The sequence below is a fragment of the Listeria grandensis genome, assembly GCF_014322885.1.
Taxonomy (GTDB): Bacteria; Bacillota; Bacilli; order Lactobacillales; family Listeriaceae; genus Listeria_A; species Listeria_A grandensis.
On sequence record NZ_JAASUG010000003.1, the window covers coordinates 288,357 to 333,055 of the forward strand.

41 protein-coding genes are annotated in these 44,699 nt (G+C 42.7%); 12 read left to right on the forward strand and 29 right to left on the reverse strand.

Annotated features, from left to right (window positions below):
• Positions 1–275: 275 nt before the first annotated feature.
• A complete protein-coding gene (locus HCJ54_RS06345) occupies positions 276–926 on the reverse strand; it encodes a GntR family transcriptional regulator (protein WP_185525936.1) in 651 nt (216 codons plus the stop codon).
• 144 nt (positions 927–1,070) lie between these two features.
• Between HCJ54_RS06345 and HCJ54_RS06350 the strand changes: the two genes are divergently transcribed.
• The 5 genes from HCJ54_RS06350 (at position 1,071) to HCJ54_RS15570 (ending at position 5,442) form a co-directional block, all read left to right on the forward strand.
• Positions 1,071–2,522, forward strand: a complete 1,452-nt coding sequence (locus HCJ54_RS06350; protein ID WP_187137029.1) for an AcpB/EbpR/MafR family transcriptional regulator — start codon at positions 1,071–1,073, stop codon at positions 2,520–2,522.
• A 25-nt stretch (positions 2,523–2,547) separates the two neighbouring features.
• On the forward strand, positions 2,548–3,444 hold the full coding sequence (locus HCJ54_RS06355) for an ABC transporter ATP-binding protein (RefSeq protein WP_185411462.1): 897 nt from the start codon (positions 2,548–2,550) through the stop codon (positions 3,442–3,444).
• Positions 3,437–4,672: an ABC transporter permease gene (locus tag HCJ54_RS06360; protein ID WP_187137030.1), complete on the forward strand. Its 1,236-nt coding sequence runs from the start codon at positions 3,437–3,439 to the stop codon at positions 4,670–4,672. The genes HCJ54_RS06355 and HCJ54_RS06360 overlap by 8 nt, the downstream gene beginning before the upstream one ends.
• Before the next feature lie 16 nt (positions 4,673–4,688).
• Positions 4,689–5,162 (forward strand): GNAT family N-acetyltransferase, encoded by a 474-nt coding sequence (locus HCJ54_RS06365; RefSeq protein WP_185525932.1) that lies wholly within the window; start codon positions 4,689–4,691, stop codon positions 5,160–5,162.
• Positions 5,163–5,310: 148 nt separating this feature from the next.
• Positions 5,311–5,442, forward strand: coding sequence for a hypothetical protein (locus tag HCJ54_RS15570; protein WP_280527059.1), 132 nt, complete (start codon positions 5,311–5,313; stop codon positions 5,440–5,442).
• A 607-nt stretch (positions 5,443–6,049) separates the two neighbouring features.
• Here HCJ54_RS15570 and HCJ54_RS06370 read toward each other — a convergent pair.
• Positions 6,050–7,066, reverse strand: coding sequence for a PTS sugar transporter subunit IIC (locus HCJ54_RS06370; protein ID WP_185411459.1), 1,017 nt, complete (start codon positions 7,064–7,066; stop codon positions 6,050–6,052).
• Between the two features lie 252 nt (positions 7,067–7,318).
• Here HCJ54_RS06370 and HCJ54_RS06375 point away from each other — a divergent pair, with 252 nt between their 5' ends.
• The gene (locus HCJ54_RS06375; RefSeq protein ID WP_185411458.1) at positions 7,319–7,498 is read left to right on the forward strand and encodes a hypothetical protein; all 180 of its coding nucleotides are present in this window, start codon (positions 7,319–7,321) and stop codon (positions 7,496–7,498) included.
• A gap of 51 nt (positions 7,499–7,549) precedes the next feature.
• Here HCJ54_RS06375 and ppsA read toward each other — a convergent pair whose 3' ends face one another.
• From ppsA to HCJ54_RS06440, 13 genes are all read right to left on the reverse strand, one after another.
• On the reverse strand, positions 7,550–10,156 hold the full coding sequence (ppsA, locus tag HCJ54_RS06380) for a phosphoenolpyruvate synthase (RefSeq protein ID WP_187137031.1): 2,607 nt from the start codon (positions 10,154–10,156) through the stop codon (positions 7,550–7,552).
• Positions 10,157–10,301: 145 nt separating this feature from the next.
• Complete coding sequence (mreB, locus tag HCJ54_RS06385) at positions 10,302–11,315, reverse strand: rod shape-determining protein MreB (RefSeq protein WP_187137032.1); 1,014 nt, start codon at positions 11,313–11,315, stop codon at positions 10,302–10,304.
• Positions 11,316–11,476: 161 nt separating this feature from the next.
• Positions 11,477–11,779, reverse strand: a complete 303-nt coding sequence (locus HCJ54_RS06390; RefSeq protein WP_187137033.1) for a nucleotide pyrophosphohydrolase — start codon at positions 11,777–11,779, stop codon at positions 11,477–11,479.
• Positions 11,780–11,828: 49 nt separating this feature from the next.
• On the reverse strand, positions 11,829–12,974 hold the full coding sequence (locus tag HCJ54_RS06395) for a mannitol-1-phosphate 5-dehydrogenase (protein WP_187137034.1): 1,146 nt from the start codon (positions 12,972–12,974) through the stop codon (positions 11,829–11,831).
• The gene (locus HCJ54_RS06400; protein ID WP_185411453.1) at positions 12,971–13,405 is read right to left on the reverse strand and encodes a PTS mannitol transporter subunit IIA; all 435 of its coding nucleotides are present in this window, start codon (positions 13,403–13,405) and stop codon (positions 12,971–12,973) included. Before HCJ54_RS06400 ends, HCJ54_RS06395 begins: the two co-directional genes overlap by 4 nt.
• 2 nt (positions 13,406–13,407) lie before the next feature.
• The gene (locus HCJ54_RS06405) at positions 13,408–15,492 is read right to left on the reverse strand and encodes a BglG family transcription antiterminator (protein ID WP_187137035.1); all 2,085 of its coding nucleotides are present in this window, start codon (positions 15,490–15,492) and stop codon (positions 13,408–13,410) included.
• A 15-nt stretch (positions 15,493–15,507) separates the two neighbouring features.
• Positions 15,508–16,947 (reverse strand): PTS mannitol transporter subunit IIBC, encoded by a 1,440-nt coding sequence (locus HCJ54_RS06410; protein WP_185411451.1) that lies wholly within the window; start codon positions 16,945–16,947, stop codon positions 15,508–15,510.
• A gap of 345 nt (positions 16,948–17,292) precedes the next feature.
• The gene (locus HCJ54_RS06415; RefSeq protein ID WP_187137036.1) at positions 17,293–18,321 is read right to left on the reverse strand and encodes an AbiH family protein; all 1,029 of its coding nucleotides are present in this window, start codon (positions 18,319–18,321) and stop codon (positions 17,293–17,295) included.
• 226 nt (positions 18,322–18,547) lie between these two features.
• Positions 18,548–18,877 (reverse strand): thioredoxin family protein, encoded by a 330-nt coding sequence (locus HCJ54_RS06420; RefSeq protein ID WP_036065394.1) that lies wholly within the window; start codon positions 18,875–18,877, stop codon positions 18,548–18,550.
• On the reverse strand, positions 18,874–19,314 hold the full coding sequence (locus tag HCJ54_RS06425; RefSeq protein ID WP_036065395.1) for a flavodoxin: 441 nt from the start codon (positions 19,312–19,314) through the stop codon (positions 18,874–18,876). Before HCJ54_RS06425 ends, HCJ54_RS06420 begins: the two co-directional genes overlap by 4 nt.
• Complete coding sequence (locus tag HCJ54_RS06430) at positions 19,311–20,360, reverse strand: ribonucleotide-diphosphate reductase subunit beta (protein WP_036065397.1); 1,050 nt, start codon at positions 20,358–20,360, stop codon at positions 19,311–19,313. Before HCJ54_RS06430 ends, HCJ54_RS06425 begins: the two co-directional genes overlap by 4 nt.
• A 72-nt stretch (positions 20,361–20,432) precedes the next feature.
• On the reverse strand, positions 20,433–22,709 hold the full coding sequence (locus tag HCJ54_RS06435) for a ribonucleoside-diphosphate reductase subunit alpha (protein WP_187137037.1): 2,277 nt from the start codon (positions 22,707–22,709) through the stop codon (positions 20,433–20,435).
• 436 nt (positions 22,710–23,145) lie between these two features.
• Positions 23,146–24,480, reverse strand: a complete 1,335-nt coding sequence (locus HCJ54_RS06440; RefSeq protein ID WP_187137038.1) for an MATE family efflux transporter — start codon at positions 24,478–24,480, stop codon at positions 23,146–23,148.
• A 190-nt stretch (positions 24,481–24,670) separates the two neighbouring features.
• Here HCJ54_RS06440 and HCJ54_RS06445 point away from each other — a divergent pair, with 190 nt between their 5' ends.
• Positions 24,671–25,030: a YxeA family protein gene (locus tag HCJ54_RS06445; RefSeq protein WP_036065401.1), complete on the forward strand. Its 360-nt coding sequence runs from the start codon at positions 24,671–24,673 to the stop codon at positions 25,028–25,030.
• A gap of 24 nt (positions 25,031–25,054) precedes the next feature.
• Positions 25,055–25,396: a YxeA family protein gene (locus HCJ54_RS06450; RefSeq protein WP_185411447.1), complete on the forward strand. Its 342-nt coding sequence runs from the start codon at positions 25,055–25,057 to the stop codon at positions 25,394–25,396.
• Between the two features lie 101 nt (positions 25,397–25,497).
• On the opposite strand, the gene HCJ54_RS06455 is transcribed toward HCJ54_RS06450, so the two are convergent.
• Positions 25,498–26,916, reverse strand: a complete 1,419-nt coding sequence (locus tag HCJ54_RS06455) for an aminotransferase-like domain-containing protein (protein ID WP_187137039.1) — start codon at positions 26,914–26,916, stop codon at positions 25,498–25,500.
• A 784-nt stretch (positions 26,917–27,700) separates the two neighbouring features.
• On the opposite strand from HCJ54_RS06455, the gene pdxS reads away from it, so the two are divergent.
• Positions 27,701–28,588 carry a pyridoxal 5'-phosphate synthase lyase subunit PdxS gene (gene pdxS, locus HCJ54_RS06460; RefSeq protein WP_185411443.1) on the forward strand — a complete coding sequence of 296 codons (888 nt, stop codon included), beginning with the start codon at positions 27,701–27,703 and terminating at the stop codon, positions 28,586–28,588.
• Positions 28,589–28,590: 2 nt separating this feature from the next.
• On the forward strand, positions 28,591–29,157 hold the full coding sequence (gene pdxT, locus HCJ54_RS06465) for a pyridoxal 5'-phosphate synthase glutaminase subunit PdxT (protein WP_036065407.1): 567 nt from the start codon (positions 28,591–28,593) through the stop codon (positions 29,155–29,157).
• A 51-nt stretch (positions 29,158–29,208) separates the two neighbouring features.
• Here pdxT and pta read toward each other — a convergent pair whose 3' ends face one another.
• The 3 genes from pta to HCJ54_RS06485 all read right to left on the reverse strand — a co-directional run bounded on the left by pta (position 29,209) and on the right by HCJ54_RS06485 (position 32,645).
• The gene (pta, locus tag HCJ54_RS06470) at positions 29,209–30,186 is read right to left on the reverse strand and encodes a phosphate acetyltransferase (protein ID WP_187137040.1); all 978 of its coding nucleotides are present in this window, start codon (positions 30,184–30,186) and stop codon (positions 29,209–29,211) included.
• A gap of 191 nt (positions 30,187–30,377) precedes the next feature.
• On the reverse strand, positions 30,378–31,097 hold the full coding sequence (locus HCJ54_RS06475; RefSeq protein ID WP_187137041.1) for a pseudouridine synthase: 720 nt from the start codon (positions 31,095–31,097) through the stop codon (positions 30,378–30,380).
• 621 nt (positions 31,098–31,718) lie between these two features.
• Positions 31,719–32,645 (reverse strand): Abi family protein, encoded by a 927-nt coding sequence (locus HCJ54_RS06485; RefSeq protein ID WP_187137043.1) that lies wholly within the window; start codon positions 32,643–32,645, stop codon positions 31,719–31,721.
• Positions 32,646–32,819: 174 nt separating this feature from the next.
• Here HCJ54_RS06485 and HCJ54_RS06490 point away from each other — a divergent pair, with 174 nt between their 5' ends.
• Positions 32,820–33,857 (forward strand): helix-turn-helix domain-containing protein, encoded by a 1,038-nt coding sequence (locus tag HCJ54_RS06490; protein ID WP_187137044.1) that lies wholly within the window; start codon positions 32,820–32,822, stop codon positions 33,855–33,857.
• A gap of 46 nt (positions 33,858–33,903) precedes the next feature.
• Here HCJ54_RS06490 and HCJ54_RS06495 read toward each other — a convergent pair whose 3' ends face one another.
• The 9 genes from HCJ54_RS06495 to HCJ54_RS06535 all read right to left on the reverse strand — a co-directional run bounded on the left by HCJ54_RS06495 (position 33,904) and on the right by HCJ54_RS06535 (position 42,880).
• Entirely contained in the window at positions 33,904–34,953 is a 1,050-nt protein-coding gene (locus tag HCJ54_RS06495) for a Gfo/Idh/MocA family protein (RefSeq protein WP_222712971.1), read from the reverse strand.
• Between the two features lie 18 nt (positions 34,954–34,971).
• Positions 34,972–35,940 (reverse strand): sugar phosphate isomerase/epimerase family protein, encoded by a 969-nt coding sequence (locus HCJ54_RS06500; RefSeq protein WP_187137045.1) that lies wholly within the window; start codon positions 35,938–35,940, stop codon positions 34,972–34,974.
• A 1-nt stretch (position 35,941) separates the two neighbouring features.
• Positions 35,942–36,664, reverse strand: coding sequence for a ThuA domain-containing protein (locus HCJ54_RS06505; protein WP_187137046.1), 723 nt, complete (start codon positions 36,662–36,664; stop codon positions 35,942–35,944).
• Positions 36,664–37,401 carry a sugar phosphate isomerase/epimerase family protein gene (locus tag HCJ54_RS06510; protein ID WP_187137047.1) on the reverse strand — a complete coding sequence of 246 codons (738 nt, stop codon included), beginning with the start codon at positions 37,399–37,401 and terminating at the stop codon, positions 36,664–36,666. Before HCJ54_RS06510 ends, HCJ54_RS06505 begins: the two co-directional genes overlap by 1 nt.
• Positions 37,398–38,474, reverse strand: a complete 1,077-nt coding sequence (locus HCJ54_RS06515; RefSeq protein WP_187137048.1) for a Gfo/Idh/MocA family protein — start codon at positions 38,472–38,474, stop codon at positions 37,398–37,400. Before HCJ54_RS06515 ends, HCJ54_RS06510 begins: the two co-directional genes overlap by 4 nt.
• Positions 38,475–38,546: 72 nt before the next feature.
• Positions 38,547–39,413, reverse strand: coding sequence for an AraC family transcriptional regulator (locus tag HCJ54_RS06520; RefSeq protein ID WP_187137049.1), 867 nt, complete (start codon positions 39,411–39,413; stop codon positions 38,547–38,549).
• Between the two features lie 4 nt (positions 39,414–39,417).
• A complete protein-coding gene (locus HCJ54_RS06525) occupies positions 39,418–39,816 on the reverse strand; it encodes a VOC family protein (protein WP_187137050.1) in 399 nt (132 codons plus the stop codon).
• A 14-nt stretch (positions 39,817–39,830) separates the two neighbouring features.
• Positions 39,831–40,457, reverse strand: coding sequence for an MBL fold metallo-hydrolase (locus HCJ54_RS06530; RefSeq protein WP_187137051.1), 627 nt, complete (start codon positions 40,455–40,457; stop codon positions 39,831–39,833).
• Between the two features lie 137 nt (positions 40,458–40,594).
• Positions 40,595–42,880 (reverse strand): SpaA isopeptide-forming pilin-related protein, encoded by a 2,286-nt coding sequence (locus tag HCJ54_RS06535; RefSeq protein ID WP_187137052.1) that lies wholly within the window; start codon positions 42,878–42,880, stop codon positions 40,595–40,597.
• 274 nt (positions 42,881–43,154) lie between these two features.
• Here HCJ54_RS06535 and HCJ54_RS06540 point away from each other — a divergent pair, with 274 nt between their 5' ends.
• Entirely contained in the window at positions 43,155–44,285 is a 1,131-nt protein-coding gene (locus HCJ54_RS06540) for an LCP family protein (RefSeq protein WP_187137053.1), read from the forward strand.
• Between the two features lie 87 nt (positions 44,286–44,372).
• On the opposite strand, the gene HCJ54_RS06545 is transcribed toward HCJ54_RS06540, so the two are convergent.
• On the reverse strand, positions 44,373–44,699 hold a 327-nt coding region (locus HCJ54_RS06545; RefSeq protein ID WP_187137054.1), incomplete at its 5' end, for an LPXTG cell wall anchor domain-containing protein.

Consider the following 44,699-nt stretch of genomic DNA (forward strand, 5'->3'; position numbering starts at 1 on the left):
TGGTAAATCAAGCTTTATCCAACAAAACCAAAACAAATGGCGTTCCAAAGCTAATTGGGAACATGTTGTTTGTTAATCCAAAAACCACTTTATATCGAGGTTTTAAGTGGTTTTAAAACAAAAAACAACTTTCTATCGCAACAAATTCGCCACGCTAGAAAGCTGTTTTCACCTAAAAATACACTATTCCGTTTATACATAAAAAATTTCCTGCAAATCGCGATTTTTTAATAGCATTATCCCGCAGAAAGCGCTACTATAAAGAGAAGCACGAGCTAATCCGTTAATAATGAGATATAATATTTATACAGTTGTTGCACAACTTCCGTCGCACGATCATACTCTCGCTTTTCCAATGCATCCAGTAGCAGTCCCATCGCCTCCACTGTGCACATCGCCGAAGTAAGTATAAACTGCCTACCAAAGATATCATCAAACTCTGTCAATTGCATATTAATCTTCCGAAGACTACTGCCTAAACTCATCATATTCGCCTGTTGACAAAGCTTTAGGTAAAACCGTTCGCACGCATCTATATAATTTGTATAGCTAGCATTCTCAAGACTTACTCTCATCTCTTCCAGATGTGTATAAAGCGGCTGTTTCACAATCGGCACATTCATCTCTTTTATGCGCTGGATAATGTATTCCATATTCAAAAACATGATTTGGAAGCGACCTGAATAAAAAAATTCTTGACTATGCGTTTCTTTTACACAATACATATCATCAGGCAATTGCGTTAACAAACCTCTTTGGCTCAACAACCGCAATGCTTGTTCTGCAATATTACTCGACACGCCAAACAGAGCCGCAAGATGTTGCACCTCAATCGTGTCACCAATTTTGTATTTTTTGCAAAGAATGTCCTTTTTTATAGACGCATAGATTTCATCTGCTACTCGTTCATTGTTTAGTATCATCATCAATTACCCGCTTCTTCACTTTATTATGATCCCTCCTCATTGTAAACGATAAAGCGAAACTAAAAAAGAGCAAGATACCTCAAAGTTGACTTTCAGCAGCGGAAAAAATAAGAAGTTTCATCAATCAAGAAAGGATGATTCGCCATGAATGGGATTCTAGAAAAAGATAAAGAACGGCAATTGCTGGTCATAAAACTCCTCCTATCCGATCATAAAATTTGGGATCGCCAAGAAATCTGCAAACTTGTCAACTGTTCGAAAAAAACATTGGCTCGCGATCTAAAAAATCTGGAGCATTCGCTACCACCCAACTGGTCTCTCATCAATACGATCGAAGGAATTAGTCTTGAGAAACCATTCGATGAAAACTTCATTCACCTATTTTCGGCCTTCTTTTCGGAAACGTATTTGTTCCGACTTTGTTATGATATCTACGATGAAAAGAAACTTTCTCTTGCCGCGTGGTGCCAGGAGAACTTCGTCAGTCAAGCGACCATTTATCGTAAGCTCACACCCGTTCATCGCTACTTAAAATCGATTCACCTACAACTAGAAAATAAACCACTTGATTTGATTGGTAAAGAATCACAAATTCGCTTCCTCTTCTACGATCTATTTTTCAATGCCTATCCGGCACACGATATTTTCTTTATCGACATCACGTGGGAAATTATCGATCGCTTTATTGAGAATATTATGCGAAAATTAGACATATACTTTTCACCTGCAGCAAAAATTCAATACGCGGCTTGGATTGGGCTTTCTCTAACGCGCATCAAACGCGGCTATCCTATCGATATTCGCGACACTCGCACGACAAAAACATGGCGTATCTTCAATGAAAATAATGATTTAGCTACCTGTTTCCAAGACCTTGGCGATGAGTTACAAATCGATATTTCCGAAGCAGAATCTGTTTTCATGCTGTCCTGCATGTTCTTTTGTTCCAAGTCCTATACTTCAGAAACATCCAAACAAAAACGAATTGAAATCTGTCAAAAAGCAACCCCTGTCACGTTCCGACTCGTCGACACTATTTTCCATGCCCTACCAAAAGAAGTCGGTTGGGATGAAACCGATTTACTTGTCAGTTTAATCGACACGTTTTCGGTATTTCACGCGGTAGAAAGTCCATTGTTTTTAGCGCAAGAACGATTTTTAATCAAGGAGGAGCACGTTTTATCCCCTGATTTAGAACGAGAAATTGATAGGATATTTCAAATGTTTTCCGAAGAACCCATGTATGCTTACTTACGCGAAAATCACGATGTTTTAATGTATCGGATCGGCATCAGCATCCAAACAGCGATCGAACGCTCTGCACGCCCCGACATTTTAACCGCAAAAATCTTCTCACAAAACGGTTTTCTCTGGGAAGATCTCGTGAAAAAAACAATTCGTTCTCGATACTCGGCGCAACAACTCATCATCGTAAAAAGTGGTCACCCACAAGCCGATTTTATTATTACCGACTTACCATTACCACATAGCGATATCCCGCAAATCGTCTGGAATACTAATCCAACATTGCGCGATTGGCAAATGCTTGACGCTTATATCGAATCACGCACACATCAAGAAGAAGAATTACTTTAAAATTTAAAAAGGAGATGATACACACATGCTACAAGTCAATAACGTATCCAAACAATTCGGCGACAAAATAGCCGTCGATGATCTACATTTCCAAATTAATGAAGGGGAAATTCTCGGCTTAATCGGCCAAAATGGTGCAGGTAAAACGACGACATTCCGCCTTATTCTCAATTTCCTGCGTCCCAATAGCGGGGAAATTCTGTGGGACAACCAAACGATCACAAAAATCAATACCGATATCATCGGCTACTTGCCAGAAGAACGCGGTCTCTATCCAAATGTCACGATTGAAGACCAAATTCTCTTTTTTGCTGAGCTAAAAGGTTGTTCTCGAGCTAAAATAAAGCCAGAAATCGATCTTTGGATGGATCGCGCTGAAATCGTCGGTAAGAAAACAGATCTTGTGAAAACCTTATCCAAAGGGAACCAACAAAAAATTCAACTGATTAGCACGATTATTCACCAACCCAAATTAGTCATTCTAGACGAACCATTCAGTGGCCTTGATCCCGTCAATGCCGAAATTCTGAAAAAATTCGTTTTTGATCTCAAAGCAGACGGCGCAACCATTATTTTCTCCAGTCATCGGATGGAAAATGTCGATGAGCTCTGCGATTCCCTCGTGATGCTAAAACGCGGAAAAACAGTACTTCGTGGCAAATCTGAGGATGTCAAAAACAGCTTTGGCCGCAAACGAATCATGCTGGATGCACCACACCCAAGTGAAGCACTCGCCGCTCTACCTGGTGTTATCCAAATCGAAAACCACAAAGGTATCCGCATCGTGCATCTCGCCGAAGAATCCGATGCCAACAGCGTATTTGATTTTGTCACAAAAGACGGCTTTATACCGATGTTTAGCTTAGAACCACCAACCCTCGAAGAAATTTTCAAATGGAAAGCAGGTGAGACGAATGAGTAAATTCTGGGTCATTACGTCACAAGTCTACAAACGCCGCGTCAAAACGAAATCATTTCTAGTATCTCTTTTACTCCCGTTAATTATTGGCGCACTCATCTTCGCCTTACCTAAAATCATTGACTACTTCGGAGGTGGCGACGATCCAACAAAAATTGCGGTTATCGCTGAAAACCCTGCATTCTCTAAAGTCATCGCCGCCGACAAGGCCAATTTTAAAGTAGACAAGAAAATCGAAACCGAAAAACAGGCAAAAAACGCGCTCAAAGATGGTGATATCGAAGGTTTCGTAACGATCACACCTCTTGGAAAAGAAGTCAACGCTGTCTACACATCACAAGAGACCGCCGGAAACGCCTTAATGACAGCACTTCAAAATGACATCACAACTGTAACCTTGCAACAAAAAATAAAAGAATACAACATCACAGAAAAACAACTCGCGAGCCTGACCACTCCCGTTCCAGTTAAAAACGAGCTTCTATCCAACGACCAACTCACCAACAGTCAAAAAGAAGCCATGAGTGCCGCTATTCTCATGCTGACACTCGTTATTTTCATCTTCGTGATGAGCTATGCTAGCATTGTAGCTGCCGAAATTGCCAACGAAAAAGGCACACGAATCATGGAAATTATTTTATCTAGCGTCTCCTCAACGACACATTTAATGGCAAAACTAACCGCCATTTTGCTGATGCTACTGACTCAAATCGCTTTTTACGGGCTCTGTATTGCTGTCGTCATGATCGGTGGCAAAAATACGGAGGTCATCCAAAGTGTACTTGATCAGTTAGCCCAGTTCCCGACATATTACTTGATTTTAAATATCTTGTTCGTCGTACTTGGCTTGCTTCTCTACATTCTGCTATCCGCGATAATTGGCTCGATGGCACCTAATGTCGAGACCGTTTCTCAGTTTATGTATCCGATGACGATGCTTGCAATTATTGGGTATTGGGGCTCGATTGCCGCTGCCAACGCGCCTAGTAATATGCTCGTCATTATTGGTTCTTATATTCCGACTTTCTCGCCAATGATGATGCTTGCCCGAATGGACCTGCTCGCCGTGGACGCGACTGGTATTTTCATCTCACTCGGTATTCTAGTTCTGACAAACGCTCTAGCCTTTTGGTTAGCGATTCGACTATACCGTGGCAATGTACTCCTTTACACAAATGACGGCTTGTTCAAAACATGGAAAACATCCTTAAAATATGCTAAACGTGACTAGAAAAGAGGTTTTACGAATGATAATCAGAAAATCAACGCAACAAGACGCTACGGATATGATGGAGTTAGAACATCTCGTCTGGACTTCCGGAACCACCCCCGGCGAGATCCATTTTGCAAATGAAGCGGAATATCTGCTAAAAAATCCGGCCGGCTCGAAAGTAGTTGCTGAAATCGACGGAAAAATTGCTGGTATTTTAGGCTACCATTCGCCGATTCCGCTCAAAACAAACCAACATGTCTTAGATCTCGACATCGCTGTACATCCCGATTTCCAAAAACACGGCGTCGGTTCCACATTGATGGAAGAATTATTCCGAATCGCCAAAGCCGAGAACAAGGAAAAGATATCGCTACGTGTCCTCTCGACAAACGAAAAAGCAATCCAATTTTATACGAAACATGGTTTTAAAAAAGAAGGCCAACTACACAATGAATTTATTATTAATGGCGAGTATGTAGATGACATTTTTATGGCGATTTTCCTCTAAAAAGACTACTTTCGATACTATTAATTGCATTAAAATTCCATGCACCCTTATTTTGGCACATCACCAATGTATCATTTTTCACTTTTTATGTTTTAACTTTGCCAAAAGCGGCTAATGTATAGTATCAAAGCGATAAGAGGGTGATTGGGTGGCAGAATTGCAAAGACTGAAGAACAAGCTTACCGGTGAAAAAGACGAATTAGCCAAGGAAGCCAAAGATCAGTTTGTTAAGTTAACCAATGTCGCGTCGGAGCCGTCAGTATTTAGGGAATGTTTTTAAAGTAGTAATACGATTATACCGAATCTAGTTTGCACAAGTTATTTGTATCTCGACTCCCAATTCTCGTTAACGAAAGCGATATTTTTTAAATATCGTGCGAGTAATCTATATGTTTTGTCTCACTGAGTACGCGTATAGGTGTATGGATGAGATACATTAACTTTGCTATAGTCGGATATCGTCTGGTGAAGGAAAGTTCAGTAGCTGGTCAGTCTTGCGAGAGCTTGAGGAAGACCACGGTAAATGTAAAGGTCGCGTCAAGAGGATTACCCACTCGTATGGCAAGGAATATGGAATCTCGTTACGTCGCTCCAACTATATCAATATTTGTTTTACCTCACTTTTGATATAGCTCGCGAAAAAGTTTCGTATTCAAAGGAAGGGTTTTAAAAATATATTCTTGGTAGTGATATTTATTAGTCCAAAGTTGTCTAGTAGATGTCGGGTTTTACCCGTCTTTGACCTACCTATTATTTTTAAATATCCGATCATATTTCGATTTTTGTTTAACCAGTTACTCAGACAAATTCCGACACATCTCGAGGAAAGAGGATGAGTAGAAATGGATACGTTCTTGTACCCATTCCTACTTCATCCTCTTTTTTTGTTATTCTAATTCTACTCGTAAATCTCCAGCTCGCAACCATGATGAACGCAATAAAAATGGTCTGGCAATGAGCGCTATCACCGCTGGAATCACGACCGCTACAATTAAGAAGGCCCCAAATGACAACCACCCATAATTCGCAATCAAAAATAATGGAGCAACAAAGGCGCATAATCCAAGCCCCGCTACCTCGGCCGACGCTTGTAAATGAAAAACAAGAACACCAATCGGGCTTGCTATCACTGCCGAAATAAGCGGAACGATCATCACCGCTGGCCGTTTAATAATGTTCGGCGTTTGCAGTTTTGGCGTACAAATCAGTTGCGCAAAAAATGCTCCCCAATTGTTATCACGGAATCCTAGCACCGCAAATGAAACAAACTGCACCGAACATCCAATCAACGCAGCCGCACTCGCCGTCGGATCTAGTTGCAAAGCAATCGCCAGCGCCGCCGATGATGCTGGACTCAAAATCAAAATTGCAAACACGAGCGCTATCACCATCGAAGAAAATAGCGGTGATCCAGCCACCAGTGATGTAATTCCACCACTCACCGAGGTCAAAACAGGCGCCATAATTTTTGAAAAAAGAAGTCCGCTAATTCCCCCCGAAAGTAACGCCGCGGCCGGAATCAAAATCATGTCGAAATTCGTTTTGCCAGTAACGCGTTTGCCAACCCATACTGCAACAATCACCGCTAAAATTGCCCCAATCGGCTCTCCACCGATAATCGAAAATCCGCCATTTTCAAGTGCTAATATGGCACCGCCACCAATGACCGAAGCAGCCGCGGCACTAATGACGACAAGTGTATTCGCACCTAGACAGATTGCAATCCCGACACCAAGTCCCGGAATAAGTAATAATTTCCCGACCGCACCGATTTCAGTTAACCACGCGAATCCTATCATCTGCCCAATCGTTTGTAATAACAACCCCATACCAAGTGTTACGAGTACCGCATTTGCAATCCCCATCGACGCTTTATAAGAGCGGTCCACAATATAATCCTTCATGCCTTATCCCCTTTTCTCGTTTAATCTTCTTCATTCTAGCGAGGATAAGCATGAAAGGCAAATGATGTTTTACTTACTAAACAATATAACTAATAATCATTCAAAAACCCTATTATCGCGCAAAATAACAGCTACATGTTTAATATCTTGTTTAGTCGATTAAATCTTTTATTTCACTACAAAAGTCACTTAATTTTTTCTGCCTAGTTCTGTATAATAGAGATGTATCCAAAAATAGAAAGGAGTTTTTTAATGAAATTTGCTGGTTTGATTTTACTTATCTTAGGCATCATTGGTGTTGGCGTATCGTTTAGCATTGTTGGGATTATAGGTTTTATCGTCTGTTTAGTCTCTATTGTCCTATTTATCCTTGGTATCTTATTCATGCTTCGTTCTAAAAGAAAACGTAGTCGTCCCTATTCATATAGATAAAACGAAACCCAGCGATCTGACAATTGCAGAAGATCGCTGGGTTTCTTTATGCTATAAAATTTCTACATATCCATCCGTGCCATTTATACGGATTTGTTGTCCATCTTGTATGCGTGTCGTAGCGCCCCCCACTCCAACGACTGCCGGCAAACCATATTCGCGAGCAATCACTGCGCCGTGCGTCATCAATCCGCCGACCTCGGTAACTAAGCCTTTGATCGAAACAAACAACGGCGTCCAGCTAGGATCTGTAAAAGCGGTGATCAATATATCGCCTGCCTCAAGATCCGCCTCTTCCATGTTTAAAATGACGCGTGCTCGCCCTTCAACCACACCCGAGGAAACAGGCAAGCCGATAATCGCTTCTGTTGGAAGGTCTTCACGTTTGTACGCCCCATTCATGATTTCTCCGTCTGATGTAATCACACGTGGCGGTGTTAATTTTTCATATACTTTATACGCTTCTCGTCGTTCGTCCGTGATTGTCAGATCTAATGCTTGCGTGCGCACCACTTCGCGAAGCTCTTCAAACGAGAGGTAATACATATCCTCTTTTTCATGCATAATCCCTGCTTGTACCAGCTTCTCTGCTTCTTTCAGCAACGCCTGTTTATAGATAAAATAACGATAAATCATACCATATTTCGGATATTCTCGGTAGCCAATAAAATTCCGGATGAGGCTGATTACTTCTCTCGTTGCTTTTGCCTTCGCTTCGCCATCTGGTAAGGCCTCTAAACGTGCCATTAACGCTTGCTCTTTTGCCACAGCTGTTTGTAGCCCTTGCTCAAATTTCTGCTTGCTCGCATTCGGTTCGAAATTTTTAATGTTGCTAAGGACCATCGGAATCAACGTCGTGGGCTTTTCCATCCAGCGTGTTCGCGTTATATCGATTTCTCCGGCACAGCGCATGCCGTATTTTTGAAGATAATCCTGTATCGCATCCAATGCCTCCGGTCCACCAACAAGTGTAGGCAAGTCCTCTAAAAAATGCTCCGCTTGGGCTTGTTGCAAATAATCGATCACTTCGGGGTACGGACGAATCACATCGGCAACGTCCATGAGGGCAAGCCCCATTTCAGACGTATTATTGTTTGGCGCCGACTGGGAGATAGCATCGGCAACATTTTTCTCACCTAGCCACGCGTTCATTGTTTCATTAAGCCATAAAGTAGCATCCATAGCTGTATGAATCGCCGCAGAGCTTTGCGGGTCAAATAAAATCCGCTTTAATTCCTGCATATCTTCCACAATAAAATCCAATAATTCAAGCCCCGATTTGTCCGAAATATTCTGCTTTAAAACTTCTATCGACGCTTGGCTACGCTGCATCAAATCCGCAACAATCGTCGGATCATTTTCAATTTTTGCTTCAAAATGGGTAGTCGTCACACTCGCCTCACTCGTTATTGGCACATCGCCAGGGAGTAAAGTTATAACGTCCCCGCGCTCGATTACCGTCGTAAGCGCATCTTTTATAAGCGGCTCAGCATCACCTATCATTTTCAAGAAACCTGCTCGACTAGCTGGTGCCGCAAGTATCGGTGTCACATCTACAAACAATCGACCACCCGCTTTGCGCATAGGGGCGGGCGTCGTCATTAAATAAAACGATAAGCCCAGCGGTTTAATCGGATCCGTCATCATTTGTTGGTGTCCCATCGATATATACACGCGATTTTCTCCATCATCGGCTTCTTCTGGGATCGGATAAAGCGTCGTAATCGGTCGGCTTTGCACAATATAAAAGGCCCCATCTGCAATGGCCCACTCGATATCTTGTGGACAGCCAAAATAAGCTTCAATCTGCCTTCCCATGCGTGCTAATTCTAATACTTGAGCTTCTGTCAGTGTTTCAGTATTTTGCTTATCAGACGCGATCTGCTCCGTTTTTGTTCCACCTTCTTTTCGACCGTAAATAGCTAGTTTCTTGGTGGCGATTCTTTTATCAACGATTGTATTTCCCTGTACTTTATAGCAATCGGCCGATACAATCCCAGAAACAAGTGCCTCTCCCAAGCCAAAACTTGCGTCAATGGATAGTATTTTACGATTAGCGGTCATCGGATCTGCCGTAAATAAAATGCCGGATGCTTGCGGAAAAATCATTTGCTGAATCACGACAGATAATTGGACTTGGCTATGATCGAACTTGTTTTGGATGCGATAAATTACGGCGCGATCAGTGAATAATGATGCCCAACATTTGCGAATATGTGCGAAAATGGCATCACTACCTCTAATGTTCAAATAAGTGTCATGCTGTCCCGCAAACGAGGCCAAAGGAAGATCTTCTGCGGTAGCGCTGGAACGAATCGCATAGGCAAGTTCAGGGCTCGAGTTAAGGAGGTGTCGCTTGATCTCTGCCGCAATATCCGCCTTAATAGGAGCAGCTTCAATTACTTCACGAATCTGCTTACTAAGCGCATTAATTTTTTCTTTATCTCCTGCTTTTTGATGGTTTAGTTGGTCCACCAGTCGATGGAATGCTTCGTTTTCACCAATAACATGTTGGTAGGCTTCCGTCGTCACGCAGAAGCCTGCCGGTACCCGTATGCCTTCTATTCGTGAGCATTCTCCTAAGTTCATCCCTTTGCCGCCGACCAGCTCTTGTTTCGTCGTATCAATCTCTGAAAACGCTAGTACATATGGTTTCATCGCTTTCCCTCCTATTTATCGCTCCACACTAAGACAATAAATCTACCACAATTCCGCTCTTTTATCAATGGATTTACGCCGATTACGTGCACAACGCAAAAACGAGCCCAGACCACTCATCCAAGACTCGTTTATCTTCTATTTCTTATCGCGCGACTACTTTATCGATATTAATTAGCCGATCCATGTGTTCCATCGCCATGCTTGTTCCGAGCGCAACAGATTCAAACGGAGCTGGCGCTAGATGGATTGGCACTGCAATTTTGCTGTGGAGCCATTCGGATAAGCCGCCTAGTAAAGAACCGCCTCCTGTTAGCATTAAACCACTGGCCCGAATATTACCGCTTAGTTCTGGCGGACTATTCTCAAGCGTCGTCTGTACAACACCCAGAATCCGATTTAAAAATTCATTGATCTCGTTTTGAAACTCGGTGGACTCTACCTCGATCGTAATCGGGAAACCTGTAACTAGATCGCGCCCCTCAATCTCAATCGTATGGTTCACCTGTGACATATCACAATGTAGTTGCCACTTCACCTGCTCTGCTGTCTCCAAACCAATCAATACATTATATTTGCTGCGAACAAGTTGCGCAATTTCACGATCCAGCTCGTTGCCAGATTTACGAATCGTTGCACTCGTTACGATACCTCCGTATGAAACAAGTGATGTTGTGATTTTACCTGCACCGATATCAACAATGACATTAGCAATCGGCTTTTCAAATGGCAGACCTGCACCCATCGTTGCCGCAAGTGATCCCTCGATAAAGTAAAGCGACTTCACACCTAGCGAAAATAAGATGTCACCGATCGCTTGACGCTCAATATTCGTCGCACCTGGCAAGAGTGACACAATCAAATCCATTTGCTTAAAACGCTTCCCAGTCACTGCGCTCACACGGCTTTCTACTTTTTTCATTAATCGCAATGTCATATCGAAATCAACAATGATTCCGCCTTGAAGCGGACTGATCACGACAATCGAGCCCGGCGTCTTCTCCGCTAACTCTTTCGCTTCATGCCCTATTTCTAAAACCTTATTTTTCTTCGTATCATATGCTAAAACTGTAGGCTCATGAAAAATCATTTTCTCCATGTCTGAGTAGATACTAATATTAGCCGTTCCAATATCAATACCAATTGTCACTTTCCCCATATTCCTTTTCCCACTTTCCTAAAAGTTGATTATCAGATTCGCCCATCGTTTATAGCTATCCTCTTCCAGTATATCAGGTCTAAAAAATATAATCCATGACAAAACCATGAACTTTTACAAAATAATGTATACTAGGACAACAAAAAGGCCCTAGACGCGCATTAGGTACCTTTTGTTGGGTATTTTATCACATTTTTAGCTAGCTTAGCTTCCACGATAGAATTTACATTCGCATCCATCGCCTCTGCCATTTGAAGGGCATAAATAAAGACGTCTGCTAACTCTTCTAATATAGCTTCTCGATTTTCATGAATCGCTTCTTCCGTCGTCCTCCACTGGAAGCATTCTAATAACTCACTGGCCTCTAACGTGAGAGATAGCGCCAAATCTTTTTGCATGTTATATTGATTTTCCCAGCCGCGATCCAGAAGAAATTGATGCACGGTTTGTTTTAATTGCTCCATCACTGCGCCCCATCTCTTTTTACAATGAGTGTAGCACAAGATACTCGCGTTATGCTAATTTTAAGTAAGATTCCTTCACTTTTTCGAAAAGCTTGGAATAACTTTCAATTCCAGTGACGTCCGCGATCGCTTTTTCTAGCCCCACCGCAGCGACAAGAGCTTGCAGTTCCACCGCTTCTGCATCATCTGGATCATTGAAACGTAAAGCCGCTGCAATCGCGTCTGCTAATGCTTTTGGTGTTTCATTGAAAGCTTCTACAAATTGACGTGCCGGCTGTACAAAACGATCATTTGGTCCTAGTTTACGCATCGGTGAACGCCCAACTCGAGACACATAATCAGAGATGTGCGGATTTTTGAATCTTTCGATAATTTTATCAATGTAAGCTTGATGTTCTGTATGTCCAAAATCAAATTTTTTCTCCAGTAAAGCTCCTGTTTCCTCTAAAGCACTGCGCACTGCGAATAAAACTTTATCATTATGAATCGCCGCTTCGATCGAATCGATATTTTTCATATGGCCAATGTAGGCTGTGACCGCGTGTCCCGTGTTAACTGTGAACAACTTGCGCTCGATATACGGCGTCAAATCTGCGACATACGTGATACCAGGAATAGCTGGTGCCGCGCCTTTAATCGCGCTTTCTTCCACTACCCACTCAAAAAATGGCTCCACAAGGACACTCAGCGGGTCATCCTGTGTTTGATTCGGAACAATCCTGTCCACAGCCGCATTCGGAAACGATACGAACGCATCCGCATACTGCTTTTCTGTCTCGGAAAGCTCCGCGTAAACACTCGCTTGAAGCGATGCCGATGCGCCAATCATATTTTCACACGCCATGACGATTAGCGGTTTTTGAATAGCGATTCGCGCTTTAATACCAGCCACCAAAGTTTTCGCAATAAATGGTAAAATCGTTGGTCCAACTGCCGTAGTCACCAATTCTGTGTCCAAAATAGCCGCGATCACCTGCTCCGGATTTTCTTGACTGTTAATCGCGCTCACATCCGTAATCAAGTCCACGTGCTGCGAATCATCCGCCAAAATCACTTGGTATTGTTTTTTCTCGTTCAGCGCATCCACGACAGTCTTATTTACATCTACAAACGTGACATGATACTTCGCTTCGTGAAGCAACTGCCCGATAAACCCCCGCCCAATATTACCAGCACCAAAATGTACAGCCATCATGCGCTTTCGCTCCCCTCAAAGAAGTCGATGATCTCTTGTTTGGATTCTGCCGCAACGATTTTACTCACATTCTCTTCCTCAGAACAAACGATCGCAATACTGCTCAGTAAATCCATATGTTCCCCATCCGCGCCCGCAATCCCAATAAGTACTTTCACTTCATTACCATCAAACGATACGCCCTGCGGCACTTGCAAAATCACAATGCCCGAGTTTTTAATCATATCTCGCGAATCATCCGTGCCATGCGGAATCGCAACCATATTTCCAATAAATGTTGACGTTAATGCGTCACGCTCCTTCATCTTCTCAATATAAGGCGCATCCACATATCCTTGTTCCACGAGCAATTGCCCTGCCGCCGTAATCGCTTCCTCCTTCGTACTAAACGCCTGTTTCAAAGCAATATCTTGACTATTAAGTGCTACCATTCCTATTTCCTCCTCGTATCATATAAAAATTGATTCAATTTGCTGATCACAAAAGCCGTGATCTCTTTCCCATTTCCCGATTCTAGTAACTGCGTCGTTTCCTCATTTTCAATCGCCATCGCACTAATAAAACTCATCACTTCGAGTCCTTGCGATGCCAATTTTTCCGGTGCTAGCAAAACAAGTAGTGTGGTCGCCGCTACATTTCCGCCTCCCATTGCCGGTACTTCCACCGCATCCTGCAAAGAGAAAATCTGAAAAACGGGCTGGTGCACAAACTCATTTCGGACATGAAACAACGCAAGCCTCGTCTCAGGAATGCCAAAACCGCTCCATTTTTCCCGTTCCAACAACGACCGGAGCAGTATCTCCACCTGAATATCCCGTTCCTGCTCAAACATCGCCATACAAACCGCACGTAACGTGTCTTCCAGATCATGTTGCGTCTCATCCATTGGCACGACCTGAAATCCCTTCAAAATCGCAAGTACTGTATTCGCATACTCCTGCTGCCCCTCCAAACGATGCACCGCCTCGAGCAACGTCATCTGTTCTTCCTGTTCCGCGGGCGCCTTTTGTGGCACAAACATTTCCTTCTGCTTCAAAAAAACCTCAATTTGCGAAATCTCCCGATCCGTGAGCATCGGACTCACAAGAAAATACTCAAAATCCACTTTTCCTAAATCAATCGTCGACACAATCACATCAAAATACCGCGTATTGCGATGATTCAAAACCTCAAATAACGACACATTATGCAAGTCCTTCAATTGCGGTAACGCTTGTTTCAACCTTGTCGCCAACATTTTGGACGTCCCAATTCCACTCGAACAAACGACCAACCCTGAAAACACACGACGCTCATTTTTCTGCAACAAGGCCGCTCCGAAATGCAACACCAAATAACCAATTTCCTCATCCGGCACATCCGTTTGCTGGTAAATTTCCCGAAATGCCACCCGCACAATTTGGAAAAGTGACGGATAATCCTGTTTAATCGTCTTAATCAATGGGTTGTGAATCCGCATATTCTGATCTAGACGTCGCAAAGCCGGTCGCAAATGCGCTGTCAAACCATTGAGCAAAGACGCCTCCTGAAAAGAACTGCCAAGCTCTGCCTCCACTTTTGAAATCAAGCGTTTGGCCATCGTCACTGCCTGCACATTTTCATTCCCCGAAAAAATCCCCGTCTCATCCTGTGCCTTCGCCCCACGAATATGCATCGTTACATACAACGCTTCCCCATCCGGCACCACAAATGGTTCCATCTCCAAACAAGCCGCTAGCAATTCTTTCGCCACTGTAAATTCTGGAAAATTCCGAAAATATTCTTGTTCCGGTTTCATCTCCTGCAAATAATTCCCGCTAATCATTCGTTCTACCGAAATCGAAATATGCACGACAAGCGTCAAATAGGCCTCATCTGTAATTTCATATGCCAAATCCTTGCGCCAAGATCGCGCATTCGCTTCGACTTTTTGAATGAGCACATTATCAATTACGTGAAGCAAGCGTTCGTCCGCCAACATCTCCATCTCGTCTTGCTTTTGCTGCTGAAACAATTGAAATAGCGAATTTTTCGAGCCAGTCTTAGAAATTAAATCACTTAGAAGCGCTCGCTTTGTCACTTCTTCTGCCATTAACTTCACACCATATCCACGTTTTCGCTCAATTTCCGCGCGCCCAAGCAACTCATCTTCAAGTTTCGTCAAATCACTGCTAACCGTTGATATTGTCACATTCAAGTCATTCGCCAATGCGATTAGTTTGACCGGTTCATTTTCCTTTAACAAGGTTTTTAAAATAAATTGTTGCCGCTCCATCGGTGTGAACTCATTGTAAGAAAGATCGAGCAATTGCCATTTGAAAGCTTGGCGACTAGCGTCCGATCCAAACACAGAAAGCTTGGCATCCTTGCGTTCTAGCGCCAATTGATACGATCCAAGAACCGCTTCGACCTCCTTCAAATCACGCCGAATAGTTCGCTCACTCACATCCATATATTCCGCCAAATCCGCTGTTGCTACAGGTTCATGGCTCATTAAAAGCTGCTCCAAAATAAGTCTCGTCCTTGCCGAAATATACATCTTTTATTCCCCCAGTTATTTCTGGTCAGCCAAATTCTGCACTAGCTCATCGTATTTATGGCTATTCAAGAAATTTTCGACCGAAATATGATAGGCCTTTGGTAGTTTTTCTGTCGCACGAGCCGTCAAATCTTGATGTGTCACGACAATATCCGCATCCGCTGGCAACTGCGAAATCGCGAAATTCACAACCTCAATATCCAGCCCTGCTTTCTTCACCTTGTTACGCAATACCGAGGCGCCCATCGCACTCGATCCCATTCCCGCATCACACGCAAAAATAATTTTTCGCGTCGCAGTTGGGATGCCTTCCGCCGCAAGTTCTGCCTCACTTGTTCCAACGACCGCGCTTGCTACCATGGCCTTCTTACCTTTCATTGTAGCCATTTTTTGCTCCGCTGTCGCGAGTTCTGCATCATCCGTCGCTTTAGAAGTTTTCAGCACCACCGCCGATACGGCAAACGAAACGATTGTCGCGAATAGAATCCCAGCGATAATACCCATATAATCTCCTTGAGGCGTCAATGCAAGTATCGCAAAAATACTTCCTGGAGAAGCGGTTGCAACCAAACCAACATCAAACAAGTTAAACGTAATAATCCCTGTCATCCCACCAGCAATTGCACCTAATAGTAATGCTGGTTTCATTAAAACATAAGGGAAGTAAATCTCATGAATACCACCTAAAAACTGAATGATAATCGCACCAGGAGCTGTTTGTCTGGCTGTTCCTTTACCGAATACCGTATAGGCAAGCAAAATCCCTAACCCTGGTCCTGGGTTTGTCTCAATCAAGAATAATATCGATTTCCCCGTGCTCACAGCCTGATCAATACCTAGTGGTGATAATACACCTTGATTAATCGCATTATTTAAGAATAGTACCTTAGCTGGCTCTACAAAAATACTGACAAGTGGCAAAAGATGATTATCAATTAAGAACTGAACACCTGATGCCATCGCCTGATTCACCGTTTGCAGTGCAGGCCCAATCGTTTTTAAAGATATAATAGCCAACGTACCTGCTAAAATACCTGCCGAGAAATTATTGACTAACATTTCAAATCCAGCTTTTATTTTTCCTTCAATTAATTTATCGAAACGCTTAATCAACCAAGCCGAGAATGGCCCTAAAATCATCGCGCCAAGTAACATTGGCATTGATGTACCTACGATAGCCCCCATTGTCACAGCTGCACCAACGACACCACCACGCGTTTCATATACCAATTTCCCCCCAGTATAAGCAATCAAAAGTGGCAATAAGTATTTAATCATTGGATCTACAAGTTTAGCGAACTCCGCATTTGGAATTCGACCAGTTGGAATAAATAACGCCGTAATAAGTCCCCATGCAATAAACGCCCCAATATTGGGCATAATCATACCACTTAAAAAACTACCAAAATGCTGAACCTTCACACGGAAGCCAGACTTTTCTTGTTGTTGCTCCATTTTTATGTCCTCCTTCATTCTCTCCAAACTCGAAAAGAATGCCCTTTTGTCAATTGTATTTCTGTTACTTCGAAGTAAACGCTATTGCCAGATCCACTAATGAAATTGCGCAATTCCACACCTTAGCTTCACTTGTTGGCCTAGCTCTTATTTATATTGTATGACAGCGGTACCAAGTTAGCAATACAATCAAAATTGGAATTTGTCCTTTAGGCACGGACAATATTGGAACAGATAAAAATAATGGCATAATAAAACTTAAAAACCATTCCAGCAAGTAAAGCTCAGCTGAAATGGCTTGTATGCAATCTAAGACACCCTTTAATATGGACTATCTCAAATGATTTATTTACTATTTGTAAACAAAATCTTGCTATTCACGATAGGAGAGAATTTCCTTCTATTTTCTTTGCTAATATCACTTTTATGACAAAGTAATTCATCCTGCACCACTCGTTTATTTTGAAGGTACCTATTATGGTTTCCTCTATTTAATTCAAATTTACCTTCTGCATCATAGTAATGCAATATTACATGTGTTGTTGTCTCTTCTGCTTTTCTAATAATGCTTTCCCACCACTTCTTATCAGTAGCTCCAAAAGACATTCCAAACACAATAATTATAGAGCTATCCATAATTATTTTTTCAATTTCAGCAATTCGTTCATCGTCGTATTCTTCTATGCTCCTAGGCTTTATCAAAATATCTAATTGTACTTCATTAAACTTTGTTTCATCTAATTGACTCACATCATTAACTCCCAGAAACATCCCCCCAGCAAGCGTCTCATGTATGTGAATATGCTTTCCCATCTCAGCATTGATCTTAATTCCTTGATTCCCTGTGACGGCATTGGATATATCTTTCCCCACGCAACCCCAATCAATTTTCTCTAGACTTTTTGCTAATGTATCCGTATAGTTAAAGTTTATAAAATTATAAGTAATTGGCGTCGTAGCAATCTTACCCCCACCTTGTCCCATACTATAGCCTTTTGGTTGCAAGATTTGCTTTATTTTATTTTGTGCCTTTTCATCTAGCTCAGAATGAAAATCACTAAGTGTTCTTTCAATTGAAGGAATTTCGAATTTACCGATTTCTTTTTCTATGTATCCCTTAAAATCTCCACTAAATTCTTCTAGACATAATAAAAATTCTTCACTGGTTAGCGACCCCTCTACTATTTCATACGTTGCTTGTCCCATCTGAAGTTCGAAATCGGACCATTTCTCCGTATCCTTTTTTATTTGGTCGTATAAAAAATTGCTTTTGCCAAGTCCACTATTATCTATCCAACTATAAAATTGAGAATATGATGTATTTAAACCATGCATTTTATCAAATCCGTTACCTACTAAAAACGTTATTTTCATTCTCTAATCCCCTTGTATAGTTTTGCAACACCACAATACAATATACTTTTTTTTGAGTAAGATGTAAAATCCTGCTTCACACAAATTGAGCGAAAGCGTTTGTATTCAGCGCATTTGGTAGAAGCCGGAAGCGGAGCATACTTGTGTATGTGAGAACCGGAAGTCTGCCAAATGCGCTGAATGCAAGCGCTTGTCGCCAATTTACTTGAAATATACATCTATCCCATTAAGCTTCTTGCGCCACTACCGCTTCCTCAATATGCTCCGGCGGAATAAAACCATTCAAACGTGAAACCTCTTCGCCGCCTTTATACAACACCAACGTCGGTGTTTGGCGGACATTGCGATCGAAAAAGAAATTTTCGCCTACTTCTTCTAATTTTACTTTCAACACTTTCACTTTATCTGCCATCGATGAGTTTTTGAACTCTTGGAATGAGAGATCTAGCATTTTGCAGTTTGGGCAGTTGTCTTTCCAATAATCCACGTATACTAATTCCCCTGCTGCGATATGTTGTTCGAATTCTTCCATTGATTTAATTTCGATACTTGTCATTTTACTACCCCTTCTCTCATGGACAATACTTCCGCAACCCACTTCTTAATAGCTGCGTGGTCCCGTTCATTATTCGGCATTTGCTCAATTTTCAACTTCGGATAATCCGATGCAAAATAGGTGGCCATCCGATCGACCGCTCCGCAAAAGTATGCCATACTCCATTGTGTTTCGCCTGTCCCAAAAATCGCGACGTGTGGCGGTTTCCTTCCCAATTCTGCGATAAAATCCTTCATATCTGGCGGTGTCCTACCTAAATCAGCTGTCCATGCCCCTAACATGAACAAATCGTAGTCCGTCTCAAGCGGATACTGGGCGTCAGGATGCACGCGGAAACTTGTCACATCATGCTTTGCTTGAACAAGTTCCGCCTCCACTTCCTCTGCCACCATCTTCGTATTTCCACTCAAAGAATCATACGCCAAGAGGATTTTCATAGATCGTCAAAACCGTTGTCGACATTTGTTTTTTTGTAACTACTATTGCGCATTTCGAAAAAGTCCGTTTTCGTTTCGGTAAAGTTATCTGCATACGCCTTAATCCATGACATCTTATTCTCGCTGTGACCTGGATAAAGTTCAGGAATTCCAAGCATTCCAAGCATCTTATTGGCGCGATATTTCACGTAATCGACCATTTCCGATACATCGATGCCTTCAATCCCATCCAATACTTCCTCTGACCAAATCGTCTCAAGTTCCACGGCATGGCGGAAAGCTTCATGTGTATATTCCACAAGTTCATCTGTTTGCAATTCCGGATTTTCACCAAGAATAGCGCGAATAACTTCTGAGATAAACTTCGAGTGTGCCAATTCATCACGATTAATAAAACTAATAATTTTCCCGGTTCCCGTCATTTTATTTTGACGAACCAAGTTATAAAAATAAGCAAAACCACTATAAAAATTGATACCTTCCAAAATAGAAGATTGAATCAACGCCTTGACCAGGTTTTCACCTGTTTTGTTATTCATGAAGTTATCATACGATTCCATAATTGGCTCATTACGCTTCACAATCGTTGGATGCGTTCGCGCCAATTCAAAAATACGTTTCTGCTCCTGCAAGTTCGTAATCGAAGCAAGCACATAAGAATAACTCTCATTATGAATTACTTCTTGTTGCCCGATAATCGCGGTATTTGCATGCACTGCGGGGTCTGTAATATATTCGGCGACATTATAAATAAACCGGGTTTGCGGAGAATCAAGCGTCGCAAGCAAACCAATAATCGCATCAAAAGCATACTTCTCTTCTTCTGAAAGTAGCGGATATTGTTTCGCGTCACTCTTCATGTCGACCTCATCAGGAATCCAATAGTTCGTCGATAATTCTTTATACGCGCGGTAAAACGATGGATACGGAATATCATTCCAATTCAAAATCCCGCTCGTGTCACCATTTATAATTGCAGTTGAGCGATTCGGGCTCAACGGTTCCAAAATTTTAATACGGTGCAATTCTTCTTTTTGATCCGTCATATCATAACCTCCTTCAAGATATGTAAAACACGAGCAAAGACGTTCGCTTTGCTCGTTTCGCTATTCAATTTATCAGCTTGAACACCATTCGCACTCTTCTACGTCAATATCATTCGAACGGACATAATACGTTGTTTTCAAGCCTTCGCTCCATGCCAACATATGAAGTTCTAGCAATTTACTTGCCTTGATTCCACTTGGCACATAGAAATTGAAGCTTTGTGATTGATCGACATGGCGTTGACGGCGACCATTTTGGCGGACACTTGCAAATTGGTCCACTTGGTACGCGCCTTTGCCATAGTACGGATATGTTTTAAGGGAAAGATCTGGCGCAATCACGGGACGACGATAGTCTTTCTTCTCTTCATAATAAAACGGACTGAAAATAGGATCGATAGAAGCCGTTGATCCTGCGATTTGCGCTGTACTCATGTTCGGTGCCACAGCTAGCAAGTACGCATTACGAATACCATTTTGGGCCACATCTGTCGCGAGTTCTTTCCACGCATCCGTTTCGTAACCGCGACGCTCGAAGTATTCACCCGTATTCCAATCACTACCTTTAAAGACAGAGTACGCGCCTTTTTCTTTTGCCAAGGCAGCACTTGCTTTGATCGTTAGGAAATTGATTTCTTCGTATAGCTCATCCGCAAAGGTCTCTGCTTCTGCGCTATCCCACGCAATATTTTTCAGGGCTAGCAGATGATGCCATCCAAAAGTGCCAAGACCGATCGAACGGTATTTCTTATTTGTAATCGTTGCTTGCGGTACTGGGAGTTCGTTCAAATCGATCACGTTATCCAGCATCCGAACCTCAATCGCAATCAAGCGTTCCAATGTTTCTGGATCTTCCGCTGTCACAGCACGACCAAGATTGACAGAGGACAAGTTACAAACGACGAAATCGCCTGCTTGCTTCGTAATCACGATTTGGTCACCGCTAATGATTTCTTGAATCATCCGCGTCGGGCTCATATTTTGCATAATTTCGGTACATAGATTACTAGAGTAAACCATTCCCGCATGTTTATTCGGATTCATCCGGTTCACTTCATCGCGGTAGAACATGAATGGGTTCCCTGTTTCTAGTTGACTCACCATGATGCGTTTCATGATATCGATGGCCTTCACGATTTTTCTGCTCACTGTTTCATCCATCACTAACTCTTCATACTTCTCACGGAAAGAACCGTCACCTTTTTGCTCATCGTAGAAATCTTGTAGGTACCAACCCTTCTTCTCTTTAACTTCGTGTGGATCAAATAGGTACCAGTCCCCACGACGCTCGACAGCTTCCATGAATAAGTCTGGCATACAAACAGCCGTGAATACATCATGTGCCCGTAAACGCTGGTCTCCGTTGTTTAAACGAAGGTCTAGGAAAGCTTCGATATCTTTATGGAAAACGTCCAAGTAAACGGCAATCGCGCCTTTACGCTGACCTAATTGATCCACACTAACCGCCGTATTGTTCAGTTGCTTAATCCACGGAACAACGCCACCACTTGCACCGCGTACCCCACGGATAGCCGAACCCGACGAGCGAACATAACCAAGATACGCCCCAACGCCGCCGCCATGCTTACTTACACGCGCCACATCGGTATTACTATCGTAAATGCCTTGCAAACTATCATCCACGGTATCAATGAAACAACTCGACAATTGACCGCCGACTTTACCAGCATTGGCAAGCGTTGGTGTTGCTACTGTCATGTATAAATTGCTTAACGCCCAATAAGATTCCCGAACTAAGTCCATCCGTTTCGCTTTTGGCTCATCCTGCATTAAATAAAGCGCGATGGTTAACCAACGTTCTTGTGGCAACTCATATACATTACGCGCTTGATCTGTTGCCAAGTAACGCGTGGCCAATAAATACAAACCATTATATGTGAAAAGTTTATCCTTCTCTGGGTCAATCATTTCGCCAGCTTGGATTAACTCATCTTTCGAATAATTTTTTAAAATGCTACCAGAATAAATGCCACGTTCGCCAAGGCTTTCTTGCAAGCCAACGTATGAACCATATTTATCATCGTCATTATAAAAGCGGTTTTTACTAGCTTTCTTGTATAGCTTATTCAGATAAAGTCTGGCTGCAAAAAGTTCCCAAGCTGGGAGGTGGATATCCGTGCGCGCTTCTGCTTCACGAATCAAGTAATCCACAAGCTCATCCGCCGCATAATCCTCTTTCTTCTCAATAAATGTAAAAACTTTACGCTTGTAATCTTCCATCTCAAGCGCTGGAAATTCTGCATGAATCGTGTCCAAATATCTGTTTAGTCGTTCCTTATCGAAAGGTAGTTTGCGATTCCCTCCGTCTTTCACTATGTAAGTCGTCATTTGTAGTCCCCATTTCTTCCCAATATTTCAAGTTAAACCTGGTCTCATTCATCCATCGATACTAGCCTCATCCGAACAAAAAAATTAACTTTCGCAAAAGTCAGATCCTTTGTAAAAGTTAAAATAGCATTTCATGTTTTAACGGCTTTCGATACTATATATAGTACCTCGTTTAGAATGTGAATGCAAGATATTGTGTCTGACCTTTTTCTTGATAATCGATACGAAGCGTTTCACTTCAAAGGTTTTCGGATTTTAAATTTATTTTTCATCGAAATTCTTTGTGAAGCAGACCACAAAAAACATAGTTGTCAACCACTACAAGTTGTGATTAAAGCACCTTATCATACCACATTTAGTAGCAGGATTTTTATGGTTTTTTTATTTCACAAACATTAGAAAATCCGTGTTGATAGCAGCACGGATTTTCTAGTTATTACACTTTACGGAAAATGTGCTTTCTTCTCGCATATATAACGATTGAGAAGGCAACAACGGCTTCAGAAAGTGGGATCGAGGCCCAAACACCTTCTGCTCCGAAAAATGGTGGCAACATGATCAGGAACGCGACCATGAATAGCATTTCGCGCGCGACTGTGATCCAAATCGCCATACCAACCCGGCCTGTCGTCTGGAAATACGTCATCATGACGAAGTTGAAGCCCATAAATAGATAACCGGCAAAGAAAATCCGGACGGCCATTGTTGCTAATCCCACAATCTCTGGGCTGAATGTGCCAAACATCGCTACGATATGGCTGGCTCCGAAAAATCCACCAACAAAGAACACGATACCAGTTCCAATTGCTGTAATGATGGCCAGTCGAATCGTTGCCTGCTCTCGGTCTTGTAATTTTGCGCCACGATAGTAGCTGATCAGTGGCTGAATCGCTGAACTCATTCCTAAGAACAGCATTAAAATCACGCTGTGTGTGTAGTTTAATACGGAAAATGCTGCTACACCAGCTGTCCCCGCAACTGCCGCAATCGCGATATTATAGCCCATTGTAAAAACAGACAACCCAAGTTCTGACAAAAAACTCGGCATCCCAATCGAGAATGTTTTCGTAAACGATTTTTTCGTAAAGCGGAACCCGACAAATTTTAGCCGGCATGTTTTTTTGAAGAAGTGTAGCGATAAAACGCCAATTCCCACGACGACAGCAATAATTGTCGCACCCGCAGAACCAGCCACGCCCCAGTTTAAAATAAACAGGAAGCAGTAATTCAAAATCACGTTCACAACTGCCGTCACGATCAACGCGACCATCGCAAGGTTCGGATCGCCGTCATTCCGTACAAAAATACTCAAAATATTTTCAATCGTAAACGCAAATCCGAACATTAGTAAAATCGTCATGTAATCCATTACGTAAGGCAACGTCTCCGGATTCGCCCCGAGCATATTCGCCAGTGGCACCCGAAATACGAACGCAATCGCCGCAAGCGTAATCGTAATTAAAAACACCATTATAATAGAACGAGTAAAGATGCGCTGCGCCTCTGGGATGTTCTTCTCCCCTAGCGCAAAGGAGTACTGTGTAGCCCCACCAATCCCTATCCAAAGCGAAATCGCCGTAAAAATCGAGAATACTGGAACTGCAATATTAATCCCCGCAAGCGCCACCCCGCCAAGTCTATGTCCTACAAAAATCCCGTCCATCACAATGTTCACCGACATCAGCAACATCCCAACTAGGGACGGAATTAAATATCGTAAAAACACCTTTAAAACGGAATCTGTCTCCATTCTAGTATCCATTTCTTTCATGTTTCTCACTTCCTAACCTAACGTTAATTAGTCGACTATACCATTTAATCACATTTAGTAAAAAAAAGCAACCTGACAGGCAACATTGCAAAATTGTAAGATTGGGTACTCTTTTTGTTAGTTAATACGAGGGAATCAAATCCCAATACACGGTATACTGAGTTTATCAAATCAAAGGAGTTACCGACTTATGAAAAAATTACTTATTGCACTTATCGTTCTTATTATCATCATCGGTGGCGGATTGCTCGCCTTGCGTTTTATAAATTTCAATCAAATAGGTGCTGATACCTATTATGTAAAAATTACAACAGACGGAAAAACAACAAGTGGTCGTGCAAGCAATGGTCAAGCCTACACAGATTATAATTACAATCTCCCAGGCTACGATGAAAACGGGAAAGAAAAAGAGATGGCATTTATCGCTCAGAAAAATTTACGCAAAGACGCTTACCTTGAAGTATTCTGGAAAGAAGATAAAGGCGTGACATCCTATAAAGAAGTAAAGCAGACGGATCTTCCTAAAAAAGCTGCGGACAAATTAAAATAGCAATAATGAGAGAGGTTGAGAAAAATGAAAAACAAAAAAGGTTTATTATTAATATTAGCGGGGTTACTCGTAGCGTTATGTGTCGTATTTGAATATGGAATGCCCTCAGATGCTACTGCAAAAGCCTATTTTGTAGATGTGAATCAAAACGGGGAACAAGTGAAGAAAAACCAATTTTCTGGCTATAAATATACATTAAAAGGCTATAAAAAAGATGGTAGTTCCGAAAACATCACATTTTACTCACCTGATAAGTTAGAGAAAAATAAGAAGTTCAAGATTCACGTGTCTAATAATCAATTGGTGGCAAATTATAAACAAGTCAAAAACTTACCCTCTACTATCCAGTATTACGCAGAGCAGTAATCTATAAAATCCGGCTATAAGAACTTTCCCGCCGCCCATAACTATACATAGACTTGCAATGAAAGAGATATCTAATTCTCTAGGGCATTGCAAGTCTATTTTCATTCGTCTTCTAATATACCGCGCAGTCGCTCTCCAACTACCGGCGCATCTGCTTCATCTAATTTCGCAAAAGTCAGGCGAATCGCATTTTCTTGTATGCCAAATAAAAAGGCGGGCATCACGAGTAATTGTTGCTCAAGAAAAATATCAAAATCACGTGTTTTCCAGTCTTTTTGTGGTAGCCTACACCAAAGATGGAACCCCCCTTGCGGCACATCGTACTGTAAGCTTTCTGGTAAATGTTTTATCAGAGCATCGCGCCGTTGCTGCAGTTTCTTTCGCAGCCATCCAATATGCGTTCCAAACGCTGCATCGCTCAGAACATGGTTCGCTAGTACTTGCGGAAAAATACTGAGCCCAAAGTCCATCTCCTGCCTTGCTTCAGCGAGTCTTGTGACAACCGCTGCTGGTCCTATGAGCCAACCAATCCGAGTCGTTGATCCCATCAGTTTTGACAGCGATCCGATATAGAGGACGTTATCTGGATCTAATTTTTTCAGTAATTCCGGTGGCTTTGATTCATCAAAAGTGAGTAAGCTGTAAGGATCATCCTCCACGATGGGGACTTGTATTTTAGAACATAGTGCGACAAATTCCTGCCTACGTTTGGCGCTCATCGTCAAGCTTGTTGGATTTTGAAAAGTTGGATTGACAAACACCATTTTGATGCGATGTTTGCGATATAGTTGCTCTAATTCCGCCAACTTCACGCCTTCATGATCCATTGGAAGTGCATAGATTCGTAAGCCCGCTGACTGGAATAAGGATAAGGCGTAAAAATAAGACGGGGCTTCCATCGCAATGGCATCTCCACTTGTCAAAAGGCATTGCGTGATTAGAAATAAGGCCTGTTGCGCCCCTGACGTGATAAAAATTTGATCTAGATTGGTCGTTATATGATAGTTTTGCGCGACCATTTCTTGTATCGTTGCTCGTAACGGTTTGTAACCTGCGATGTCTTCCGAGCTTTCCTCCGATAAAAAAGTTTGCCAAGACAAGGCTGGCGTCGTGATTTCAGGGAGAAGATCCACTGGGAGTTCTCCAGATGCGACGTCGATAACTGCATCTGGGGCTTTGCTTCGTAATAATTTCATTTTATCGAGATATGGCGTTGCTTGTAAAAATGCGCCTTGTGACACGTAATGGCGCCAGTTTGTTTTGCGTCCGGTGAATACACCCCACTTATCTTCACTGATTCGCGTACCGCTTCCTTGTTTTCTTGTGATAATACCGCGAGTACTCAATTCATCGAGTGCATGGACTAGCGTCGAGCGGTTGACACCAAGAAGTGCTGCGAGATCGCGTTCGGGTGGTAGCTTGTCGCCAGGAAGCAAGTGACCGTCTTGGATGTGTGTTTCTATGAGGGCGATGATTTGTTGGTAGATTGGGTATTCAGTGGTTTTTGGGATTTTCCACATGGGTTGGTGCCTCCTTTTGTTGGGATTTAGAGCCTCAATATGTAATCTACCAGTGGCTCTTAGATGGCAAAACGCGGACTCAGCTCAAAGTAAGTAACAAGTCCCCTTCTTGATAAGTTCATATTCTACACGTTCTCTTCGCTAATTACCTGTTTCGCTGAGCCTTGTTGTCGCGATTTGTGCTTATCCGTCGTTTTTAGGAGTGGTTTGGTGACTCGTTCTTAGGTTCTGTGGTTATTCGTGTGTGGCAATCTTGCTTGTGGGAATGCTTTGGTTGGTTACGTCTCCTAGTTTCGCGATCCAGCTTCACGGGCTAACTCCTCGAAAATTTCGGGCCCTCCATAAAAACCAAGTCCGGGTTTTTACTGCGACCCCTAACAATTTTTTTCGGAGTTAAACGAGCCCGTTCTGCTTTTCACTCGATCCAGCTTCACGGGCTAACTCCTCGAAAATTTCGGGCCCTCCATAAAAATCAAGTCCGGGTTTTTACTGCGGCTCCTAACAATTTTTTTCGGAGTTAAACGAGCCCGTTCTGCTTTTCACTCGATCCAGCTTCAACAGCCAGATCCTCGAAAACTTCATGCCCTCCATAAAAATCAAGAGAGGATTTTTACTGCGGCCCTTCCAGTTTTTTTCGGATCTAACGGGCTGTTTCAGCTTTTCAGTATTGGACCACCTATTACTCCTCCAATTGGCTGTTTCGGAAAATTTGGTTTTAGCTTACCATAGAATGGAACAGGATGCCAAGACACAAGTTTTACATATTAAAGGAGGAATCGTTTAAATGGAAAAGAAAACTGGTAGTGAGTTGGTAAAAAGAGGTATGGCGCAAATGCAAAAAGGTGGCGTCATCATGGATGTTGTCAATGCAGAACAAGCAAAAATCGCGGAGGCCGCGGGTGCGGTCGCGGTTATGGCTTTGGAACGCGTGCCGTCTGATATTCGTGCGGCTGGTGGTGTCGCTCGTATGGCCGATCCACGCATTATCGAGGAAGTCATGAACGCAGTCTCTATCCCCGTTATGGCGAAAGCTCGTATTGGTCACATTTCGGAGGCTCGTGTGCTCGAAGCGATGGGCGTCGATTATATCGATGAAAGTGAAGTTTTAACCCCTGCAGATGATGAATATCACCTTCTAAAAAGCGATTTTACCGTACCATTTGTATGTGGTTGTCGTGATCTTGGTGAGGCGCTCCGTCGTATTGGTGAAGGGGCTTCGATGCTTCGTACGAAAGGTGAGCCAGGAACGGGAAATATCGTGGAAGCGGTTCGTCATATGCGCAAAGTCAACAGCCAGATTCGCAAGGTGAGCGTGATGAGCGATGATGAACTGATGACCGAAGCCAAAATATTAGGCGCTCCTTATGAACTTTTAAAAGAAATTAAAACGCTTGGAAAACTCCCTGTTGTCAATTTTGCGGCTGGTGGGGTGGCGACGCCTGCGGATGCGGCTTTGATGATGGAGCTTGGCGCGGACGGCGTGTTCGTCGGTTCTGGTATTTTCAAATCGGATAATCCTGCCAAATTTGCGAATGCGATCGTGCAAGCAACGACGTACTACACGGATTATGAACTCATTGGCAAACTTTCAAAAGAACTCGGTGCGCCAATGAAGGGAATCGAAATTTCCCATATAAATCCGGAAGATCGCATGCAAGACCGAGGTTGGTAATCATGAAAAAGATTGGTGTTTTAGCCTTACAAGGTGCCGTGTCAGAGCACCTAGATGCCATCGAAAAAGCCGGTGCCATCGGTGTTGCTGTGAAACATCCGGATCAACTGGCGGAACTGGACGGGCTCATCTTGCCTGGTGGAGAGAGCACCACGATGCGCCGTTTAATGAAGAAGTATGATTTATTTGAAACCATCCAAGCTTTCGCCAAATCTGGAAAAGGTGTTTTTGGAACATGTGCGGGTTTGGTTTTGACAGCGCGTGACATCGATGGTAGTGATGACGAAACGCTTGGGTTGATTGATACGGTTGTGATGCGCAATGGTTTCGGCAGACAGAAGGACAGTTTTGAAGCTCCGATTGCGATTCAAGGTTTGGAGGGTGATGCCTTTCCAGCGGTATTTATTCGCGCGCCCTACATCGCGTCTGTCGGTGAGCAAGCCGAATCGCTCGCAAGCATAGACGGTAAATGTGTCGCTGCAAGCCAAGGCAAAATTCTCGTCACGGCGTTCCATCCTGAATTAACGGGTGATACTCGCCTACTGGAACTTTTTATCGCTAAACTATAAGCTTAAAAAACCCCGACTGCGGACAAAAGCAATCGGGGGGTTTTTGTGTGCTTATTCTGCTACAGCTTGTGCCGCAGTAATTAACGTCAAATTGTAAACATCTTTCGTGTTACAACCGCGCGATAAATCATTCACCGGTGCATTCAAACCTTGTAAAATCGGACCAACCGCTTCGAAATTACCAAGGCGTTGTGCAATTTTGTAACCGATGTTTCCTGCTTCTAGACTTGGGAAGATAAACACGTTCGCATCGCCTTTTAAAACGGAACCTGGTGCTTTGCTCGCTGCTACGGAAGGAACAAACGCTGCATCAAATTGGAACTCGCCATCCAACACTAATTCAGGTGCTTTTTCTTTCGCGATAGCCGTTGCTTCTGCTACTTTTTCCGTTTCTTCGGATTTCGCAGACCCTTTTGTGGAGAAACTTAACATCGCAACGCGCGGATCGATGCCGAATACGGATGCTGTTTCTGCGCTCACAATCGCATTTTCCGCTAAGTCTTGTGCAACTGGTGCAATATTAATCGCAACATCGCTGAATACGTATTTCTCATCGCCACGAACCATAATCATCGCACCCGCTACTTTGGAAATGCCTGGTTTGGTTTTAATAATTTGCAACGCCGGGCGAACCGTGTCCGCTGTAGAATGTGCCGCGCCGCTTACAAGCCCGTCCGCTTTACCTGTGTATACTAGCATCGTGCCAAAATAGTTCGGGTCAACAAGAATTTTACGCGCATCTTCTTCCGTCGCTTTTCCTTTACGGCGTTCCACAAATGCCGCTACCAACTCATCAAAAAGTGGATCTGTTGCTGGTTCATGAATCGCAATACCGTCTAAGGAAACCTGCAATTCCTTCGCCGTTTCTTCAATCGCTGTTTTATCCCCTAATAAAATCGGCTGTACAATACCATCTTTCAAAAGTTCTACTGCCGCACCGACAATACGTGCATCTTCGCCTTCAGGTAATACGATTCGTAAATCTTTCCCTGTTACTTGCGCTTTTAACGTTGTAAATAAATCACTCATAGTTTCCTTTTCCTCCAATAAATAATAATATGATACCTCTATTCTACTATTAAAAAACGGATTTTGATAGTATTTCAAACCCGGTATAACAGTTTCAGAAACAAGGTATTTGTATCAATACAGGGTGAACAAGATTTAGATAGTACTTTATTAAACTGTAATGCTAAATTATATCATTTGACTAGTACAGTTTATTTTCCAACTGCCATTAAAGTTTGCAACTCCGCCTCTGTCAGCATCCGATATTCACCAAGTGCTAACGCGGGATCTAATTTCAAAGGCCCCATTTGCAAGCGTTTTAAGTACGTTACTTGTTTATCGACTGCTTCAAACATCCGCTTTACTTGGTGAAATTTACCTTCTTGAATTGTAATCTGCACTTCCGATGTGCCGTCTTCCGCCTGAATCACTTCAAGCACCGCTGCCTTGCACGTATAATTATCGGAAATCGTGACACCCTCTTTAAAAATCGCGATATCATCCTCTGTTACCACCCCATCTACCTTTGCAACATAGATTTTATCCACATGTTTTTTCGGAGATAGTAAGTTATGGGCTAACACACCGTCATTCGAAATCAAGAGCAAGCCTTCTGTATCTTTATCCAACCGCCCGACTGGAAACGGTTTCTTCGCCCGATCACGCGCATCTAATAAATCAATCACCGTCTCATCCCAATTGTCTTCTGTCGCACTGACAACGCCTGGTGGTTTATTCATCATCAAGTATGTAAATTCAGCATATTGTACTGTTTCGCCGTTCACTTCCACACGATCGCTTTCTTCCTTGACTTGATATTTCGCCTCTTTCACGCGCACATCGTTCACCATTACAGCACCAGTTTTTAACAATTGTTTGACTTCTGTCCGGCTGCCAAAACCGCTATTGGCTAGCAATTTATCTAATCTCATCGCTTCATTCGCCCTCCTATATCTTCTCTTTCCCATTCTACCCCTTATTCGTTCTTCTGACAATTTGCTTTTTTAGTTTTTGCCTTCTTGTTAAAATTTGATATACTAAATCGGAAGCTTCATCCGGAGAAACAGTTGAATCCCGCGATCAACGGAAAAACAGTCGATTTGCCAAGGATTTACGATCTGAGTCCGCTCTCTCAAGATGAAATCCTCGTCACGCGTTTTTTGCTAGAAGAAAGTTCAATTCGATCTTAAATCTTGTGGGATGCTTAACAGATCGAGTGAAATTTGCAGTTGCCTGCTCCACTTTTGGAGCATCGCTCGCCAGTTGTAATAAGGCTCAATATGTTAGATATGGCGGAAAATCATGGCATTCGGATTCAGACTCTAGCGAAGGTAAATGCGGTGGATGTGATCTAGAGAAGACTTCTGAGGATGAAAATACTCCTCTAAAATTGTAGAAAAAGAGTCTCGGGATCCGAAAACTTGGACTCTTCTCTATTCGAGCACACAGAAAAGAGTAGCCCAGAAAGAACCAGACTACTCTAATCAGCTACAGCGCTTAACTAATAAGAAAAGCGGTGCGGGTACATAAACCCTATAATTATTTTGATTTTATCATGATGGGTTGTAAATGTCAACAAATCGATCTACTGCAGATAGAAAATTTAATATGTGTGGATGTCTTTTATACAATTGTTTTGAGTCTTGGGACCTCTCTTGAAATTCGATTAAATTTTTATATCTATTTCTTCTCATACCCTCACTACAAACCAATGTATGCAACTCTAGAAGAGCAAAGATTTGAGCAACTTTATAAATTTGAATCTCATCATTAGTAAAGCCTTTTCGCTTAGCATTTGTATATATAGGCTTAGCGATATGATTATTATTATGCCTTAGATTAAAAATAATTGGTCGATTATGGGCACATTCATTTCTTAACATCGCCGCATATTTCATACCATTGTTAATTCTCCTTAGCTTGTCATGTTTCGGCTGTGATTCAAAAAGATACTTAACAAAAGGATATAATTTACTCATAGTCATGATTTCTAATACAACCCATATGGGGGGGTTATCATAGTATTTTTGAAACCCATCCACAAAGCTAAGCTTGTTTCCTTTAAAGTACCTGACACTCCTAAACACTTCATTTTTAAATTCATTCATATTTCTTTGGCGACTAAAAACATGTTGTACAATTTGATATCCATCTTCATCTGATTTATTAGTTACTACTCGCAAAAGATATGTTTTCACAGAGTGCTCGATATCTAGACAATAATTTAGCAAAATATATCTCAATCGCATATCAAGCTTAGAAAGCTCTTGTAAATGCTTAAAATCAATATTATATTTTCCATCAACATCTTTATCAAAATTTTTCCTGAAAGAAGCCATTTTAAAAAAATAGTTGGATTCTGCTAGAAAACGCTTTGCCTCTGACTCAGATGTCTTATCAAAATTAATTCCTAGTTCTTTCATTTTTTCAATTAATTCATTAAAGCTTAAAAGCGGTTTTACTTGATTACCCATACCCATTTCCAACCTCTCTGTACTAGCATTATTTTAGCCTATAACGAGATAATAAGTATCCATATTCTTTGAATTTCTTAGTAACAATATACATCATTAACGTCACTAAAGCAAGAAAAACTTTGCAAAACTTTGCAAATGTGTTTTAATAGATTTAGATAGGACTGGAGGCAAACTAATATGCGTTTTGATGGTAATAACAAAGAAGTCGGCAATAGAATTAAACAAATTAGGCGAAATCTCGGATTGACTATGGAGTCATTTGCACATTTAGTAGATCCTAATGCCAAGAGTGGCACAGTTAGCAATTGGGAGACTGGCAAAAATCTTCCAAATAATAGACGCCTTACCAAGATAGCAAAAATAGGTGGTATTACAATAGATGAACTCTTGTACGGTAGTATCACTGGTTATGTACTTAATAATTTGGATGCTTTTATACCTAATGAATTTCAGTTTCTTCTGCCAGCTATCACTGTAGGTGACTTAAAACAGATAGTTGATGAAATAAACAATAAAAAACTAGCACATTCTGATATTGTAGAAATAGAGGCCATCATTGCAAAAGAGCTTCCCAAGATAGCTAACAATATCGAAAAAATGCTAGATAACGATGTCTCTTCTCTTTTAAAGCATGAAAATGAATTTAATGAGGTTTATACCACATATCTCAATGAAATCGGCCATAATCAATCTAAATATACTAAAGAAAAGGCTTTGACATTACTGAAAAAATATTTTCATATGCCTTTAGAAATGAAAGTAAAGCACCAAGTACTTTTTGAAGATTTAAGATATTATTTAGGCATATTTACAGAAAACGTTTCTTTCATGACCCATCATGAAGCTTCTGTTTTAGACCGTGAAGCTCTACTACTCCTTTTAAAAAACCCTGAAAAAAAATTATCTAATTATAGCGATTCATCTATAAGCTATATCGTTTCAAAAGATGCCGTTTACTCGAATAACCAGTTTTTATTAATAGATAATAACACATTAAAGAAAAATATGATTAGATCTAAAAATACGCAGCTTTTAATTCCTTGGGATAAGAAAAATATGATAACTTTTAATATAAACGCATATGTATTAGTTTTATTTGAAGGAGAATTAACTGTAGGCTTCTGCCTCGATGAAGAATACATAGAAATCCACTCCAACAATGTCCATATTTCTGAATTAGAATTCGCTGCTCCTATACTAACAATGTATTTTTAAAAAATGCTGTGATGAGCCATTAATATACGGCTTATCACAGCATTTTCTATATTGAAATAGACACTACTTGCCCTTGTTCCCCAGCTTCAAAAATCGCTTCAATCAAACGCAGTACGCGGTGCACTTCTTCATTTTTAACGATGGGCTCTGCGTCACCGTTTAGTACCGCTGCAAAATTATCGTAAAAACCTGGCATGTCGGCTTCTACTTTTGTGATGGGGCTTCTCGTGGTTGATTCTTCCGATGGTGGCGCCATTGTTTTGGTAAGGCCTTGTCCGGCTTGGATTGGCTTTGGTTCTACTTTGGCAACAGTGCGGTCGGGTGCCATGATTTCGCCGCTTAAATCCCAATCATGAATCACCGCGGTGCCCTCTGTTCCTTTGACGTACCAGCGGGGAAGCTTCACGTAGTTCGTTGTGCCAACCTCGATTAAGGCTGTTACACCGCTCTCAAACGTGATAAAACTGGTGAAGCCATCATCGACTTCATCACCGAGAATAAAGCTCAAATTCGCTGATACGGACTTGATCGGGCTGTCGGTCATGAATAGTAGCTGATCTAACAAATGCACACCCCAGTCAAGAACCATGCCGCCGCCTTGTGCTTTCAAGTGGCGCCAATCGCCTGGGATACCATTCGCGCCTTGTACGCGAGACTCGATGTGAAACACATTGCCGATTTGTGCTTCTTTTTGTACCATATCACGAACGATGAGGAAATCGCTGTCCCATCGTCTATTTTGATGCACCATGAAAGTCCGATTTACCGCTTTTGCGACGGCCAAAATCGCTTCTAAATCCGCGCTTGTAATCGTGACTGGTTTTTCACAAACCACGTGTTTTCCAGCCTCTAAAGCCTGCATTGCCAAGTCTTTATGGCTATCATTCGGCGTTGCAATCAAGATCGCATCCACCTCTTCATCGGCCAAAACTGCTTCAAAACTCGTGTAGGTTGGTAGCCCTTTTTGCTCGGCGGCAGCTACTCGATCCGGTGCGACATCGTAGACGCCTGTAACCGTAATCCCGCTTGCCGCGCCAACTAGCTCGACATGATAGCTTCCCATTCCGCCAAAGCCAACAATGACTAAGTTTTTCATTCGAATTCCTCCTCTTACTTACGCCCACCACATGTCTAATGGTTCATCTTGAATTAAAATTGTTTGCAAATTCGTTACGGCGCGCTGGAAGCCTTCATCAATCGACATCAGCGGATCTTCGTGCTCGATGCTGACAACATAATCATAGCCGTACGTGCGCAGTGCACTCATCATATCGGACCATTCTTTCACGCTATGTCCACAACCGACTGAGCGGAACGTCCACGCACGTGTTTGTACATCGCCATACGGTTGCATATCGAGCAGGCCGTAGCGGTTGATGTTGTCTTGGTCGAGGTACGTGTCTTTCGCGTGGAAATGGTGAATCGCGCCTTCTTTGCCAAGAATCTTGATGGCGCCGACTGGATCGATGCCTTGCCACCAGAGATGACTTGGATCGAGGTTCGCGCCGATTGCCGGACTCGTTGCTGTGCGTAGTTCTAGGAGCGTGTGTGGCGTATGAACGAGGAATCCGCCGTGCAGTTCGATGCCAATTTTGACGTCGTATTCTTCTGCTAAGCGCCCAATTTCTTTCCAATAAGGAATCAATTTTTCTTCCCATTGCCATTTCTTAATATCGCTGTAAACTGTCGGCCAAGGCGCTACTGGCCAGTTCGGAGCTTTCGCCTTGTCACTGTCACCCGCGGTCCCCGAGAACGTGTTCACGACTGGCACGCCCATCATCGACGCCAAACGAATCGTTTTTCGCAAAATTTCATCAGCAGCGCGTGCTTCTTCTGGATCTGGTGAAATCGGATTATCATGACAACTAAACGCACTAATCATCAAACCACGATCGTCAAACTTCTTCAAGTATGCCAAACGTGCTTCTTCGCTTTCCAGTAGTTCATCGGTCGGACAATGATGGTTTCCAGGATTTCCGCCTGAGCCAATCTCTACTGCGCCAAGCCCCGCTGCTGCTACTTTATCAAGCATTTCGTCCAAACTTAAATTTGCAAATAATGGTGTAAATACGCCTAATTTCATGTTATTTTCCTCCGATCTTTTCTAGTGGTGCTGCGTTACCATATTTCGGGTACACCCAAGAAGTCGGGGCACACCAATTGACGCCGTTTGTGATCACTTTTTGAATGGCTTCGTTATGATAGGTTGGATAGGTTTCGTGGCCCGGCTGGAAGTAGAAAATCTTGCCGTTACCGCGCTTATACGTTGCGCCACTGCGGAATACGTGCCCGCCTTCGAACCAACTAATGAAAATCAATTCCTCTGGAGCTGGAACATCGAAATGCTCGCCGTACATCTCTTCTTTTTCAAGGTCAATATATTCCGGAACGCCATCTGTGATTGGGTGATTCGGGGCCACGACCCAAAGCCGCTCTTTCTCGTCTGCCTCCCGCCATTTCAAATCGCAACTCGTCCCCATCAACTTCATGAAAATTTTCGACATGTGCCCAGAATGCAATACAACTAAGCCCATTCCTTCCAAAATTCGCTTATGGACGCGGTTCACAATTGCCTCATCGACCTGGTCATGCGCAATGTGTCCCCACCAAACAAGCACATCTGTATCCGCCAAAACAGCCTCCGTCAAGCCGTGTTCTGGCTCATCCAGCGTCGCCGTTTTGACATCAAGTCCTGATGTTTTTAAAAAGCTCGCAATTTGACCGTGAATGCCATCTGGATAAATCGCAGCAACGTCTTCGCTCTCTTTTTCGTGGCGAAATTCATTCCAAACCGTTACCTTCGTCATTATTTGCCCACCATCTTTCTTAAGTTCTTCAGACCAATTTCTACACTCACAAGCGGCGCCTTTTCAAATGCTTCTTGCTCAATCACGAACCATTTCACGCCATTTTGTTCTGCCAGTTCTGCAAAACGTCTCACAGCCAATACACCGTTGCCAATTTCCGTACTTTCGATTGGTGCTCGTTTCATATCTTTTAAGTGAATGAGCGGCATCCGGTCCGACCAACGCGCCATATATGGCACCACGTCAACGCCTGCATGATGCACCCAATACGTATCCAACTCGACTTCCAGGCCATGCACACCCGCAAGCAACACGTCTAAAATGTAATCATTGCCCAGCTTTTCAAACTCATGCGCATGGTTATGGTAAACGAAATGAAGCCCAGCTGCGCGAATTTTGTCGGAAATCACACGTAGCGACTTCGCGAATTCAATCCACTCCGCCTCCGTCTCGAACTGCGCCCAAGGACAAATGAGGTAGTCATTTCCGAGCTCCTTTTCAAAAGCAATCACGGCATCCAGCTCATCACGCAACTGCTCATACGGAATATGCGAGCCCGCAATCCCAAGCCCCAGTTCCGCCAATTTCGCCTTCAAATCTGCCGCTGACCTGCCATAATAACCCGCGAATTCCACGCCATCATAGCCCATCTCAGCAAGGTGCTCGAGCGTTCCGAAAAAGTCCTCCTGACACGCGTCTTGCACACTCCACAACTGAATCGCGATCGGCGTCGTCATTGGAAAAATACCGGTTGTCCCGTTTGCGACGACTCATAAATCGCTTCTAAAATTTGCGTCACCACAAGCGCCTGCTCCGGTTTTACAACAGGATCCGTCCCGTTCAGAATACTATCAATCCACTGCTGCGCCTCAAGTTCCGCCGGATCATCGCCCGCACCATCGTAAAAATCAACGCCGCCCGCTTCCAACTGAATTTCCGTCTCATACATTTGGCTATGCGACTCACCATTAATCCGCAAGCCGTTTTCCATATCCGCGCCGCCTTCCGTCCCGCAAAGCGATGTCTTCGCCTCACCAACATCCAGCGTATTTAGCGCCCAGCTCGACTCAAGCACAATCGTCGCCCCATTTTCCATCGTGATGAAACCAAACGCCGAATCCTCCACGGTGAACTTCGATGGATCCCAAGGTCCCCACGCGTTCGCCGCATTCGCACGTTGCGATAACTTATGATACGCGTTTCCAACCACATATTTCGGCTTATAATTGTCCATCATCCAAAGCGTCAAATCAAGCGCATGCGTCCCAATATCGATCAACGGACCACCACCTTGCGCCTCTTCATCCAAGAACACACCCCAAGTCGGAACCGCACGACGACGAATCGCTTTTGCCTTCGCATAATAAATCTCGCCCAACTCGTTATTTTCACAAACCTCATGCAAAAATTGCGAATCTTTCCGGAACCGATTTTGATACCCAATCGTCAACTTCTTCCCAGTTTTCACGCTAGCATCAATCATCGCTTGCGCTTCCGCCGTTGTTTTCGCCATCGGTTTCTCGCACATCACGTGTTTTCCAGCTTCCATCGCCGCAATCGAAATTTCTGCGTGCGAAATATTCGGCGTACAAACATGAATCACATCGATCGTTTTATCTGCCAATAATTCCTTATAACCTGTGTATACGCTTGCATTCGGTGTCCCAAAATCCACTTTTGCTTTCTCTGCACGCTCTACCACGATATCACAAAACGCGACCATTTCTGCTTCCGCTACACTCGCCAAACTCGGCATATGTTTACCATTTGCAATACCGCCACAACCTATAATCCCAATTTTTAAAGTCATCAAAAAACCTCCATTTGTTTTATTATCTCCATGATACAAAATAAACCGAGGTTTTTCTTCCTAATTTCTTGCTTACTTATTCCCGAATATTGTCCTCCTGTATTTGAGCGGTGATACACCCATCGCACGCTTAAAGGCATGATGAAATGTCTTCACACTACTAAACCCGGCCAGCTCAGCCACTTCCGTCACCGGCGTTTCCTCATTTAGCAAGATCCATTTCGCCTTGCTAAGTCGGTAATCGTTTACAAATGTCATAAACGTAATCCCCATATTGCGCTTGAATAGCTTCGTGAAATAATACGAACTAAAGCCAACATGATCCGCGACCTGCTGTAACGTAATCCTCTCCTGATAATGGTCCTCGACATATGCAAAAATCTGTTGCAATTTTTCAAGCGTTTCCTGTGATTTACTCGTCGCGTCCTCCGCAGAATCACGCACAAGCCTTGGCACATCTCGATCCAAAACCGCCAACATCTCGTACAATTTCGCCTTCACAACATAGCGATAACCCGCCTTGCGCTGCGAACTCTCCCGATGAATCACCTGCAAAAGTCCCGCAACCAGCCGCGCCACATCCGGATTCCAATCCGCACTCGACGGTGACACATGCAAAAACAAATCGCGCAACCGCTTGCCCTCGTCCTCCGTAAGCGAAAATTCCTGAAAAACATTCAAATCAAACTGCAACACAATCCGCTCACTGTTCGGCGATGCCAAAAAATAATGCACATCGCCGCCATTAATCACATAAATCTCGCCTTCTGCCATCTGAATCGGCACATCATTCACGCCAAGGTTCAAACGCCCCTCAATCACGTAAATCAGCTCAATCTCCTTGTGCCAGTGAGGATACACGATAACGCCACCCTCATTCGTAAAACTCCGCATCGGAAAATCCTTATCTAGCGCTGGAAACTCCAAATACAGCCCCATGACGCTACGCCGCCTCGTTCATCTGCATAATCTGAATCAAATTCCCACACGTATCATCAAAAACCGCAATCGTCACCTGTCCATGTGATACTGGATCCTTCGTGAACACAACGCCAAGCGCACGCAACCGTTCATGTTCCTCGTACACGTCATCCACCGCAAACGACGTAAACGGAATCCCCTGCGTATACAGCGACATCTTAAAAGGTCCCACCGCAGGATTTTCATCCGGCTCTAAAACTAGCTCCACGCCATCCGGATCCTCTTTTGACACCACCGTAATCCAGCGAAATTTCTCCGTTATCGGCACATCCTCTTTTTTCACGAAACCTAATATTTCCGTATAAAATCGTAACGCCTTGTCCTGGTCATCTACAAATACACTCGCTAAATTAATTCTCATTTTTCACAGTCCCCTCACGTTAAATATGGATTTGTCGCTTTTTCATGGCCGATTGTTGTTGCGTCCCCATGACCCGCATACACGCGCGTCTCCTCAGGCAACACCAACAACTGACTCGTAATGCTTTCAATCAACGTATCAAAATCACCCGTATACAAGTCCGAACGCCCGATGCTACCTTTAAATAACGCGTCCCCAACAACCACAAAATCATCAAAAATAAAGCTCACACTACCAATCGAATGTCCCGGCGTCGGCACCACACGAAACTTGAATCCTTCTATCGTATACTCCCGATTCTCAAATTCATTCTCCGCAGGCACACAAATAATCTCCTTGTTGCTATACTGCGACATCCCCACCGAGCCATTCAACTCCGGATTTCCAAGCCATTCCTGCTCCAGCGGACTCACATAAACAGGCACCCCATAATGCGCCCGAATTTCTTCAAGTGCCCCGATATGATCATAATGACAATGCGTCAACAAAATCGCGACCGGCCTCGTCCCCGTTTCCTCTACTTTCTCTATAATATTTTCCGCATCGCTTCCTGGATCGACAATCAAACAATGCTTTTTATCCGAAATCACATAGCAATTCTCCTGTAACAATCCCGTCGCCAAACCACTAATTTCTACCATTATATGCGCCACCTTTTTCTTCTCATTTCCTAAAGTATAGCGCAAACGAAAAAATTAACCAAGGAGGAACCTATAAAAGAAGATGGCTCCATTAAAATTAGAAACCACCCTCTTGCGTTACTTCCTTTAAAACGTTACTATCTCACACTTTTTCTATACCAAAGTAAAACTGCCCCAAAAAGAAGTAACATACCACCGAGAAGAATAAAGCGTTCCTCTGACTGATCTCCTGTTTTCACTAATTTCATTGGTCTTACATCTGATTTAAGCGCCGTATCTGGTTTAACTGTCGGTTCTATCATTGGTGTATCCGTCATTCCCGGCTTTTCAACTGGGACTGTGACTTCTGGTTTTGATATCGGCTTATCGATTGGTGCTGCTGGAATCTCAGCAGGAATTTCTGGCTTATTCTCCGGCATTGGTTCCGGTTCTGGTAAAACAGGCTCTGACGTGAAAACATGACTATTTTCCTTCACCACTTCCACAGCAGTATCATTTTCCCCAATCCCAATTTCAAATGGTACTGCCTCCTTATCTAGCGTATACCCTTGAGGCGCAGCCGTTTCAACAAAAGCATACACACCAGGATCTAAGCCGTCCACCGTCACTTTTCCAGTTTCATCCGTTATTAAATCTTCTAACAAAACGTTTCCATCTTGGTCCACTAACTCAAATGAGGCACCAGCTAATGTATTCTCACTATTCAGTGCATCTATTTTCGTCAATGTAACCGTTCCCGTCTGCAACTTGTTCTCCGTTCCTAATACGATTGGCGTTACATCTTGGTCCGAAACAATGACCGGGTGTGGCGTACTATCCAACACATATCCCACCGGCGCTTCGATTTCCGTCACCGTATAATCCCCAAGCGGCAGTGCCTTCGTGACTAAAAATCCAACTTCATCGGTCGCCCCTTCAAAAACGACCTCTGCCTTGTCATTCCTCACTTCATAAACCGCACCAGCCACAGGATTATGATGATTATCTACTTTCTGAATGCTTATTCGACCGTCATATTTTCTCGTGGATACCGCATTGGAATGAATCACATTATTCTCCACCGTTAAAAAAGCTTGGTTAGATAGCAAATCACCGATTTTGAGATCTTCGACATTTACTTGAAAACGCCATTCCATCTTGTCCGTTTTTGGTATATCCACAAGCGTCGTAATCCTAATCTCGTTGCCCACCAATTGCATATCTACCTTGCTACTATCATACGGCAATAAAATCGGCGACTTAATCCTGCCATCTAATGGGTCAGTAATCGTCGTCCCAGCTGGAATCGCATCCCCATCTAAGGAAGCTAACTTCAGCGTATAAACCAACTCATTATCATCATAGTTAAGCGCCGTTTTATCCACACTTTTGCTTAAAATATAGCTAGTTCCGAAATGTTTAATTGGTTTCACAGGTACCGTTTTGACCACATCCGCTCTGTTACTTGCCGATAATTGGGCAACATTTTGCTGTAAACCAGTATTCACATCATCCACCTGTAGCGAATATTCAATGAAATACGTATCATCTACCGTCAAATCTCCCAATTCCACTGTAAAACGGTTTGCTTCCTTGTCTACGTGAATTTTATCTTGAAACTCTGCCGTTACATAGTTATACTTCGTCGCCGTACCGGTCGCATCAAAAGCCGCCACTTTCAAAATTCGAATCCCGTCCTTCGCCATCGTATCACCCGATATGGAAGACTTAGTCGGTGATGCAATCAATGACGTCCCTTTTGGCAATGTATCCGTTATGACAACATTCTTTAAATCCACCCGTCTATAATTCACGACCAACTGAAAACTATTATTTTCAGCATCCATCGTGTTCAGCGTCGCAACCCCATCCTTATCAAAATCACCTTTGTACCACTTATCAAATAATGGTGTAATCGCAACGTTCTGCTTCTGCACATCTGCCGTTACTTGCTTATTTTGTCCCGCATAGTCGACTGCGAACGTTTGCGTATCATGATAAGCATCACCGACAGTCATTAACGGTGCACCAAACTTAATCTCAAAAATACCGTTGAATGCGTCATTATCTCCAATTGCATTCCTATCCACCGAAAATGTGAGCAGATAATTCGTCGCATCACTCGTTACATTTTCTAATTTGAATGGCTGTGGAATATTGGTTTTTGTTGTAAAATCATTTGGATTGTAAACAATTTCTTTCGGTATTGTCACGGTGATATCTCCATGGTCAGCTACGAAAGCACCTGCACTTCCAGAAATATTGACACGCAAGTTCACTTCTTCTCGACTTTTAATCGTCCCCGTCGCGACCGCGAGTGATGTTTGAATCGAACTAGTCTCTGATTTTGCTGCCCCACTTTGAGCCCCTGCAAACACTCCGAATAGCGGTAAACACAGCACCGCAATAAGTATGCAAGCAATATATTTTTTATTTTTCCCCATTGATAGCTAATCTCCTTTTATTCTTTTATTTCAAAAGCGCCATTGTTTTATATAAACCTCAATCCCTAATCATCGTGCCTATGCCTCCCCAATAGTTTTATACACTTCCATCATAATCCCTTCTATACACTGGTTAAAGATGCATTTATATACCATTTGCAAATTATGTGATTTTTTATGACATTTATGTGTCTATCTAGAGCGACACATAAATGTAACAAGCCTATACTATACTTCTATTAATCACAATCTTTTTAAGAAAGGCGGTTAGAACATGAAATCCTTAAGATTCAGAAAAAAGAAAGGCATTAAGTTTTTCCTCTTCCTATTCCTTGGCTTACTAGTCACTGGCACACTCGTTTATTTTTGTATCCTTTACGTCAAAGCAGAAAAAGTGTTGAATAAAGCTTATCATCCTGTATCCTCTACTGACAAAAAGGCTACAGAAGATACGTTGATGTTCCTAGTCATGGGACTAGACAATAATGCGACTAGAAATCTCGGCAGTTCCAGAACAGATGCTATGATGCTAGTCAGCTTAAATAAGCGCACCAAAAAAATGACACTCTGTAGCATACCTCGAGACAGTTTTGTACAAATACAGTCCGCTAATTATACCGGTATGCAACGAATTGAATCCGCCTATACATACGGTGGCCCAAAGAGCGCTGTGGATACAGTAAAAAAATTATTTAATATACCTATCCATCACTATGTTGTTCTTAACTTCGATTCCTTCATCCACGTGATTGATGCGCTCGGAGGCATTGATGTAAACGTGCCGAAAACATTTGCCGGACCACTTTTTGATACAGGGAAAAAGGTCCATTTTGAAAAAGGCATCCAACATCTAAATGGCGAAGAGGCTTTAGCATTTTCTAGAGAGCGCAAAATCGACAATGATATCATGCGCGGTTTCCGGCAACAGCTCGTCCTTGAAGCTGTAAAGGAAAAAGCCATGCAACTGAATTCCATTTCAAAATATGTAAAAATAATCGAGTCTCTAGAAGGCCAAATGCAAATGGATCTCAATATGCGCCAAATAAAAACAATATTACAAGACTTTCTGATTGGTAAGGATTATGAGGTAGAACAACTCACCTTTGATTGGCGTGCTTTTAGTAACGGCGGGCATAGTATGGTGGAGTTGTATCAGGATAGTGTGGATCACGTCGCGCATCAGCTACGTGTTTCGCTTGGACCAGAGAAAAAAGATGCGCGTGACGATAAAAAATTCCAAACGAACGGAGAATACAGATACAAAAGTGACCACACGACAGCAACTCCAGAATCAGAAAAAAATGCGGATACATTCCCTGGTGAAGGGCTTTACATTGGGACAGAAGGAAATACAAAGACAGGCGATCTGCCAAATAAGAAAACAACGACTGGATTCTATGATTAGTTTTTCTTGAGACGAAGAAAAGCCGCTTGAAAATCCAACCAGGATTTTCAAGCGACTCTGAGATTCTATTCTTTTATGACTTATCTTTTAACGATTTTGTTTCCTTTTGTTAAGGAAGATAATAGATCCAATCGCTACAAGCAAGCTTCCGAACAAGAGAGTTAACAATGAGAAATTGTCTCCTGTTTTTGGTAGTTTACTCATTAGGCTTGTGCGTTCGCCATCCTTACCAGCTTTATCTTTCTTCTCTATCTTGCTAGTACCATTATCTGGTTTAGAAGGATTTTCAGGTTTTTGCGGGTTTTCTGGTTTACCTGGATTTTCTGGTTTACCTGGGTTTTCTGGATCTGGATTCTTGATAAAGCGAACCGTTTGGTCTAAGTCATTGATATCTTCATGTACCACAACTTCTTT

Excerpts from the sequence above, each read along its gene's own strand:
- HCJ54_RS06525 (WP_187137050.1), bottom strand. The coding sequence starts at position 39,816 with ATGAGAATTAATTTAGCGAGTGTATTTGTAGATGACCAGGACAAGGCG.
- HCJ54_RS06440 (WP_187137038.1), bottom strand. The coding sequence starts at position 24,480 with ATGAAAGAAATGGATACTAGAATGGAGACAGATTCCGTTTTAAAGGTG.
- HCJ54_RS06390 (WP_187137033.1), bottom strand. The coding sequence starts at position 11,779 with ATGGAGCAATTAAAACAAACCGTGCATCAATTTCTTCTGGATCGCGGC.
- HCJ54_RS06365 (WP_185525932.1), top strand. The coding sequence starts at position 4,689 with ATGATAATCAGAAAATCAACGCAACAAGACGCTACGGATATGATGGAG.
- HCJ54_RS06500 (WP_187137045.1), bottom strand. The coding sequence starts at position 35,940 with ATGAAATTAGGCGTATTTACACCATTATTTGCAAATTTAAGTTTGGAC.
- HCJ54_RS06435 (WP_187137037.1), bottom strand. The coding sequence starts at position 22,709 with ATGACGACTTACATAGTGAAAGACGGAGGGAATCGCAAACTACCTTTC.
- HCJ54_RS06505 (WP_187137046.1), bottom strand. The coding sequence starts at position 36,664 with ATGACGAAGGTAACGGTTTGGAATGAATTTCGCCACGAAAAAGAGAGC.
- HCJ54_RS06445 (WP_036065401.1), top strand. The coding sequence starts at position 24,671 with ATGAAAAAATTACTTATTGCACTTATCGTTCTTATTATCATCATCGGT.
- HCJ54_RS06535 (WP_187137052.1), bottom strand. The coding sequence starts at position 42,880 with ATGGGGAAAAATAAAAAATATATTGCTTGCATACTTATTGCGGTGCTG.
- HCJ54_RS06345 (WP_185525936.1), bottom strand. The coding sequence starts at position 926 with ATGATGATACTAAACAATGAACGAGTAGCAGATGAAATCTATGCGTCT.
- HCJ54_RS06370 (WP_185411459.1), bottom strand. The coding sequence starts at position 7,066 with ATGAAGGATTATATTGTGGACCGCTCTTATAAAGCGTCGATGGGGATT.
- HCJ54_RS06510 (WP_187137047.1), bottom strand. The coding sequence starts at position 37,401 with ATGACGACGCCGATCGCGATTCAGTTGTGGAGTGTGCAAGACGCGTGT.
- HCJ54_RS06430 (WP_036065397.1), bottom strand. The coding sequence starts at position 20,360 with ATGACGGATCAAAAAGAAGAATTGCACCGTATTAAAATTTTGGAACCG.
- HCJ54_RS06355 (WP_185411462.1), top strand. The coding sequence starts at position 2,548 with ATGCTACAAGTCAATAACGTATCCAAACAATTCGGCGACAAAATAGCC.
- mreB (WP_187137032.1), bottom strand. The coding sequence starts at position 11,315 with ATGGGGAAAGTGACAATTGGTATTGATATTGGAACGGCTAATATTAGT.
- HCJ54_RS06400 (WP_185411453.1), bottom strand. The coding sequence starts at position 13,405 with ATGGTAGCACTTAATAGTCAAGATATTGCTTTGAAACAGGCGTTTAGT.
- ppsA (WP_187137031.1), bottom strand. The coding sequence starts at position 10,156 with ATGAAACCATATGTACTAGCGTTTTCAGAGATTGATACGACGAAACAA.
- HCJ54_RS06420 (WP_036065394.1), bottom strand. The coding sequence starts at position 18,877 with ATGACAAGTATCGAAATTAAATCAATGGAAGAATTCGAACAACATATC.
- HCJ54_RS06515 (WP_187137048.1), bottom strand. The coding sequence starts at position 38,474 with ATGACTTTAAAAATTGGGATTATAGGTTGTGGCGGTATTGCAAATGGT.
- pdxT (WP_036065407.1), top strand. The coding sequence starts at position 28,591 with ATGAAAAAGATTGGTGTTTTAGCCTTACAAGGTGCCGTGTCAGAGCAC.
- HCJ54_RS06350 (WP_187137029.1), top strand. The coding sequence starts at position 1,071 with ATGAATGGGATTCTAGAAAAAGATAAAGAACGGCAATTGCTGGTCATA.
- HCJ54_RS06360 (WP_187137030.1), top strand. The coding sequence starts at position 3,437 with ATGAGTAAATTCTGGGTCATTACGTCACAAGTCTACAAACGCCGCGTC.
- HCJ54_RS06415 (WP_187137036.1), bottom strand. The coding sequence starts at position 18,321 with ATGAAAATAACGTTTTTAGTAGGTAACGGATTTGATAAAATGCATGGT.
- HCJ54_RS06495 (WP_222712971.1), bottom strand. The coding sequence starts at position 34,953 with ATGAAAAACTTAGTCATTGTTGGCTTTGGCGGAATGGGAAGCTATCAT.
- HCJ54_RS06410 (WP_185411451.1), bottom strand. The coding sequence starts at position 16,947 with ATGGAGCAACAACAAGAAAAGTCTGGCTTCCGTGTGAAGGTTCAGCAT.
- pdxS (WP_185411443.1), top strand. The coding sequence starts at position 27,701 with ATGGAAAAGAAAACTGGTAGTGAGTTGGTAAAAAGAGGTATGGCGCAA.
- HCJ54_RS06540 (WP_187137053.1), top strand. The coding sequence starts at position 43,155 with ATGAAATCCTTAAGATTCAGAAAAAAGAAAGGCATTAAGTTTTTCCTC.
- HCJ54_RS06520 (WP_187137049.1), bottom strand. The coding sequence starts at position 39,413 with ATGGGGCTGTATTTGGAGTTTCCAGCGCTAGATAAGGATTTTCCGATG.
- HCJ54_RS06530 (WP_187137051.1), bottom strand. The coding sequence starts at position 40,457 with ATGGTAGAAATTAGTGGTTTGGCGACGGGATTGTTACAGGAGAATTGC.
- HCJ54_RS06485 (WP_187137043.1), bottom strand. The coding sequence starts at position 32,645 with ATGGGTATGGGTAATCAAGTAAAACCGCTTTTAAGCTTTAATGAATTA.
- HCJ54_RS06475 (WP_187137041.1), bottom strand. The coding sequence starts at position 31,097 with ATGAGATTAGATAAATTGCTAGCCAATAGCGGTTTTGGCAGCCGGACA.
- HCJ54_RS06490 (WP_187137044.1), top strand. The coding sequence starts at position 32,820 with ATGCGTTTTGATGGTAATAACAAAGAAGTCGGCAATAGAATTAAACAA.
- HCJ54_RS06405 (WP_187137035.1), bottom strand. The coding sequence starts at position 15,492 with ATGTATATTTCGGCAAGGACGAGACTTATTTTGGAGCAGCTTTTAATG.
- HCJ54_RS06375 (WP_185411458.1), top strand. The coding sequence starts at position 7,319 with ATGAAATTTGCTGGTTTGATTTTACTTATCTTAGGCATCATTGGTGTT.
- HCJ54_RS06425 (WP_036065395.1), bottom strand. The coding sequence starts at position 19,314 with ATGAAAATCCTCTTGGCGTATGATTCTTTGAGTGGAAATACGAAGATG.
- HCJ54_RS06450 (WP_185411447.1), top strand. The coding sequence starts at position 25,055 with ATGAAAAACAAAAAAGGTTTATTATTAATATTAGCGGGGTTACTCGTA.
- pta (WP_187137040.1), bottom strand. The coding sequence starts at position 30,186 with ATGAGTGATTTATTTACAACGTTAAAAGCGCAAGTAACAGGGAAAGAT.
- HCJ54_RS06395 (WP_187137034.1), bottom strand. The coding sequence starts at position 12,974 with ATGATGGCTGTACATTTTGGTGCTGGTAATATTGGGCGGGGGTTTATC.
- HCJ54_RS06455 (WP_187137039.1), bottom strand. The coding sequence starts at position 26,916 with ATGTGGAAAATCCCAAAAACCACTGAATACCCAATCTACCAACAAATC.